Here is a 47,346-nt window from a genome sequence, read left to right as displayed (position 1 = left end):
TGTCATTGGTTTTCTCACAGGATGGTCTTGGATCTTACATTCTTTATCTCTAGCACATCTTTAGAAAAATGGTATTATATGCAATTCCAGTCCCAGCACTTCACTGAACAACCACAGCGTATCGAAAGCGATATTGTTGGCTGCAATCGGCTCGTACTGATTGTTTATAAGACGTACTCCCTGTAAAATCGGATTTAGGTAATCTCCCGACGGATCGTACTGAAAATATTCCCTAACTCCCAAAGCCCGATAAATTTCCGGTTTGGTCTCTTGGTCTTTCGTCTGAGTTGTTTCCGAAGTAATTTCTAACACAAAATCGGGAGTAATTCCCCCTTCTTCCCAAACTTTATAATTATCCCTTTTGCGGTTGGCAACTCCAAACACCACATAAACATCCGGGGCTACAACTTCCTGGTTGTTCCCTTCTTCATAATATATGAAAGAATTGGCTGACACGTAAACATCAGAACGTTCTTGAAAATAAAGCTTGACAGCTTCTACGCTGTAAGTCATGCAATCGCGCGTGATGTCGCTTTCAGCCATCGGCTCTCCGTCGCTGCTGGGATATTCAATCTCTAGTTGTTCGGCTTGAGTTAAAATTTTCCTCAAAGTTAATTAATTTAATGTTAGAACTCTGTTGGATTTGGAAAAAGTTCGATATCCTCAAAAAAATCAACAGCAGTAAGGTGCGGACTGCACACCTTACTGCCTAATTAAGTTTTGCTTCCTGGACTGTAAGGCTGGTCTGATGGTTGACAGATACAGACAATTTAAATTCTAATTAATCCCTCTATCCAAAATAATCATTTCGGAACCAACAACTGGACTTCTAGCTATTAAATTACCTTCCCTATTAGCAATTTCTAACTTGCTGAAATCGAGCGAATTAGCCTCCTTCCACATCTTCGTTGCTAGTTGATTTTGCTCAACTTCGCTGAGTTTGTACCAATCTTCAGCGACTTTTACCGTCAAAATGCTGCTGGAAAAATTAGCTTGAACAGACTCAACTAAACCGCCGCCCAGTCGATTCTTAATCTCAGTAACTTGATTTTGAATCGCAGCAATCAGAGACTGTTCCGGCGTCAGCGGCGGGGGTGGGATAAGTTCTACTGGTTGCGGTTTTTCCGGCGCCACTAAATCGGGCAACTTGCTTTTGAATTTAGTAGAGATTGGCGCTGACGGTGCGATCGCCTCTGGGGATTTTGGCGTTCCCGGTTCCACAAAATCGCCAAAGGTTGGCGGCGACTGCTGCGCTGCTGGCAAAGGAACTTTTGCTACTTTCTCCGGCGGTTTTGCCGAGAAACTGTTGAAAGTTAAACCGACTGCAACGATCAGAATTGCGGCTAATGCGGCGTTTAAAATTGGATCGGATAGCTTCTCGTTGGCAGATGGTGGCAGTAGCGATCGCACTAGCCGTACAATACTTTGCCAAAGTACAACGACTTTCTCTAAAAAACTCCCTTCCGGGCGTTGGGATACAGGCTTTTTCTCAACTTTTACAGCAACTTTTGGAGGGACGCTGTTAACTTCCGCAGCAACAGCCGGAGGAGTTGCTGTTGCTGAGTCAGAAGCGGTGGGCGCGATCGGCTTTTGGGGCTGCAATGGGGGTTCGGCTGCTAATTTTTTCTCTTTTTTTCCCAAATTCCCAATCGAGGCAATCAAAGCTTTGATTCTCTGATTTTTTGGAACCGCGCTGCTGGCATTTTGAGTTTTGCTGCCAGTGGGGGCAGACTTTGCAGGCGAGTCAACCTCCGGTGTCGGAGATTGAGAGGGTTCTGGAGTTGACTGGTTTAGTTGTTCTTCTGACATTTTCTCTGCCTTGGGGCGTTGCAAATATATCTAAAAGCGATAAATTTTAGTTGAGCCGTCTCAGCCTTAATTTATCATTTAACTTAGTTGTAACCGAATCACAATGAGCATCAAACGCCGTCACTTTCTAATTTTAGGCAGTCTCAGCAGCTTAGGTTTGGCCGGAGTCTGGAAAATGTTTCAGCTTCGGACTGCCTGGGGTACAGACGCCAAGGCTGCTATGCCTTCTAACGTTGAGGGAGAAAGGGCGATCGTCCCTTTGCCGGCCTCACCGCCTATTTTACGCTTTATTTCGGTTGCCGACACCGGTACCGGCGCCCAAGGTCAGTATGCTGTGGCTGAGGCGATGGCACAATATCACCGGGAAAACCCTTTTAATGTTGCTGTTCTCGCCGGCGACAATATCTACAATAACGGCGAAATTGAAAAAATTAATGCTGTTTTCGAGCGGCCCTATCAGCCGTTATTGCAGCAAGGTGTAAAATTTTATGCTTGTTTGGGAAATCACGATATCCGCACTGCTAACGGCGATCCGCAAGTGAAATATGCAGGTTTTAATATGCAAGGTCGCTACTATACTTTTCGGCGAGATCCAGTACAGTTTTTTGCTTTAGATACCAATCACAATGCGGATTGGAAAAATCAGCTTGTTTGGCTGGAAAAAGAGTTGAGTCAGAGCACTGCACCTTGGAAAGTTGTGTTCGGCCACCACCAGATTTATTCTTCTGGGGTGTACGGAGTGAATCAACCTTTTATTAAAACTTTGACGCCTTTGTTTCAAAAGTACGGCGTGCAGCTTTATATCAACGGACACGAGCACAGTTACGAACGCACTCGATCGATTAACGGTACGACTTATTTAATTTGCGGTGCCGGCGGTGGCACTCGTCCGGTGGGGCGTTCTGAGTGGACGGAGTATGCTGCTAGCCGCCTGAGTTTTGCGACGTTTGATGTCTATGAAGACCGAATGTTTGTCAGTTCGATCGGTACTGACAAACGGGTTTTTGACAGGGGAGCGATCGAAGTGCGATCGGCTTAATTCAAAGTATATTCAGGAGGCAACAAAATGAATAGGGGTTGTAGAGCCAATAAAACTGGTTTGGTTTTAGAAACAACTGTAGAAGGTACGTTGAGAGGCCACGGATATCTCGAAATATGTCCCCAGTTGCCGAAAAAGCGCAAGCGAGATTGGCTCTTAATCTCTACTGAAAATCCCAAGCGATATGCTAAACAGGTTTATATCGGGTCTAGCATCTATGAAACTGAAATAAATGTCGATTTTTATATTGTTGGTTCCGGTTTGTTTCCTCGGGGTCTAATTGTTGAGTGCAAGTGGCAAGAAGACAAAGGTTCAGTAGACGAGAAGTATCCTTACCTCAATTTAAATATTAAAAATTGCTATCCGGTGCCAACTATTGTTATAGTGGGCGGTGACGGTATGAGGCAAGGTTCGATCGACTGGTTTAAAAAACAAATTCCTGACAATCAAAATCTGTTGGCAGTGCACAAGCTCGAAGGTTTCATTACCTGGGCTAACAAATATCTGTAATCAGGAAATACCCAGAAATATTTGTCCGTGGCTGATGGCGATCGCCCTTTCGAGCCTCCCTACTTTTGCTTTTTTTTTGCAAACTGCTATTATTCACGGTAACAGACTATTAGTCATCGAATATTTTTGTTTTTTTAAATTTAAAAAACTCACCTTTTTTTTGGATTGACAGCTTGACTCTGGCACTTTTTAGAAGTATAATCTAATAATCGAAATAGCGACTAAAATAAAATTTAATTTTCCACTCCCATTATTAAATTATATCCCTAACGTCCAGAAAAATCAATAGGTAATACTTCCTTTTTTCTGGCCGATTTTGAAAACCAGTTTCTACAATATTTTTTTGAATACTTTTTTTTGAATACTTAAAAATATAGGAAGAAACCGCGTTTCTGAGGTCACAGTGTCAGTGCTTAATGATGGGGGCTAGAAACCGGGTTTCTACGAGTTTTTCGTTGAGTCACGATAAATTTACGAAGAAACCGGGTTTCTGAGGTCACGGGTTGCCAGAAAAAATATGCTTAAGTAGAAACTTTGCTTAAGTGTAATTTAAAATGAACGTATTAATAATTCCTTGACTTTGCCGCGCTTGCAACTATTAGAATTAATTCCCCTAGATGCTGATATTTCAATGAGTTTTGGCAGAGATTTATTAGGAAAAATTTGAGTATCGCTGTAGATTTTTTCGATGAAATCGCAGTTAGAATTAGACAGCATAACTTTCACGTCCCGTTCGGCAAGTTCTGCAAAAATATCTCTGAGTTTAAGCTGTTCAGATTCTTTGAAATTATCCCGGCTGTAAGCCGTAAAGTTACTCGTGGCACTGATCGGATAATAAGGTGGGTCAAAATAAACCAAGTCTTCGCGGCTAGTAGCAAAATCTAAAATTTCATCGAACTTTCTCACTTCTATTTTAGCGGGCGCGAGTAAAGAGGAAACCGAACGCAGTAAATCTGCTTGACAAATTTGAGGATTTTTGTATCGACCTATGGGAACATTAAATTCACCTTTTGAGTTTTCTCTGTAGAGACCGTTGTAACAAGTTTTATTGAGGTAAATTAGCCGTGCTGCTCTTTCTGTATCTGTTTTGTAGGATCGCGATCGCACCGAGTAATAATAATTTTTATTGTCCTTGGTATGTTCTAACTGATGCTCCTCTAAAATTAGAATTAGCTCCTCAACTTTGTCCCTGACACAGCGATAAGCATTAATCAATTCAGGATTAATATCTGTTAAAACAGCTTGCAAACCTGGGTGCTGCTGTGCTAAGTAAAAAAATACAGCTCCGCCGCCCAAAAAAGGCTCGTAGTAAGTTGTGAACTTTTCAGGAAAATAAGGTTGATATTGTCCAATCAACTTGGTTTTACCTCCTGCCCATTTCAGAAAGGGACGCGGCAAGACTTGAAAAGGTGCGGAAGCAGACATTTATCTAGAAATAACGGCCCTATAATATTTATCACAACTAGAACTCAATATAAATACTTCTGAAGTTGTCACCGGAGGTCGCGCCGCATTAAACAGTACAGTGCCGGAACGATCGGCGAAAAGTTTTCGTTAGAATTTATATATGTCAGCATCGCCGACAAAAATGTCCGATCGCCTGATTGGCAGATTTAGCTCCGGCTGTGCCAAAATTGTCTAACTCGCTCACAAGTGTTACCAGTCAAAGATCGAGCTGTGACACTTTACCCCACCAAGCCAATGCAAGATTTTATTAATAACGTCTCTCGCTACCCCCGCTTTTTGATTACGGTATGTCTGGGAATTTTCTTTTTCCTGTTCGAGCGACTCAAACCCCTGCTCGATCGACCGACAACTGCGATCGCCCTGATTAGTTCGATTGTAGCGACTTTTGTCTTTCTAACTTTTACACTGCGCGCCATGTTAGGCCTGAGTTCGGTTTAAAGCCTGCGCTTGAGCGCAAACATCAACTGCAAATTCAGTTAAAACACCAACTCCCGAACTAACTGCCAACTCTTGCAGGCGATCGTCGCACACTTGACAATAGTCGCTGCGATAGATTGGAAGAGGAAGTTAGCAAGCGGCGTTACGTCAGCGCTGCTCGACCAAGGCGCAGGCAAACATTACCGAAGTGCAGGACAAGCCTTTGGGGCCATCAACATTTACCGGGGAAATACTGCACCTCTGTTTCCCCGGTGTCCCACTTAATCCTTAGGAAGCGGCACACCCCGCCCCGCTTTCCTCTCCCGTTAACCTGACGGTATCACGAGAGTTTCCAGCGGACAAGACAGATGAAGTTTGAACATATCTATCAATTTTTTCAAGACCCCCCTCCTGTTTATCTAAACAAGGAACTAGCTGTGTGTTACATTCTCTCCGTGTTATTGCGCGGAGATTCCTACGGTACAGAACTGATTGGCCAACTAGAGAGGGAATTCCCCATCTACCGACTTTCTGATACCGTGCTCTACAGCGCTCTGAAATTCCTCGAAGATGAAGCCGTAATTACCGGTTACTGGAAAAAAGTAGAAGGACGCGGCCGTCCCCGGCGGATGTATCAAATCCTCCCTGAGTGGCGGCACCAAGCTCAAGACCTCGCTCGTCTCTGGCACGAGTACATCGGTCAGGGAAACGGCGCGTCAGGGCGTCGGCCCCGCGCATTAGAAACTGGTCAGACGGGTTAACCGAGTTTTAATCGGATGCCTAAACTCTGGAGATGCTGGCGCTACTTGCAAAGCGATTTGCCCGATTGCCTTCGCTTTGCTCGATCGCCGCACAGCGATGCAAGCATCTACACGGCGCGTCAGGACTTACGTATTGTCACTTGAGAATTAGGGATAATGGGGAGATATGGGAATTTGGTGATGGGGAGAAAAACGCCTTGCAGAAGAAACTTTCTGCGAATTTTGGTAAAAAAGTGTCTGCGTAAGTCCTCGCTCGCTTTCGTATGTCAAGTTCTGTAAAGTAATAGTCGATCGTTTTAATTACACAAACTTCTACCGATGGATACTGCTGTTCTTCCTTCAACATTTGTGCTAACGCTACTGCTGGCTGTAGGCTTGTTTTTCTTCATCAAGGCTTCAGTTAAAGATCGAATCGAACAAGTCAAGCTTGCTTCCGAGAGCGCTCAAGAGTCACTGTTAACAGAGTTACAACAGTATTTTGCCCAGAGAGCTTACCGAGTTGCAGCCGTCGATGCCCCCAACTATAAAGTTACCTTTGAGGGTTTTGTCAGGCCGAGTTTGTTTCTAGCTATTTTTTTAACTCTGCTGAGTGCAGGCGGCGCTCTGTGCTTGGGACTGGTTTTGGGAATGCTAGTTCCCCAGCAGGGTCAAATTTTCCTAGCTTTGGTACTGCTGTCGCCGCTGGCGGGGGTATTTTACTGGAAAAAAGCTGGACGCTATGAGCAAGTCTCGCTCAAACTCGAATCAGTTGCTGAGTCGGGAAGCCAAACCAAGAGCTTTGTTACTGTCAGAGCTCACCGCGACGAACTAGCAGCTATGCAAAAAGCTTTAGATTTGAAACCGATCGATTAAAAGTTTCGTGCGGAACGTTTTTTGATATGCTAGATGCCGTAGTTAGAGTTCGAGCAGACAAAACGATGACTCAAGAGCAGCTCTCTCGTCGGCTGTTTTTTTGATCCGCTTGTTCGATCGACAAAACAGTCAAAAAAAACCATTATCGTGAAAGTGCCAATTGTGGCGATCGCTCGCTGCAGCGATCGAGCCTGTTGCGATGGCTCCTTATACCCTAATTCCTAAGGATTTTTCGCATAAATTCAGTTGGCACTCTCCAGACAATGAGAACTCTGGCGCTTTTGTTAAAAGACTTAGAAAAACATTGGTGTCAATGTTTTGAGCTAAACATTTTGAGCTATGCGCGGCCCGCTGACACCACAGGAATTTTTTCTGTGGTAGCTTCCAACATCACCTTTAAGCTGGGAAACAAGAAATGGTTCTCTTCTACGTATTGGGCTCCAAATAAACCTTTTTCAGCCCAGAAGTATCTGTCAGTGGTATGCTCGTTACGCTTGACTAACAGCAAAGCTGGGGGAGCAATGCCTTCGGCATGGATGAACTTGCGAGCCGCTGTTACGGGTTTATCTTCGCCGCTCTCGATGCTATATTGAGGCACACACTCTAAAATTCTGCGTCCTTCTTGTCGGCGGCGACTCTTGCGTTTGCGTCTCCTGGCCAATTTCTTTACCTCCTCTGTGAGCAGACAGTATGAGCAGACAGGTTGTAATGATAGCTACCAAATCCGAGGCCAGTATATCCGTTCTAGCTCTAAACTTCAACTGTTTTTAATATATCGACATAATCTTAACATTCGTGCCGATCGACAAAAGTGTAGCGGTTGTGGTATGGTGGGCCGCAAGTTCCGGCCACAGCCCAGCTTAGGGATCTGTGAAGCTGCGCCGACGGCGATGCGGGGCAATTTGGGTTCGCGAAAGCCCCATGCCTTCAACATAGCTGCCTTCGATCGAAGTCAAGAAACCTGAAATCTAGAAGTCTCTCTTCTGTAATCGGCGGCGGATCGTTTGTAATTTACTTAGAATTCCGTTAGATATCTTAATGTGGCGCTCATGTTAATGCCAGCCAGTTCAGAATTTGTCAAGCTTTGCCGATCGCAGGTGGCGATCGCGGTTAGTTTGGGAGCGAAATTCAGCGCGGTATACCTGACACAAGAGCTAGTAGAAGGCAGCGAAGCAAAGTTGGTGCCGATCGCGGTTTACCCAGAAACCTCAGCCGAATCGGAAGAAAATCAGGGGTTGAGGTTGCCATCTTCCGAAAGCTCGACAGTGAAACCAGTGCCGCGACTGCTAGCGCCGCCGGTTCTTCCTGTGGAAGAATCAACCGCAGGGGCGATCGCACCCGAGCGGCTTCCGAGTAATGAGCGGGGTTCCAATCAGTGCCAAGGCCCGGAGAATGTGTGGCAGCAACGCAGGCAAATTGTGACGCCTCTGATACACGAGGGAACTGTAATGGGACTCCTAGTCAGCGGTCGGCAAGACAGGCCTTGGAACGAGCCAGAGGAGGCTCAGATACAACAAATTGCTCGCACCTTAGCCCTGGCGTGCATTTTAGACCAGCGATCGCAGTGGATGCAGCAGGAATTGGGTGCGACTCGGCAAATCCAGGCTCAGGTTTACGACACGATGCACAATTTGCTGCACCAGTTCAAAAGTCCGCTGACAGCGTTGCGAACTTTTGGCAAGCTGTTAGCGCGGCGGCTGGTACCGGAAGACAAAAACCGCAATGTGGCTTTTAGTATTGTCCGAGAGAGCGATCGGCTGCAAGAGTTGCTGGGTCAGTTCGATCGAACTGTTGACACTGGCGAAGTAAATCTGAGACTGCCATCGGGCACTTCAGAAAAAGCAACATCTTTGGAATTAATCCGGCATTCTCCTCTGTCGCTGTCACCTGCGACAAACTTGAAGGACTCCTGTTTTGTTATAGAAGTCTTAAAACCGCTGTTAATTTCCGCCGAGGCAATCGCCTCTGAAAGGCATCTGAAATTGCTAGCCGACATTCCTGCTGATTTGCCGCCAGTCTCAGCGAACGATCGAGCTTTGCGCGAAGTTTTGAGCAATTTAATTGACAATGCTTTGAAATATACTCCTGCCGGCCGCCAAATTTATATTAAAGTCAGGTACGAAGCAGCGGATGGCGATCGGGCAGGATACAGCCAATTGCCTGCTATAGCAATTGCAGTTAGCGACACCGGTTCCGGCATTCCCCCCCAGGATTTAGAGCATTTATTTGAGCGGCACTACCGGGGAGAAAAAGCGCAGACAGAAATTCCCGGTACAGGATTGGGTTTGGCGATCGCCCGCGATTTAGTCCGCCAAATGCAAGGAGAAATAGAAGTATTTTCCCCAGTAAATCCTGAATGGCTGCCATCGGCAGAAACTCATTTATATCCAACCGATCGCGGCACTACATTTGTGGTTTGGCTGCCGGTGAATAAGTAACAAACCCCATTCCTTGGAAACAGTTTTTATGAAGCATCTACCTTTATTCGATAAAATTCCCAAGTTTTCAACTTCTTTAGAAAGACTCAAAAAACATTTTTTGACAGTACCGTTTTTAGCTGTTTTCAACACTCTGACTGTCCTGATTTTGGGCGGGCTGAGCGTATACGCCAAACTCAACAACCAGGGAGACGGAGTTGAACGCCTGTTTAGCGATCCTTTTAATTTCTGGTTCCCTTACGAAGGGATTCTAACCGGAGTTTCCGAAGTCCTCTGGTGCATCCCAGTCGCAATTTGTGCATTTACGTTTGGAGTGCTGCGCCAAAAATATCCACGCAGTCGATCGGGAACATTCTTATTTTTTAGTGCTTTACTACTCGGAGTATTTTTCCTGGATGACAGGTTTCGGATGACTTTGATTCTTTCTCGGTTGGGAATATCTACGAAATTAATTTATTTGTGTTATGGTAGTGCTGTTTTCCTTTACGGAGTTAAGTTTTGGCGGTACATCAAAACCACTCCTTACCTGCCATTAGTTGCAGCATTTTTATTGTTCGCTATCTCTAGGTTTGAGGATATGTTAAACTTGCGAAGCCAAGGATTACACGCGATGTTAGAAGATGGCACTAAATTATTAGCTCTTCTGAATTTATCCCTGTATTTTTGGCACGTATGTCATCAGGAAGTTGGGCGAAAATTGCCGCCAAACGCAGATACTTGAGCGCCTTGATGTTATGACAACAAAAAAAACCGTTGCTGAATTAGGGTATCACTAAGCAACGCCGGCGCATAAAACCAAAATAATTTATTTGATTTTGATATGGAATTGAAATATCGGCAAATCTGGGAAAGGTGAATTAATAATCGATCGAACGGAGTATCTGAGCCTTTGTTCAGATTTAGAATAAAAATAGTTTTTCGTTTCAACTGAGCCAAATAATGTCTTCATATTGTATTTTTTTCCTCAAGTATTTTCCTATACTTTTTGCTAATACTTTTACCTGAATCAGCAATAAAAATTAGTCAATTTTCCAGCAATCTGTCACATAAAAATAGCAGTTACATTGATTAAGAAGAATCCAAAGTGGTTCAAATATTTTGCCACTACGATCGCCTAATACCCATCCTAAAATACCTGGTTTAAAGTGGTCTACTGCTGTCAATAAGCAGAGGCAAGTTTTTTTTGAGCAGACAAATCTTTCTAATTCATCTAATTCACCGACTTGTGGATTTGTCTCTGTGCTATCAAAATCTAGCCATAGTTTTTCTAGTTCTTTGAGCCAATTAATTATTGTCGTATGATGCACATTTTTGACTTGCTCAATTGCTCAAAAACTCATACCATTGACATAGATTTTGAGACATTCATATTTAACCTATTTAGAGTAACCTTTCTGAGGTTAATAGCAATCTATAAATTGTTTGCAACAACCGACACAAATATACAGCCGATTCCACGTTTATGAAGGACACCCGCCTATCGATATCCCGCCGTAGGGACACGGCACGGCGCCGTGTCCCTACTTCATAAACCTGGAATACGCTGTAAGTTAGAAGAATGTGCCCGCATCCGCAGCGCCTATCCCAACCCCTGAAGGGGTGGGCTTGCTGCGCGAAAAAAGTCTGTCAGAATTCAGATTAATTAGCAATTAGCAATTACCCCGTTCTGATGCAACTGAAAACCGCTACATGATGAATTCCGCTAGATGAGTTTCCTAGACCGTAGGTACCGCGAAATTGGTTGATATACAGATAGTTGGCATCTCAATAATAAACTGCGTTCCCTGGTCGGGCATAGAAATACATTGCAATTGACCGCAGTGTTTTTCTAGCAGAATTTTTTTGCTAATAGACAATCCCATGCCTGTACCTTTTCCTATTGGCTTAGTAGTAAAAAAGGGAGTAAAAAGTTGAGCGCGAACTTTCTCAGTCATGCCAGCGCCATTATCGGCAATTGTTATCCGAATGCGTGAACCCTCACTCAGCTTGTCATGTGAATTGCCCGGTACGACTTCACTACGAATCAAAATCTGGGGCTTAAAAGCTGTACCCTTTTCGCTACTTTCCCGCTCTTCCAAAGCATCTATAGCATTCGCTAACAGATTCATAAACACCTGGTTGAGTTGACCTGCATAACAGGTTACAAGCGGCAATTCACCATAGTCTCTAATCACATTAATAGCAGGGCGATCTGACTTAGCTTTTAGTCGGTGCTGTAAGATCATCAAACTGCTATTAATCCCTTCGTGGATATCTACTGATTTGATTTCAGTTTCATCCAACCGCGAAAAATTTCGTAGAGACTGCACAATAAGGCGAATGCGATCGATGCCTAACTGCATGGAAGAAAGCAATTTTGGCAAATCGTCTATGATAAATTCTAACTCTCCATCTTCTATTGCATTGATAATTTCTGCTTCTGGTAGCGGGTAATGGCGTTGGTAGAGATTCAACAGATAGATGAGTTCTTTAATATAATCTTTCGCATAGGAGATATTGCCGTAAATAAAGTTAACCGGATTGTTAATTTCATGAGCGACACCTGCAACTAATTGACCGAGACTAGACATTTTTTCACTTTGAACTAGCTGGAGTTGTGTTTCTTGCAGCTCTGTGACAAAATGCTCTAAGGCAAGAGCTTTTTGGTGTTCTTTTTCTTCACTGATACGAAGTGCTTGTTCTATTTGTTCGCGCCGCTCTATTTCTGACTGCAATTTTTGACCCAGACAAAAACTTCTCAAAGCTGTTAGTATGGTAGTGTATAGCTTTGATGTCGTTAGTTCAGTTTTAGTTTTATAGTCATTAATATCGTAATTGATAATAACGCTTTTTTCAGGAACTTGTCCGGGTTGACCCGTGCGTAAAATAATTCGCACTAACTGATTGCCTAACACTTCGCGGACATATTTCACAAACTCTAAGCCAGCATCATCCGTTTCCATGATTACATCAAGCAGGATGATAGCCACATCAGGATGTTCTTGAATTAACTGTTTAGCTTCCTTAGCGGAATAAGCACTAAAAAATTTTAAATATTTATTTTCATAAACAAACTTTCTTAAGGCAATATCGGTAGCTGTGTGAACTTGAGCCTCATCATCGACAATCAAAATTTTCCAGCTTTCAGTTGGGGAATCTTCAGATACTTCATCGGCAAAAAATAACTCATCATCTGAGTTAGCTTCTTCCACAAATAACACTTTTTCAGATGATTTTTCAGTTAAAAATCCGTCAATATTCTTGTCCATTGCTGGTCTCCTTTCTGTGTTACTGAGGTTTTGATTGAGGAAACTACGGTTTTGAATCGATTTGGGCGGGTAACTTAATAATAAATTTCGTGCCTGCTCCGACCTCACTTTTACATTCTATTTCACCCAGAAGTTTTTGGGTAACTAAATTGTAGACAATATGCAATCCCAACCCGCTACCACCCTGGCCGCGTTTGGTAGTAAAAAATGGCTCGAAAATTTTACTTAAATTTTCTGGAGGAATGCCTTTACCATCATCGGAATATTCAAAGCGAAGTCGATCGCCATCTTGTTGCCAATCAAAAACGAACTGACCAGATTCGCCCGGTTCGTAAGCATGAATCAGAGAGTTCATCAGTAAATTTGTGATAACTTGGGATAATGCACCTGGATAAGAATCTAGGGCCATTTTGGTGTCTCCCTTAATTTCGATCGAATGTTTGCTATTTCTCAATTTTGGTTTTAATTGGATTAAAATTTCATCCAGATAATTTCTTACCCCGAAAGTTCGTCGTTCTTCGCTAGAGCGATCGACTGCCACTTCTTTAAAGCTCTGAATCAATTCCGCTGCCTGATTTAGATTAGTTAGAAGGGTGTTGCTGCTTTGGGTGGCTATATCCAAAAATTCTTCTAGTTCCGAGCGTTTCATTTTGCCACTCTTATAAATAGAGGCAAATTCTGTGGTATGGTCTGCCAAAGCGGAAGCAACAGTGACACCAACGCCGACGGGAGTATTAATTTCGTGGGCGACGCCTGCAACTAATCCTCCTAGAGATGCCATTTTTTCTGATTCGACTAGCTTACTTTGAGTCGCTTTTAAAGCATCCAGCGTGTTGGATAATTCCTGGGTGCGATCGCACACTAATTGCTCTAAGTTTTGATTGAACTCCTGCAAGTTATTGTAGAGTTGGGCATTTTCAAGGGAAATGGCTATTTGGGCTGATAACAATTTTAACAGTTCTAGCCTATCTGTAGTAAAAGCTCCTTCTGTCAAGTTATTTTCTAGGTAAAAAATACCTGTCAGTTTGCCTTGGTGCAGCAGAGGAGTGCAGAGGATCGATTTCGGTTGAGTGGCTGCAATATAAGGATCGCGGGTAAATTGTCCCTCTTGGGTGGCGTTATTTAAAACCACGTTTTCCTGGGTGCGGATGACGTAGTGGACGATCGTACTTGCCAGTTTTGGCGTTTCCCCAGAAGCAGCTTCTGCATTCAGGGGAAGCGATCGCAGCACGCTAACTTCATCCCCCTTCACCGAACCTTCTGCCTCAATCGCCCAGTTTCCAGCTTTTTCTAAAATTAAAAAGCCTTTCTCAGCGCCTGCATTTTCGATCGCAATTTTCATCAACCTTTCCAACAACTTACTCAAAACGATTTCACCTGAAATTGCTTGGGAAGCTTTCATTACTGTGGCTAAATCTAGCGTATCTCCCAAATTAGTGCTCGTAGTAGTAGGCGTAGTCGTTGTTCGGTTAACTTTTGTTTGAGTTGTTGTCTTAGCTGACGTTCTAGTTAGTAATTGGGGATATTTCTCTTCTAAATGCTTAACTTTAGCTATAGCGCCCCAGACTTGGTAGCTATAATGAGCGTTTTGCATATAAACTTGGGCGATCGTTTCTTTGTCCCATGAGAGGTAGAATTTAGCGGCGAGTTCGTGAGCAAGTGCTTCCTCATTGATGTACTCGTTTTCTTTAGCCATAGCAATAGCCTTGTCATACATCTCGATCGCTTCTATTTTTTCGCCTAAAACACGATGCGTTTCTGCCTCTACTAAATAGAATTTGTGCAGATGATTCATTGGAGCATTATGCGCCCATTTCTGCATTTTTTGTTGATTATTTCGGACGCGATCTAGGATGGTGTTTTGCTCTAATTCAGACCGAGCGTAATACACCGCTAGCCATATTAAAGAATCGTAAAAATGGAACAGAGGAACAAGAGGCAATCCTACCACTACGTCTAAATACTTCTCTGCTATGGTAGTATTTTCAATCGCTTCTGAGTAATTTTCAAACCAGTAACTAAGTGAAAGTTTGTTCCAATATAGGTAGGCAACTCCCAATCTATCGTTCGCTTGCTCGTGCAATGGCAACCTGATCTCCTCGTCATATGCCTCACCCTGTAAACGGCAGGGATCTTCACTTTTTCCCAGAAGATTTAAAACAGCCTGCCAATAGATTTCGTGAAAATTAAGAGCTGTTTCTTGCTTAAGTTTATAAATAGCATTTCTGTAATTTGCCATTGTTGTTTCAAGAGCAGTCAATTCTTTGCCGCTATAGTAAGCGAAATAGGAGTATAAGAGTAGACCAAAGGCGCCAAATTCTAAATCTCCTGTCTCCAGTCCGCTAGAATAAACTGACACCAAAGGTTCTAAGGTTTCTCTCAGATGCTCTTTGCAATGTCGGATAAATATATTTACTATAAAGGGTGTCTTGGCTTTAATTTCTTGAGCATTTAACCTCGACAATAGACTTAAAGCTAATTGACCCAACTGATAACCCGAATCAATATCTCCTACAATGCCACAAAGAAGAAAACCATAATTGGCATAAGCAAAGGGAGAAACAGAAGCATTGCCATATTCGACAGATAAATGTACTTGTTTACATATCGTCAAGGGCAACAGTGCAGGAGCAGCAATGTATACAGGAGCAAAGATACTTGACATAAGTTTCATGGCTGCTAGTTTATTGGGATCGTTCATTTGAGGCAGGTCGATTAATTCCTCAATTCCCATCCCGTTTAAAATTGCTGAAGTTTCCGTGAATGCTTGCCCAATATCCGACGGGTTGGGCTGAGAGGGAAACTCTACCCCTAACAACTTTAAAATCTCTAAGGCTATATTAACTGCTTCTAGTAGTTTGTTCTGCGACACATAAGCTTGAATCTGGACTTCATAGACTTTTATTTTGTCCAATAGCGTTTTGGCACTGTTTTGCACAACCTCAGCTAATTTCTGCATCCGGTCAAAGTCACCACTCAGAAATGCTGCCTCTGCTGCTTCGGTGTGCAGTATTAATGTCAGTTCGTACTGATAAATCCAGCTATCTTCTGCTAACAGTCCCAAACTCACTTGCAAATATTCGGTAGCCGCAGCATAAGCTGTTGCAGCTTTGGCTTTTTGACCTGCGGTTAAGTTAAGTTTTGCAATTTCAGTTCGTTCGGATTGATCGCCAACCCCTTCAATTCCTAGATTCAAATGATCGACGATCGCAAATATTTCTTCCGATCGCATCTCTGACGAGGTGTTTTGCCAAAGCAGGCGACCGATTTGTAAGTGAACTGTTTTTTTAGAACTTTCATCAATCAGGGCATAAGCTGCTTGTTGCACGCGATCGTGCAAAAACTTGTAAGTAGTAATGATTAGATGAGACTGAACAATTTCTTCTTCTGTTACCCCGAGTTCAGAAGTGGCTAAAATTAATCCATCTTGGATCGCGGGCAATAGCTCTTGAAAAGTTTCGGCGGTAGATTTTTCGTTGACTATCGAGAGAGTATTTAAGTCAAAACTATTGCCCACACAAGCGGCTAACCGTAAAACCTGCTGAGTGGAATCTGGCATTTTTCTCAATTTACCGACCATCAACTCAACCACATTATAGGTAATTCCTACTGCTTCGATTTCTGAAATATTCCAATCCCATTTTCTTTGCTCATAATTAAAAATCAGGAGGTTTTCTTCATAGAGAGTTCTGAGAAACTGATTGACAAAAAAAGGATTGCCTTGAGTTTTACCCACGACTAACTCAGCTAGGGGCATGACTGCTTTTGTATCTCTACGCAGAGTATCAGCAATCACATTAGCAATCTGTTCGAGATGTAAAGGAGTTAAAGTAATTTGGTTGATAGTCGCTTTTTGCTTTTGCAGTTCATCCAGAGTCATTATCAAGGGATGACTGGGGCTGACTTCGTTGTCTCGATAAGCACCAATTAGAAATAAATATTTTGTTTCATTATCTGCCATCATTACTTGCAGCAGTTTCAGAGTAGCAGAGTCAGCCCATTGTAAATCATCCAGAAAAATGACTAAGGGATGTTCAACCGAGCAGAACAAGCGGATGAATTTTTGAAAGACTAAATTAAAGCGGTTTTGCGCTTCCGCAGCACCTAACTCTTGGACGGGTGGCTGTTTGCCAACGATGAGTTCTACGTCGGGAATGACATCTATAACGATTTGACCGTTATCACCAAACGCCGCTAAAAGTTTTTCTTTCCAAGCATTGAGTTGCGTTTCGTTCTCTGTTAAAACTTGCTTGACTAAGGACTGAAACGCTTTAACAATAGCTGAGTAAGGAATATTGCGTTGAAATTGGTCGAATTTTCCGGCAATAAAGTAACCGCTTGCCTTAGTAATTGGTTTATAAACTTCTTGCACTAAGGCAGATTTGCCAATGCCAGAGTAACCCGACACTAACATAATTTCTGTTGTACCATTGCTGACGCGATCGAATGCAGCTAGCAAGGTTTCAACTTCTCGTTCTCTCCCGTAGAGTTTTTGGGGGATTTGAAACTTATCGGTAATATCTTTTTGGGCGATCGCAAAATCTGCAATACTTCCCTTAGTTTCTAATTGTTGCAGGCATTCTTCTAAATCTGCGATAATTCCCCAAGCACTTTGGTATCTGGCTTCAGCAGTTTTTGCTAACAGTTTCATTACAATATCAGAAACCGCTTTAGGAATTTCTGGATTGATTTCCTGGGGCGGTACTGCTTGTTTAGCAATATGACAGTGGACTAATTCGATTGCATCGTTGTAATCGCATGGCAGTTGCCCCGTTAGCAGTTCGTAAAAAGTCACTCCTAATGAGTAAAAATCTGTGCGGTAGTCGATCGATCGGTTCATTCTGCCTGTTTGTTCCGGCGATATATAGCTCAGAGTGCCTTCTAAAACATTAGGATTTTTTAGGGTAGGATTCTCACGCGATAAGACAGTAGAAATGCCAAAATCTATGATTTGGACTCGCCCTGTTGTCGAGTTAATAATAATATTGCTGGGATTGATATCTTTATGAATAATCTTATGTTGATGAAGGTGGCCTAAAGCCCGGGTTATTTTAATAGCGGTTGCCAAAAACTCTTCTAAGGTAAGTTTGTGAGAAGCCAACCAAAGCTTTAATGATTCTCCACCACAATCCTCGAAAATAATAACCAAACTGTTATGGTATCTTTCTAAGCTATAGGTTTTAGGCACGCTTTCTAGCTGGAGATTGCGTGTAATTTCATATTCCTGCTTGTATCTGACTAACGAAGCTGGCATCGGATAATCTTGCTTGAGGAATTTGAGAATGACTGGTTGGTTGTCTTGCTTTCTCAGTCCTCGGTAAACTAAAGAATTGTTACTTTCATGAATTTGGTTAGTAATCTCGTAGCCTGCTAAGTTAATCATCCTTACAGCCTCTTTTAATAATGAATACACATTTTTTTTAGCAATTCTCAATTTGTAAGTAGATGTATCCTCTAATATAAAGACTAGCCTGCACTTTAAGCAAAATTTAAATTTTCACTAAAAAATTATTATTTTTTACATTTCTTTAAAAAAGTATAAATAAGTATTTAGGTGAGGAGTGCGATCGCTCTACAGTTACCTCCAAAAGCAGACAGAACAAAGTGAAGGCCGATCGCCGTTGACCTTCCTAGGAGATTTGGGCCCTGCATAATTAGAGTATGAATAGGTGGAATCACCATCCCATGAAAGCGAGTGCAAATCAACCCATATCCGTAAAAACATTCAGAAAAAAGGAAAACCGAAGCACATTTGTGTCAAATCTGGTTGTCAATCTATCGCTGATTATGAATCCCACATATGGTTACAGTTAGAATGTGAAACCCCAAGGCCTAAAAATGTATGTCAATGGTAGGATTTTTCTGGCGATTAACGAATCAAGGGAGTTCATCACACCACCCTAATAACTTTGGTAAAACTTGTGGGAAAACTCCGATCAGATGCTTATCACCCGAGGTCATTTCAGAAGTCGGTGAGCTCGATAAATTACACACTTATGTGAAAAAAACACACAAAATCTGATTGTGGACAGCCGTTGACCACTTTCGGTCAGGAATTTTATGATGGGTATTAGGATCTGATAGTTTCGAGACATTTGATAGCGTTTCCGGTTGTATCCGAAACGATATAAGTCCTAAATAAATTACCTAAAATTTCAGGACGTTCCAGTTACTGCACTATTGATAGCTTGATTCAGCAACGCCCTTTTTTCCTTCTTAATTCAACATCCCGATTACCAAGGATTGCCAATCATGGTAAAGGCTGCCCAATAATAAGGATGCGAAAGCACTCGATCGCCCCGCGCCGCAATTTCCGGAGGCAAAATTAGACTCTCAGAAAGCCCTTCGACTCGCAGCATCCCGTCTTGAATCCGCACGCGCCCCCGCAGCATCTCCAATTGGGCGCGCCGCAAAGCCTCTGCTTTAATCATTAAATTGCCACCGCGTTTGGGGGCCCGCAACTGCCGGTAAAACTCAGTCATCAGCCCCAAAGTCCCCTCATCGCTGACTTCCCACAAACTCGCCAAAGCGGATCTAGCACCGCTAGCTACCGCCAAACCCGCAAACCCCAACTCCGCCTCTTCGTCGCCCAAAGCGGTACTGCACGCGCTTAAAACTAACAGATTCACCGGCGGTTCATTCCATCGCAACTGCCGCATTTGATGGATACGCAATTTAGTATCCCACAACTGAATGTAAGAATTTTTTGGTTCCCCGGGCTGGAATTCGCTGTGAGTTGCTAAGTGAATGATACCAAAAGGCCGATTTGCCCGCTGAGCTTGCAAATTTCCGAGAGTAAAATCTTGATTCAAAAATGATTTTCCTTCTGAGGGCGGCGCGATCGACTCTAACTCCACCGGTACCGCCGGTAAAGGCGCTTTATCTTCAAATACCGACGCCCCCATCGCCAAAACTTCATCATCCGCAATATTGTCGTAGCCAATATCAGTCAAACTCAGACTCGGCATCACGCTAATGCTGTATTGCTCAACTAAAAAGCCTTTGCCGTCGTGAAGGGCCGCAAACGGCACGCTCCGCAAACCGGCTGCCGGAATTACAATTAAATTATCAATATTTAAAGCTGTCAATTCTGCGGCAACTGGCCCAATTAACCAGCGATAAAGTTTTTGCGCGGTATCCAAATAACTAATGCTGCTTCTTTTGCGGGGATTAGTTATTTCGCTTTGAAATGCGTCAGCTAGTTGCAACACCTGCCAGCGGGTTGTCGCCGGAATTAAAACGCGCCTCGGTTGAGAGTTAGCTGTTACTAACACTAATTCTAAATGCTCCCCGTTAGGAACATCGGAAACTGCTTTGCCCTCCGGCGGCAACCTCTGGGTCAACTTATCTTCTAAGGGGCGAGGAGCCTGGGAGGTGAGGTGTTTTCTCACAGGCAATAGATTAGATAAATCGCGACTCGCCACCAGCACCGAACCATTTTCTTTGGCGGCGGCAGCCAAGCCACTAACCCAATTCATATAAATAATGGCTGATTTTACCCCGGTAATTTGTTCATTTTTACGAAGAGTTTCGTAAATTACCGACATATTACTAATCGGCGTTCTTGCGGGCAAGTCTAGATATTTTTCGTACTCGCGAGTAAAGGTTTTCTCAAATGCTAAAACTCCCGAGTCTACGGAATCGAATCTGCGAGAAGGAACGAAAATATCCTGGTTAGTTGGGGAATTTTTGCCTCGACTTTGCGAGCGCAATTCTACTTGCAAAGATGCAGGAAGTGACAGCGCAGGCTCGGGATTTACGGGGACTACTGGCACTACAGGCGGTGCGGGAATTGGTGCGACAATTGGTGCGACAATTGGTGCGGGAATTGGTGCGGGAATTGGTGCGGGAATTGGTGCAGGAGCAGAGGACGGGCCCGGCGTAATTAGGGCAATCTGATTTGGTAAAATTCCTTGGGTGTAAGTTTGCCCAAAAGCCAGACTGGGCAAAATGGCGTTTCCCGCCCCAGCATTAATGCTTCCCGTGGTTCCATTGTCGATCGCACCGCCAACTACAAACGGTCGATCGATACCGCCTCCGTGGCGAATTGCGATCCTCCCCGCCCCCGCACCCCCGGCAGCAGAAATACTCGAAGAATTGCCCGATATATCGTTGAAAACATTGTTCGAGCGAAACAAACCGAGGGTTGTCACATCAACGCTGCCGCCAGTGCCTCCAGGGCCGCCTTGAGCGTTGATAAAGCCCAACTGAATGTTATCGGTCGCCCTGAGGGAAACGCCCCCGCCGTTGCCGTTTGAAGTGCTGCTGGAGTTGAGATCGAGAGCCGAAATGCCCGATGAAGAGGTGACAGCAATATTTCCGCCGATCGCCCCCGAAGCGTTCACAGCTCCCGCAGTTAAAGGGCCGGCATTGCTTTGGATCGCGATCGCGCCTCCTGTTCCCGTTGCCGATGAAGAGTCGATCGCGCCGGCAGCAACAGTATTTCCCTCAACCCGAATGCTCCCGCCGTTCGAGGTAATATTGCCCGTCCGAACCTCGCGGCTTCCTTGCAGGTTCACGCTGCCCCCATCCGTCCTTAAATTACCATCTAAGAGGACATTTCCTGCCTTGATATCGGCTCCCAAAGCGGCCGTGCTGTCCCCCCCGAAGCTAGCGGAATCTCGGGCGTTAACGCTCAAAATGCGCGCTGCAATTGTGGAAGCAGCCGTCACGCTAGCAGCGTCAGCCGAGAGCCGGCCCAACCTCTGAGTTTGACCGACTCTGCCGCCAAAAGTAATGTTGCCGCCAGCGCGCAGGGTCAAGTTATTTGCTCGGCCCGGGATGCTGTCGAGGGTATTGGCAAAAGTGATATTGCCGGTAGTGGCGGCTAGGGCGGCGCTGCGATCGACTGTGACGTTACTATTGAAAGTCATGTCGCCAGATGTCGCAATATTGCCCGAAACCTCGGTACTGCCCGCGTTGACGTACAAACTCGCCAGCGGTGCAGCTTGACCGACTGTACCGCCGAAGTGCACTCGCCCAGCGTCTAGTCTCAGGGCGCGAGATCCGTCTAGGCTGCCGGAGAACAGGATGCTGCCCTTAGCTTGAGTGCTGAAAGCTGCGTCAGCATTCAGGGACAGGTTGCCTGTGAAAGTGAGATCGGCGCCGGATGTGGCAATGTTGGCGCCGATCGCAGTTTGGGGCGCGTCGAAAGTCAAGCTAGCGCTGCCGCTTGCGATCAGGGGATTGTCGATCGCGATCGACCTGCCTAGAAGTGTCAGCGGGCTGTTGAAGGTAATGGGTGCGACGATCGCGATCGAGCTGCTGTTTTCGCGCCCGAGCGCGATCGAACTAAAACCCCCCGCCAAAGCGCCGAGATCAGTTGCCGTCAAGTCTAAAATGCCAAAAATATCGCCGCTGCCACCGATCCGAATTCCTCGGCTATCGTTGGGTTGCAAGCGAATAGTTCCCCCCGCACTCCTGGCGGAATTGCTGCCACCCCTCAAGTCAATGCCGTTAGCAGTGAGAGCGATATTACCGCCGTTACCATTGAGTCCGCCCAGAGAGATGCTGCTGGCGAAGATGTTGATGTTGCCGCCTTGAGTCTCGATTGAGTCCTTGGAGTCATTGACAAAAAACACTCCGCCCGATCTAAATGTTACGGTGTCTCCCGTTCTCGCTTGCAGGGAAAGTTTGTTATCGGGCAAGTCTTGGAGGGTGATGTAGCCGGAGGTTTCTAGAACCACGTTGCTGCCGGCCGCCATCTGTTCCAACTGTACTTCTGAGATCGATGTTTCATCGGGTTCTGGTGTCGGTTCGAGTTCCCCGCCAGTCGATCGCGCGCTGCTGTCGCCGTTACCGCTGACGATCGTAATGTTTGCCGGATCGAGCCACAAATTGCCGATCGCACCGTTAGTAGCGCGGGTATCGACCTCTCCTTGGAAAGTTAAAGCATTTTTGCCGGAAACTTCTACTGTGCCGCCGTTACCTGCGGCAATGCCCCCGCGAGCAGTAATATTGCCGAAGAAGCGAGTTGTATTGTCTGACCAAATTACCGCAGTGCCGCCATTGCCGCGGTCGATCGCGTTTGCTGCGATCGTAGAATCAGGACTAACATAAGTTACCAGTGCGTTCGGCACTGCTTCCATCCCCCGCCAACCGCCTCCGACGCGCACGGTACCTCCGCCGTCCGTACCGGAAGCATTGATATTTGCGCCGAACAGTCCGACTTTTTCCCCTAAAATATTGACTGTGCCGCCAGCCATGCCAGAAGGAGCAAATACATTTACAGAACCCGAGACGATCGCGCTTCCGGCAACTGCCGGCACTGTTTGGCCGCCAGTGAGTACAAATTGACCTTGTTCGTTAGTCGTTAAACCTGTGGCTGACGCTACGCCGGGCCCCGTCAGCAACTGAGGCAAAGCTTGTGGGGCGATCGCCGATTTTTCCGACTGCAAAGACGGAGTAATTTCTAAACTTAATAAGTTACCCGTTTGACTGATGCGGACTGCATTTTGTCCCGGAACAGCAGCCACAGTAATTTGACCGTTGGGAGCGGATAATTGTCCTGTATTAATAACCGTGCCACCGAGCAAAGTTAAACTTTGCCCGCTGCCAACTGCCAAGTTTCCAGCATTGACAATTGCACCAATGTGTGAGTTATTAAAATTAAATTGATTGGGATTTCCCAGCAAAGCTTTGTAATCATTAATTCCGCTCGAATTGAACCAGCGGTCGCCGAAACCAATACCCGTAGCAGTTGTCGCGAAAAAAGACCCCGGCACGTTTAATCTAGCATTTTGACCGAAGACAATTCCCGCCGGATTCATTAAGAATAAATTCGAGTGGCCGCCGCTAACAGAAATCAGACCGTTAATGACGGAAACGTTGTCGCCGGAAATCCGCCCTAAAATATTTTGAATATTTGGATTAGTTAGAAAATTAGCTATTTGACCTTCGCTGAGATTAAATTGGCTGAAGCTGTGAAACAGATTTGCCCCGTCTCCAGACAGTTGTCCCCCGCTAATGTCTGTGCGATTTTGCTCGGATTTAACAACAGTGTTAGTGCCGTCTTTTGCAGGAATGACAGGTTGCGATCGCACTGCTAGCGGTAGCAGCCAAAAACCTAATGTCAAAATTAGAGCTGAACGAAAATAGGTCATTGGAGGAAGCCATTAGTCATTACTCATTAATCATTAGCCATTAGCCGTTAGCCGGAAGGAAGAGGGAATTCAGACAAGCCAATTCCCGATTACCAATTCAAATCTATTGTAGTTGTGATTTTTTTTTGAGGTGTAATGTTCCGCCCAAGTGCCAATAAACTTAAAAAGGTCGATCGAACACCGCCACGGCGGGGGGGTCGATCGACCTTGCAGGCACAGGGCATAAGTCATCGCACTCGAAAACCACCCGTTGCCAGAATATTGGAAATTTAAGGCAAATTTTGTATTTATCTGTCGCCAGTATATTGACAAAATCCCCCCAGAGTCCTATGATTGGAGCACTGACTGGGCGGAACGGCAAAAACCCGCGCAATAACTGGCTCCTCTAATAAAGTTGAAAACAAAATATTAATGCTTTTAGAGACCAACCATGCAAACTCAAGGTTTCCCATTTCTAACTGAACAAATAGTAGAGCAGATATTTTCGTCAAGCTAACTGACTCGCGATGGCAGATACCAAATTCAGTCAATGCTCTTAAATGAGTTGAGTGGCGAAAATGAATTGAGCTTAATTGAAAGAGTCATGGAAAGCGCAGTCAAGGGAATACTTGACGCGATTAATTAGTTGAGAACTGCGATCGCATATCTAAATTTAAGGTGGGCAATACGCACTTTACCCTAATTTTAAATAAAATCGAAAATCGAAAATTCTGTCACCGTTCTAAAAATCATCATCCGGCCCCTCATCCGAGATCTCATCGCGACGCACAAGTTCAGAAGGAGGCCTGTCGCTACTCCAGGCCCACCACACACCGCCGCACTGGCAGCGGTAAAATTCTTGCCACTTGCGGCGGTTGAACTCGGTGTATACTGGCGATCGGCGATTAATCCAGACATCAGCGGCATCCGTGCAGCTAGCACCGCACTTGGGACAGCAAAACTCATTAGCGTGAACCGCCGTCGCAGTCCATTCAGGAGGATGTGGAGCAAAAGCTTCCATGTGTTAGAGTTTCTATCTAAACTGCTGGTAATTACGGCAAATTAAGGGTTGCGAAAGATCCGCAGACTTCGGAATGACCTAAACAATGACATCAGTACGCTGTTGAGTGCGTAAGTTATCTGCCAGTTATTTTTTTTAACATTTGCCGTCAGATGAATAGTATAACTGATGTGGTGCAAACCGTCGATCGGCATTCTCAACTATTTCAAGGACTAGGCTCATGTCTATCTACAATCTTATCTCATTTCTGGGCATTTTTGGCTTGTGTGCGATCGCCTGGGTTTTTTCAGAAAACCGACAGTCTAAGTATATACCTTGGCGCGTCATCATCTGGGGCATTGGCCTGCAATTAGTCTTGGGATTTTTAGTATTCCTGTTCCCCCCAACTCGCCTCGCTTTAGAGTGGTTTACTGGCTTACTCGATGGAGTATTCACCGCTGCTGACGCTGGAGCGAGATTTGTCTTCGGGAGCAATGTTGTACCGATACCTGGTAAAGATCCGGCAGTTAATTTAGGATATATTTTTGCCTTTCGAGCTTTACCGACAGTCATCTTTTTTTCTGGCCTCATGGCATTGCTATACAACATCGGCGTGATTCAAATTATCACCGAAGTTTTTGCCAAAATCTTTTATATGACAATGCGGTTGAGCGGCGCGGAAGCCCTCAGCGGCGCAGCCAATATTTTCGTAGGAATTGAAGCGGCAATTGTCGTCAAGCCTTATTTGCCGAAAATGACTCGTTCCGAACTTTGTGCAATCCTCTCATGCTGTTTTGGAACCGCCGCTTCTTCAACATTAGCAATTTACGTCAGTTTTCTCAAGCCTGTTTTTCCAAATATTTTAGGACACTTAGTTTCAGCTTCAATTATCGCCATTCCCGCTTGTTTTGTCCTCTCCAAAATCTTAGTACCAGAAACAGGCGTGCCGCTGACAATGGGCGGCATTCCCAAGGAAGAACGGCAGCCTAAAGGCCGCGAGTTTGTGGGCGAAGAAATTTCCGACACGGACGGCGACGCGATGCCACAAGAGACAGTTGGAGGAGAACCCATCGAACGAGTCAGCCCTTTGGATGCAGCGATCATTGGTGCATTGGACGGTGTAAAAATGGCGGTAGCCATTGCCGCTGTTTTGATTTTAATCTTGGGCTTAGTTTCCTTAATCAATCAATTCTTTGGTTGGCTGGCAATTTTGCCCGGGCCAATTGGTGGCTTTTTCAAAGTTGTCACCTTAGCCAACATTATGGGATTCCTATTTTATCCCCTGACGCTATTAACAGGAGTCTCCATTGACGACTCTTGGGAAGCATCAGTAATCATCGGTCGCCGGCTGTTAGAAACAGCGATTCCGCCCTATCAAAGTTTAGCAGAAGCATCGGCAAAAGGACTGGTGAGCGATCGTACAGTTTTAATTGTCAGTTACGCCCTTTCCGGCTTCGCCCACTTAGCCTCCGTCGGCATATTTGTCGGCGGTACGATCGCCCTAATTCCATCCCGCCGCAAAGACATTTCTGAACTCGGTTGGAAAGCATTATTTGTCGGCACATTAGCTACAATAATGATCGCTTGCATCGCCGGCACCTTCGACACCGGAGACGCCAGCATTTTAGGCGCTAAAACAGCCCCTGCTGCCCCGCTAACAGCCCCTGAATCTCCAAAATCACCGGCATCCCCAACCGCCAATTCAAAGCCGTCAGTTGCCCCAGCAATTGCCAGTCCCAAGCCTTCTGCTAATACCGAAAAAGCGGCTCCCAGAGCTCAAGAATCTCCTGCTTCCGAATCCAAGAAAAACCCTTAATATCTTCTATTGACTTCTCGGGGCTGGTTTGACAAACAATATTTAACTGGCGTCAAAAAATTACTGAAACCCGCCCCCACACAACCAATAACCTACATCAACTTTGATTTAGATCGCATCAGCCCTTGGGTGGGGGCGGGTTTACGAGATTGTAGATTTTAGGCAATTATTGTCGGTAAAACCCGCCCCTACGAGGCCGTGACCTATATTATTGTTTTTTATCCAGATGTAATTATCAATTATCAATTACCCTAAATTTATGAATCCAGAACCAGAAATTCGCCGCCTGTTAGATGTGATGCCCGCTTCCGGCCGCATGACGTGTAAAATTATTAATAAGCCACAGCAATCAACGGTAATTGACTGCGATTTTCCTTTGCCTTGGAATCAATCTCGCCCGATTTATATTAATTTTGATTTGTGGCGGCTGCTATCTAAGCCGCAGCGGGATTTACTGCTATTGCGGAATGTAAGTTTTCTGTGCAATGTTAAGTGGTTTAAACCGGATATTTATCAAGGTGCGGCTCTGGCGGGAATTGTCGGGACTGTTGTAGAATTGTTGCAGGGAGATGCGATCGGCACTGCGATCGCGGGCGGTTTGACGGGACTCGCCATGACTCGAATTTGGCGCGACAACCGCAGTTCGCAAGTAGAGTTAGATGCAGACGAGGGGGCGATTAGAGTCGCCGGAAGGCGCGGTTACAGCGAAGCGGAAGCGGCCGGACATCTGCTAGGGGCGATCGAGGCTGTGGCGCAAATTGAAGGGCGCAGTTTGGATTTTAATGAGTTGATTCGGTGTCAGAATTTAAGGGCGATATCGGGTATTTCGACCGTGGGCGTGCCGGATAGTGTGAGGAAAGAGTGAAAAAAACCTAGATATAATCAAGACGGAAACCCATAAAATCCACAACTATGCTAATCCTGCCAAAACTGGAAAACCTGCGCGATACTCTACCTATAGAAGGAGCTGTCCGAATAGAATTAGTGGAAGGCATACCCATTTTTAGAGCCTCCACCGCTGTCAAAAATCGCATCCAAGAACTGTTGGACAAACAACAAACTTTTCCCCTAAATACTGAGGAAGAACAAGAACTCAATCTTTACGAAGAAATCGACGATTACCTCAGTTTTGTCAATCGGACTGTCCGCAATCTTTTCTTGGGTCAGATTCAGCCTACTGTGTAGAAATGTCCGGTCGCCGTCAATCGATTTTAGATTTTAGATTTTAGATTTTAGATTGAAGCATTGACTTGCGCGAGATAAATACGTTCGGCAAGTTTCATCGGATACACGTTTTTTATTTCTCCGTCCTAAGTCTGCTTTCGGAATGAATCCGGGGGCTTGTATCCTGGATGCTTTCGGTCAAATCCCTGAAAATATCCAAAATCAAGTTCGTCAGAGAGCAAACTGTCTGTGCGAATATTGTCATGCCTCCGAACAATGGCAGTACGTAGAGTTTACTATCGAACACGTCATTCCCTTAACTAAAAATGGGACTAACGATATTGACAATTTGGCACTAGCTTGCTTTCACTGCAACCGCAAGAAATCTGATAAAACTAGAGCGATAGATGCTCAGTCAGACGTAGAAGTACCGTTGTTTAACCCCATACAAGATAGTTGGAACGAACATTTTATTTGGTCTGCGGATGGATTATCAATAGTTGGTTTGACTCCAATTGGACGAGCTACAGTTACAGCATTAGTCTTAAATCGAGAGAGAGTCATTAATATTCGGGCCGCTGACAAAGCTATAAAACGACATCCACCAGCAGGCGATTTAATTCAATCAGAAAGTTGAGCCTACTGAGAGTTACTCAAAGTTTTATCTGCTACCTCTGCCGCAAAATTTGTACTGAAATGAAAGCTCGATTCCTGCGGAAAGCTTCGCTAACGCACTTATTTTAATTATTTTAATCGAAAGTGCGATCGCTTGTCAGTCTCTGAGGTTTCCACCCGTAAATTAAATCACCTCAAACTATTTGGATCGACTCCTAACTCCCGCAATTTTTGTGCTAATCTGTTCACCTGTTCTTCAGGAGTCAGATAACGTTTTCCCTCTGCGTCGTACCAATACAGCCACTCCCTCGTCACCCCAGAATAATTTCCCCTTTCACAACCAATTCCTAAACCTATTTCGGGCATCCAAACTGGATGTCCCGACTGTAATTCATACTTTCCATTAACTAACTTATGTACTTCCAATCGGGGTTTGCGACGGCGGCGGGATGAATAGATAATGTAATAAAGCACGCCTAAATCTTGATATTCCTCCAACTTTGTGCTGTATTCCTTGCGATACTTTTTGGAAACGATTTCCATCACCAAAGTTGGGACAACATTTTCATCCCACAGCACGTAACTGGGACGCAATTCTTCATCGTAAAACCGTTCTACTCCTAAACTCAAGAAACCGTCGGGGACAATTGGAGCTTTTTCAGGGTGATAATAGATACCCATATCTATGCCAAAAAACCAGTCCATGCGTTCTGCCCAAATTATGAGCAATATCGCTTTTAGCAACCCCGGTATTAGTTCTTGAAGTTCGTTATCCACAGGCGTTTCGTCAGAATCTGGCAGTTCATCGGCTGAGGGCAAGTACCTCGGCAAGTTGTAATTTAACATTGCAGTTTTTCCCAAAAATTACAACAATTATAGCGTGGTTCTTTTTTGATACCAATCGCAATTCAAACCAGCAACTCACCAAAAATTGCTTGTTCTCGAATAGCCTGATAATTTTTCAAAATCTCCGACAACCTCAGCAAAGCTTCTAATTCTCGTGCTTGTTTCGGAGTCAAATCTCTCCGTTCCGCTGCGTAAATAAGTTCGCCAAGCACAATCAACCTAGCTTCAACAGGAATATTATTTTTGATACCCAGCTCGATTCTTTCCTTAAAACTATTGAAAAGATTCTCCATTGTCCAATTCCTCCCTCGTTAACTCTTGAACTTTACCGTCATTAAAAATCAGTGTGATTTTTTGCAACAGCCTTTCAGTATCCCAAATCATCGCTCTGGTAATTCCTTTATTGATATCTGCAATATCAACCTCAGTATTTATATGATAAGCTACATTGCGAGCGCGTTTTTTAGCGACAGCTACGCCTCTTTGAACTGTATTTTTGATACTGGCCGCTTCTGGACTCAGCTCTTTAAACTCCCAGATTTCCCCATCAATTTCAGCATCAGGTGTTCTGATGCCTGGTGAAGCTTGCTCGCTCAATAACTTCACTCGTCGCCCAAGTCTCGCCAAAACTTCAGCGATAAACCGCTCAGAATCATTGGTATTATGGTTTTGATGGATGAGTACGAACCCGCCTGTATCCTCATTATAATAATACCGTTCATACTCAGGCTCGGCAAGGTTGTAGATGTTCTGACTTTGCTGGATATAATTTGGCTTCACGGTCAATCTTTAGCCTGATTTTATGATTGTAGCTTACTGTTTTAGGGAAACCGATCGCCCTTTTTCTCTCTACTGTGTCATCGTCCGATTTAGGGTAGGGGGAAATAAAAAAGCTCGATTCCTGTCGCAAGCTTGGCTAATGCACTTATTTTAAGCAAAAGTGCGATCGACCGATCCATCCCCCTATGACTCCTCCTCATCTACTCGCCGACTGAGATAATCCGGCAACTCATCAAAAGATACCCCCACCAAATGGCAAAAATCCCTCATTTGCCGAACAGTCATCGTAGGTTCGTCTCCCTTTTCCCATCGCCGCACCGACGAAGCCGACACCCCCATCCGCACAGCCAACTCTTCTTGGCTCAAATTAGCGTCCTGCCGCAGTCTCCGAAAAGGCAACTCATTTTCTGGTTGCCGTTGACGTTGCCTTTTTTTTACCATATTATTATGAATAGTTAATTTAAGCGCCTAATTTAAGCGGTTAACTTACTTGAGATAGGCACAGCCATAGCCAGAACAGACTGCACTAAAAATAAAAGGTGCAATTCTGTCACTTTTCTATGGGCAAATATCCCCAATTTACAATACAACCATGAACACCGCAGAAACTGCGAATGCCTGGATTATTTACCGACTCCTGCCCAACTTTCAGCGCTTGCCCGTAGCGCAATTTCGCAGCCGCAGCGAAGCAGAATCTTCCCTGAAAGTCATCCGGCAAATGCTACCCAATACCGAATTAATACTTGCTTTCGAGGTTGGGCCAGAAAATCCAACTACCGAACTCAATCAGCCCCCTGCTAAAGAACCAAACTTGCCAAATTCAGTTAACCGAGAACTCTTGAAACTTTTCATTATCAGTTCTCGTCCTGTTGTTTCCCGCGTCATTCATGCTTTTCACCGCGATAATTTTGCCTGCGCTACTGACTGGAGTCCGCTTGTCCCAACTCAAAATCCCGGTGAAGTAATGAGCGTTTTAATTAAACATTTTGCCGCTGATTATTAGTGACGGTCTAGTTCCCGCCTTTGTAGGGGCAGTCTCCCCGTTGTTGCCCCTTTTTTTTACGCATCAATGCCAAAGAAACCGGGTTTTTCACCATTATTCAAGGCAGGATGCAGTATTTTCGCAAAAAACCCGGTTTCTGCGTCTAAGACTGACTTACCTACGACCTAGAACAATGATAAACTTGATATTCATACCCATCTACCGCAGGTAAATCCCGAGATTCAAGCTGACACTTTTGTGCTGCTAAATTAACAGGTGCACGAAAATTAACCAACCACAAATCAAGCGGGCGTTCTAATTGACTGAGTGTCTTTTCAAGTATCCCCGCCACAATTTCCGGCGCATCCCTTCTCTGATTAGCCAAAAGAAACAGCGGAGAATCAAAGGCTTTAACTTCTTCTTTCTTCCTAACATCTTTTACATCCGCTACAAAATCCGTTGCCGAACTTCTTTCCCATTCCCACCCTATCCCCATCAACTCTCCTATTTCTACATGAGTGCTTTGAGTAGTAGCAATTAACACGGGAACTTTCGATAATTCGCGGATAATCGGAATTAAAAGGTCTGGTTTGTAATATTTGCGATAGCCGAGATTGGAATTTACCGTTACACCGCTTGCAAAACCGATTACTAAAATTAGCAGAACTGCTTTTTTGCCAGAAATTTCCACAGCAGGTAAATTAAACCATTGACTTTTTGCTGTAGGTGTGTTGTAAATAACCGCCAAGGTTGCTCCTAACAGCAATATCACCCCCGGAAAGTAGACGAAATTGTATCGTGCGCCGCGAGTTAGGTCTATCCCGAGAATATATGCAAAGCTGAAAAATAGGAAAATTGCTCCTAGCACAAATCCGCCGAAAATAACAGTACCTAGACGAGTATCGCTTGTTTTTAATGAAGTTTTAAGAGCGCCTCGCAGCAGGGGAAGCACGAATATAAAAAATATTATCATTGCGATCGCCGATACAACTACTACTGCCAAATTTGGCGATTCAACGGGCAGCAGAGACATGACAGTGATCCATCCAGCTAAAGCTTGAAAAATCGGATTAACCCAACTTAAAAATGTGCGATCGCCGCTGACAATCCAATTAGTTAGTTCGCTGCCGTACTTGTTTGACAAAAATACCGGCAACCACACTAAACCGCCAGTTAAAGTACCTATCGCTACCGCGAAAAGCCGCCAGATGATTTGAAATTGCCAAATATTGAGCTGGTGGCTGTTGTCAATTGGCAATTTTTCATTAAACTGCTGCCACATTACAGCAATTAATGCTATTGCTTCGGCACACAAAGTCAGTACAAAAAAGTAGTGAACCGCAATTCCCAAACAGTTAACAACTACCCAAAGCAGCACCGCCCAAATAGGCATGGGAGCACGCTGTTGCAGCTTTTTTGCAGCTAAGGCGAGGCAAAAAAGAGAGGCAATAACTAATAAGATTCCCAAAGTGTAATGGCGAGCTTCTTGAGCGAGATAAATGCCGTAGGGAGAAACTGCCATCATCGCGGCCGCACATTGACCGACTAAACGCGAACTAAAAGCAAACTTGCCCAAAAAGTAAATAGCGGGAACTGAAATCACGCCCAATAATGCAGGAAGAGCTCGCCCTATCCAAACTAAACTATCCTCTGAAGGCCCAAACAGTCGCATCCACCAGTGGGCGAGGATAAAATACACTGGTGGATGGTTGCTTTCTAGCAGCAAATTGCGGAGCACGTCGGCGGTGTCAGCACCGGGACGCAATTGCAGCGGTTGTAATAATGTAGAAAGATCGATCGCGCGATCGATCGGCACACCGCGAAAACTGTTGCCCAAACTAAACACTAGAGTGGAAAACTCATCCGTCCACAGCGGTTTCGAGTCCAAATTGGCAAAGCGCAAAATAAAGGCGATCGCCGTCCACAGAAATAGCAACAACAGTTGTTTGTTCTTAATCATTAATTCAGTCAATCGATTTTAGATTTTAGATTTTAGATTTTAGATTTTAGATTTTAGAATTGACCCCACGGATTAATCCGGGGGCTTGTATCCTGGATGCTTTCGGTCATTTAAAGGCATAGGGCAGGAGAGCAATTTGTCATTAGCCATCAGTCATTTTATCCATTATCAATTACCCATTACCCATTACCCATTACCCATTTCCCATTACCTACTTCACGTCCGTCACCCGCCAACTGAGCTTCATATTGATCCAGAAATTCCACAGAGTCACAGTTGCGATCGCAATCAACTTAGCCAAATAATCGTTTACCTTAAAAACATTAAACAGCAAATTCACCAGCAGCACATTCATCATCAAGCCCATCAAACAAATCACATTAAATTTCAACAGCCGTTTCAAGCGCTGGCGCGATCCTGGCTGCCCCTTAGAAATATCACCAAAAGTCCACAAATCGTTCCAAAAAAAATTATTGATAATTGCCACTTCAGCAGAAAAGATTGCACTGCGAGTCAGCCCCAAACCTAGGACAGTCCGCAGCAGGTAAAAAACTCCCATATCCACAAACACGCCGCTGAAACCAACCACGCCAAACCGCAGGAATCGGCGCATCGGCCAGCGGGCAAAGCGCAATCTGAGCAAATGCCGCAAATACTCAATATACTGTTTCCAAGTAACTTTGCTCTCGCCTTCTTGCCGCTCCTGAAACACGTAACCAACTTCTCCAATCCAGCGGATATCCCCCCTGCCGAGCACTTCAATCAATATTTTGTAACCTGCAGGATTCATGGTTTTGCCGGCTATGCAACTGCGGCGCACCATAAAATACCCGCTCATCGGATCGGAAACTCGGCCCACGACTCCGGGCAGTATAATTAATCCCAAAGTTTGAGCGCCCCGCGATAAAAATCGCCTGACAAGGCTCCAGTCGCTCACCCCGCCCTCGCCAACGTGACGGCTCGCAGCGGCCAAATCTGCTCCCCGCTGAATTTCTGCTAAAAGCTGCAACAGCGTCTCAGGGGGATGCTGCAAGTCGGCATCGATGACGCCCAAAACCTCGCCCCGAGCCGCCTGCCACCCGCGAATTACGGCTGTGGAAAGTCCCCGCTCTTCTTCCCGGCGCATCACCCGCAATTGCGGATATTCCGGTGTCAGGGACAGGGCGACTTCCCAGGTGCGATCGGGGCTGTCGTCATCGACTACAATTAATTCGTAGTCGCCCGGAATGATGCCATCGAGCAATTGAGTCAATTGTTCCACAATACTCTTGATATTCTTGCACTCGTTGTAGGTGGGAATGACGAGGGAAAAATAAATTTCCGCTGTGCGTGCATCTGTAAAAGTTGAACCGAAAGTCTGTAAAGCAGGAATTTGCAAAGGCCCCGACGGCACTGGCAAGACCTGATTTGCTTGGTTGATCCCCATAATTTCAGTGTCCAGAAAGTCAAGGATGGTTTTGTAAGACTTGAGATTGTAAAAAATCGTTCCTCGATAATTGATTAGTTAAAATATAAAAACGCCTTAATTCTAGTCAGTAATTCTGTAATTGAGTTAAAAAGAAAACTGTGGATGCAATTCTCGATCGAGCTTTACAAGGTTACAACATCTCTGCCGCAGAGGCCTTGGTACTTTTGCAGCAAAGAGACCCAGACGCGCGAGCTTCTATTCAAACAACCGCTGACTTGCTCCGCCGCCGGCAATCAGGGGATACTGTCACCTACGTGATCAACCGCAATATTAACTTCACCAACATTTGCGAGCAGCATTGCAGTTTTTGTGCATTCCGCCGCGACGAGGGAGATGAGGGCGCTTTTTGGTTAGATTCAGCCCAAATTCTGGAAAAGGCAACTGATGCAGTGCAGCGGGGTGCAACGGAAATTTGTATGCAGGGTGGCTTAAATCTTCAAGCTAAGCTGAACGGCACATCTTTGCCTTATTATCTGCAATTGGTGAAAACCATTAAGGATAAGTTTCCTCAGTTGCACTTGCACGCTTTTTCGCCGCAAGAAATAGAGTTTATTGCCCGAGAAGATAATCTTAGTTTCAGCTATGTAATTTCGGCTTTGCGGGATGCGGGAGTCGGTTCGATGCCGGGAACTGCGGCGGAAGTTCTCGACGATGCTGTGCGACGGGTGATTTGCCCGGAAAAACTAAATTCGGCAACTTGGCTGGAAATTGTGGGAACTGCTCACCGTCTGGGTTTGCCGACAACGAGTACGATGCTTTGCGGGCATATTGAGACGGCCGAACAGCAGGTTTTGCATTTAGAAAAAGTGCGATCGCTCCAACAAAGTGCGATCGACCAAAACTATCCGGCACGCATTACAGAATTTATTTTACTACCATTTGTCGGACAGCAAGCACCGGCTCCTTTGCGGAGTCGAGTCGGCCGCGACCAACCAATTTTAGCAGATACATTGTTGCTCACGGCTGTATCGAGAATCTTCTTAGGCAATTTGATTTCCAATCACCAACCGAGTTGGGTAAAATTAGGTTTAGATGGAGCTACAGAAGCGCTGAAATGGGGCTGCAACGACATCGGCGGCACTTTGATGGAAGAGCACATTACAACGATGGCCGGTGCGGTTGGCGGCAGTTGTCAATCTGTGGAAGATTTGCAAAATGCGATTAGTTCTTTGGGGCGGGATTATCAGCAAAGAGATACAATTTATCGACCTTTAGGGGTTGACAATTTGGCAGTAAGTGTGTGATTTTTTGGATGCGAAGTGCGAAGTGCGTAAGGCATCCTAGGAGTTTAGCCGTAAGCGTTGCCCGCCCCTACGGGGGCTACGCCAACGGAGAGGATCGCACTTTCAAATTCTTCTAGCGCTTGACAACTTCCCACCTGTAAAGCACGTTCTACCGCAGTGGGGATAAGTTGTGCGATCGCGATTTCTGGAAAATTCGGACTAATATCGGATTCTACATACTCTCCATCTTGTAGCAAATAAATGCGAAGTCTGCCGCTGTCATACACCCATACTTCTGGAACTCCAATAATTTTATAGGCATCGATCTTAGTTTTAGAAGTAACATCCGTTTCAATTGCAAAATCGGGCGGCGGATCGTCCGGTAAAAGTCGGCGGCGATTAATCATCCGCTGATAATTTAGAATATAAAAGCAAGCATCAGGTTCAACTCCTGCTGCACCTTCCCGTTTGAAAGTAGTAGATCCAAAGGGTTCATATCTTCTGCCCGCAGACTTGAGTAAAATTTTGACAATATCAGAGATTAAATCTTTCGGCCTTTCGTGTTCGGGTAAGGGAACCATGATTTCTAAGGTACTGTTGCTGTATGCAATTCTGGTTCTTCGTTTTTCCCCTAATTCCTGCAAAATCGACTCAAATTCCAGCCAACTTATATTGGGAATAGTTACGACACTGCCGGGAGAAAGCGTTATTTGGCTAACGGGTTTTAGGACGGGATTAATAGTCATAATGTTGATTTAATTTTATTTCTCAGTCCGCGCAGGCGGACTTTGTTTATGTAGACGCGATTTCAATCGCCGAGTAATCAAGGGAGTAACTTCATTGCAGCCGGATTAATTTGACTAACAGACTCATGATTTCTCCCTGTTCGGGTGTAATAATGATGCGATTGTCGGGAATGGCGATCGGATGAGTCCAACGAGAAACCTCCGCATACCGCGCCGCGTGCAGTTGGTGGATAGTTCGCCGTACCCCCAGCGGCGAACCGATGATGACGTGACGGACTGCTTCGCGATCGGCCTCAAAGGTTTGGTTGGTTAAAACATTCGGCGATGTTTGGTTCGATGATGAATCTTGCAACATAGCTTTGACTAATAATTTTGGATAGGTTTGATGCTTTGTAACGGTAAAACCGCGTACAATAACAAGTTGAAGAAAAGACAGCAATTCCCCTACAGCACAAGTGGCTTAGCTGGTGCTGTCTAATCTCTATTGCTATAAGCGTAAATCAAATAACGGTATACGTCAACCTATTTAATAAAACCGTGCATTCTTTAACATAAAGTAACAAATAGCCTATGGAAATCTCAGAAAGAGCCGAGCGATCGCCCCTAATGCGACTGAGAGTTCAGCGGTTTATGACTCAAAAGCAGCTAGCAGAAGCACTTGGCGTTACGGAAGCGACGGTAAGGAACTGGGAATCGGGGCGATCGGTACCGAAGCTAACGCCTGTTCAATACAAGAAGTTGTTAAAGATTTTGCAAATTACTTCCGATGAATTACCAGACCAATTTGGTTTTCCCAGCGAGGGCGATCGATAGAATATTAAGAGTGGCAAATAATAATGATACTGTTTACCTTCTCAGCCAATTAAAAATGTGGTGGTTCATCAAAATGACAACTCTGACCGTAGAAATTCTTTGTTCTGAGGCGGCAATATTTTCAGCAGCTGAGTCTCAACACCCGGAACCTCTGCTTTACGGAATCACAGACGGAAAGGCTGTTGGAACATATTTGGAGCAAAAGTTCAGACTCTATCTCAAGCAGCAATATGAATTTATAGATGGCAATTCAGCAAGCGGCATCGATTTCCCAGGGATATTGGTTGATGTGAAGGTAACAAGTGTTAGGCAACCGCAGTCGTCATGTCCTTTCAAATCTGCAAGGCAAAAGATTTTTGGGCTGGGATATTCACTGATTATCTTTGTTTACGAAAAGACAGACAACAGTACCATCCGAACTGCAACGCTGAATATTTTGCATACAATTTACGTTAGTGCCGAAAGAACAGCAGATTTTCAAATGACCCGTGGAATTCGCTATATTTTAGATAACGAAGGCAATAAAGATGATTTGCTTGCTTTCATGTTTGACAAAAATCTACCTGTTGACGAAATTGAAGCAGGTAACATTGCAGACGAAATACTGAGAAACCCACCCTTGCAAGGTTTTTTGACCATTTCTAATGCGTTGCAATGGCGACTTCAGTATGGAAGGGTCATTGAGCGTGCCGGACAACAAGAAGGTGTTATCGCAGTTTATAAATCTAACCAATGAGTTCTAACAATCGCAAAACCAAACTAGAATACGGCGATTTTCAGACACCGCCGGCATTAGCCGAGATGGTATGTCGAAAATTAGTAGAACTTAATGTCAATCCTAGCACCATAATTGAGCCGACGTGCGGTATCGGTAATTTTATTCAAGCTGCTGCACGTTTGTTTCCATCCGCAGCCAAAATTATCGGGGTTGAAATAAATCAAAATTACTTAAAAGAAGTCAGACTAAATAAGCAATTATTTCAGGATGAGAGATGCGATATTTGGCACGGAGATTTCTTTGATTTTGATTGGAAATCATTAGTCGATCGATGTAGCACTCGACTGCTTGTACTCGGCAACTTTCCGTGGGTGACCAACTCGCAACAAGGAACTATTGGTAGCGAAAATTTACCTAAAAAAAACAATTTTCAAAATCACAGTGGCTTAGATGCTCTCACAGGTAAGAGTAACTTCGATATCTCAGAATGGATGCTGATTCAGGCGGTGCAATGGCTGCAAAAGCGCGATGCCGATCTAGCGATGCTTTGCAAGACTTCGACTGCTAGAAAGTTATTGAATTACCTTCACTCTCAAAAACTCAATCTCGCTGACTGTGCAACTTACAAAATAGATGCTAAAAAATATTTTGATGCAAATGTTGATGCTTGTTTGTTAGTCTGCAAATTTGATGCTCATTCGCGAAACTACTTCTGCGATGTATTTAGCAGTTTAGAAACTTCAGACTGTCACCGAATTGGATATCACAACAATCTCTTGGTTAAGGATATAAATTCTTTCAGTAAATTGAGTAATTTATATGCTGTGAATTCAGGGACAAAATGGCGATCGGGTGTAAAGCACGACTGTTCTAACGTGATGGAGTTTCGCAAAATAGACAATTCTTTTGTAAATACATTCGGAGAAGTTGTCGATATTGAGGACACTTATCTGTTTCCGCTAATCAAAGGCTCTGGTGTTGCTCAAAATCGAATTAATGCTACCGATCGATATATGCTCATTACTCAAAAATTTATCGGGGAGTCAACTGAAAATATCAAAAAAATAGCTCCTAAAACCGGGCGCTATCTGGAAGATTGCGGGCAATATTTAGATAATCGAAAAAGCAAAATTTATCAAAACAACCCTCGATTTTCGATTTTTGGAGTTGGCGATTATACCTTCAAACTTTGGAAAATTGCGATTTGCGGGCTTTATAAAAAACTGGATTTTAGGTTGATCGGTGAAATAGCTGATAAACCTGTGGTTTTTGATGATACTGTTTACTTTCTCGGCTTTGACGACGAGGGAGTTGCGCGTCAAACTTTTGAGCTTTTGAATTCACCGGCGGCGATTAACTTTTATTCAGCGATCGTATTTTGGGATGAAAAGCGCCCGATTAAATCCAGTATTTTAAATTGTCTGAATCTGGCACTACTGGCAGATTGGGAGTTTGTAACCGCAGATGCACGCAGATAAACGCAGATGGATAGAGATATAATTTATATTATCAGTAATTCTGAAAACCTATAACTCTAACTTTACCCAAGCTCGTAAACTTCGAGGAATTTGTGGAGTGGCTGCCTGAAAATTCGGCAGTAAGCTGATTATAACTCACATTTTTCAGCATTTGCATGAACAGGCAAGATGCCTGTTCCAGAAGAGATCAATTTTCTTGTGGGGTGGGCCGAAGAACCCGGCCCCAAAAAGACTTATCTCTCGCGCTTTTAAACCTTAAACTTCTCCACAATCCGTCTCATCGCTTCTTCCACATTCTCCCGACTATTAAACGCCGAAATGCGGAAATAACCCTCACCCGCCGCACCAAAACCAGAACCCGGAGTTCCCACCACATTGCAAGTTTCCAGCAACTTCTGAAAGAAATCCCAACTCGACAAACCGTGAGGCGTTTTCACCCACACATAGGGTGCATTTTCGCCACCAAAAACCTCGATTCCGGCCGCTGTCAATTTCTCGCGAATAATCGCAGCATTTTCCATGTAAAAATTGACTAATGCCTGAATCTGTGCCTTGCCTGCCTCAGAATAAACCGCCTCAGCACCGCGCTGCACGATGTAAGAAACTCCGTTAAATTTAGTAGATTGGCGGCGGTTCCACAACTTCCAAATTTCGACATCGGAACCGTCGGCTGCTTTTCCAGTCAACGTCTTCGGTACAACTGTTAACGCACAGCGAGTACCCGTAAAACCAGCATTTTTGGAAAAAGAACGAAATTCGATCGCACAATCCCGCGCCCCTTCAATTTCGTAGATAGAATGCGGTAAACTCGGATCGGTAATATAGGCTTCGTAAGCCGCATCGAAGAAAATAATCGAACCGTTAGCTTTAGCATAATTTACCCAAGCTTGCAAGTGTTCCTTGGTTGCAGTTGCCCCCGTCGGGTTATTCGGGAAACACAAGTAAATTAAATCGACTTTTTTGTCGGTGGGAATTTGGGCAGTAAAATTGTTTTCCGCTGTAATTGGCAGGTAAACTAAGCCGCCGTATTCGCCATTTTCGTTCGCATCTCCCGTGTGCCCGGCCATCACGTTAGTGTCTACATACACCGGATAAACTGGATCGGTAACTGCGATCGTATTATTGTTGCCAAAGATATCGAGAATATTGCCGCAATCGCACTTAGAACCATCAGAAATAAAGATTTCCGAAGCATCAACATCGCATCCCCGCGACTTAAAATCGTGCTCGGCAATTTTCTCCCGCAGCCACTCATAACCTTGTTCCGGGCCGTATCCTTTAAAGGTATCCCGCGAACCCATTTCTTCCACCGCCTTCACCATCGCTTGGCGACAAGCTTCGGGTAGCGGTTCAGTCACGTCGCCAATCCCCAGCCGAATGATGGGCGCTTTGGGATTTGCCTCTGCATAGGCTTTCACCCTGCGCCCAATTTCGGGAAACAGGTAGCCAGCTTTGAGTTTGAGGTAGTTGTCGTTGATAGTTGCCATAGTTCGATCGCTACAAATGTCGTAGAATAGCTTACTCCCAATTGTCTCTCTCAGGCAGCAGCAAGTTCGGCAACTGATGCTGTAAAGGATTTAACGGATGTAACGGATAGATGTTGGGGCAAGCGAAAGATTTTCCCGACTGGAACACTCGAACACTCTGTCAATCCGCCATTACAGGCAATCTGCGTACTTGGTCGCCAGCCATTGACCAAAAAATCAAATCTACTTGTATAATCAGAATAGTATGCAGCGCAGAAACAATTATGGACGAGATCGAGTACGCCAAACTCTATCAAGAACTGGCGGCAATTCTGAATGAGTTTAATTTAGGTTGGGTAGTTCAACAAGTAGCGGATAATGTAGAGATAGGCAAAGTAATTGAAGAGCGATCGCTCAAAAGAAAAACACCCCTGCTCAAGATAGAAGATTATACCGCAAAAGAACAACTTTTGCTGTTAATTGATGCTGTGGAGCAAGCGACTGTGAACACTTCCGAAATGGAAGACGAAATTGCTTATTTCTTGAAAGTAGAATCAGAAACCTCTCCCCTAGGCACAAAAATTACATTTGCCAATTCAGGTGCCGAAACTGCCAAAACAATCGAGTTTACTTCCAACGTCACAGCCCCCCGTCACAAACAGGCGATCGCCCTCAAGCACTTGCTCGAAAAACTGCCTTCCGGCCCCAGCAACTACGCCATCAATTCCGAAATAAAAAGCAAATTAAAAAGCTCGATCGATCCCGAGTTTAACACAGCGGCAGAACAAGCCAGAATTTTTGACACTTACCTCTTCACCATCTTGCTAAAAGCAGTTGCTAATGAAGGCGGTACTATTTATTACAACAATGTTTTAGACGACGAAACACCAAAATATTTAACATTTAGAAAAACAGCGGGAAAAATCCACGGCACTGCACATCCCTATACTCATGCTGTGGTGGAATTTCCCGACAAACCAGCCCTGGAAGTTCACCTAGGAGTAAAAGTCCAAGGTAGAGCCGGAGTTCTGCACAACTGCAACCTCTTAATTTTGTACCAAAAAGAAGCTAATATCTGCCGCTTGCTCAACCGCGAACCCCGGCACTCGCAGGTAATTTTAGCAGTAAAATCAGAACACAGCACCTCAGAACTAAAACTAGAAACGGCCGGTGCTTTTATCGGCTTAGCGTCAGATATTAGGTACGAAGGGGGCAGCTATTTCATTTCTAACAGTTACTCTCAACCCGTAGCAAAACTGCTAACTACCGCGCGCAAAAAATGGGAACTCAACATTTTTCCTAGAGCGACAAACGATGTCCACCGACTGATGTACTCCTTTCAAACTATCTTTAAAGACTTTAAGGCCAGAAACTAACATCAGGGAATTGGGCCTAAAAGCATCGGGCATCGGGAATGGGGTATCGGGATTAGTTAGTGTAGGACTTATGCTTAAATACCAAAGAAACCAGGTTTTTTACCAGTATTAAAGGCTCAAATCCAGTATTTAGTAAAAAAAACGGTTTCTGCGTCTAGGACTGTAGTGGTTAGTGGTTACTGGTGAGTGGTTTTTCTAATAACAAATAAAAAACAACAAATTACCAATGCCCCATGCCCTGTTTGGCCAATCGCCCATGCCCAATCCCCAATATAATTTATGATGTTGCGAGCACCCGAACCTTACGAATAATGTTTAAGAAAGATAAATCTTCCCTGCTGTTTACGATCGGAGCCGCCACACTTCTGATCGGTTTAGGCTTTCTCACCTACTCGATCGTCATTTCCCGCGGCCCGGCCAAAGATTTGCCGGCGGGAGCAACCGTTGTCCCCCAAGATACGATGATGGCCCTATCCATCACCACCGATGAATCGCAGTGGAATAGACTGCGAGAGTTTGGCACCCCAGAGTCAAAAGCTTCGTTTGAAAGGTTTTTGAGCCAAGTGCGCGATCGCCTCCTCACCAGCAACGGTTACGCCTACGGCCAAGACATTCAACCCTGGGTGGGCAATACGGCAATGGTGGCCTTTCTGCGAAACAAAATAGCCATACCAGTCCCCCCGCCCGCACCCAATGCGCCCCCGCCTCTGCCAATTCAACAGTCAGTAGCAATTATCCTGCCAATTGCCAACCCGATCAAAGCCAAAGAATTATTAGCAAAACCCAGACCCCTCAGCCAAGGAAAAATGGTTGAGCGCAATTATAAAGGGGTGCAAGTTACAGAAACTAAAGGTATGCCCGATCGCAATTTCTCAGTCGCGGTACTCGGCACAAACTATCTAGCAGTCACCACAGATCCCACCGCCACAGATCGCATAATCGACACCTACAAAGGCGAACCATCCCTTGCCAAAACCCCCGGCTATGCAGACGCCGTACAACAAATAAAAAACTCTTCAGCCTTCGCTCAAATCTACGTCAATATGCCCGTTGCAGCAGCCTTTACAGCCGCCAACTCAGCCCGCGAAATTTCGCCGGAAAACCTCGAAAGACTGCAACAAAATCAGGGATTCGCCACCACAGCTACCCTGGAGGCAGAAGGAATTGAATTCAAATCAATCTCTTGGCTGAAACCTGACTCTACCAGAAGGATAGCAGTAGAAAACAACGCACTAAAAATGGTTAACCGCCTGCCAAGCAATACCATAATGATGGTATCCGGCGGTAACTTGCAGCGTTTGTGGCAAGACTACGTATTGGGCGCCGATGCGAACCCTCTTTCGCCCATTAATCCCCAAGTTTTGCGCACAGGTTTAAAATCTACTACGGGCATGGATTTAGATAAAGACTTCATCAACTGGATGGCGGGAGAATTTTCTCTATCATTAATACCAGCCGCCGCGCAGAATCCCAAAGACAAATTTGCTGCGGGATTTGTATTTATGGTGGACACAAACAACCGCGGCGCAGCCAACAAATCTCTCAAACAGCTTGATGAAACGATGAAAATCAAAGGGTTTAGAGTTGAAGAAATTCAAGTCGGCGGCAAACCTGGGATTAAATGGACATCGCCGTTTGGAGGGATTACGGTAACTCGCGGCTGGATGAACGATGTAGCGTTTATCACAGTAGGAGCTCCCGTGGTTGATGCGATCGTCCCGGCACCGAACAGTCCGCTGTTAAGTAGCGAACTGTTCCAGAAAACTGTACGATCGCAACTCAAACCTCACAACGGCAATTTCTTTATCGACACCGAGAGTGCGTTTAACCCGAAAAACCTAGGTTTGCCCGAGTTTCCTCCCAATCAAAAAATCTGGATAGACGCCACGCGGTCGATCGGCGTTACAGCGGCCGTCATTGGCGATCGTAGCGTCCGCTACGACGCTTTTGTCGGTCTCAAAAAATCCGACAAATCCAGACCTTCTCCCAATCCCTCACGGAGTCTTGCTTCGCCGAGTCCTGCTTCACCGAAACCTGCTTCACCGAGTCCTTCGCCCACCGTCCAAACTTCACCCAATTAACTCTTAAATCATTCCACAAATCCGCCCGCACACCCCCTTAAACAGCAACAGGGCGATCGATTAAAACCGAAAACCAGCAGATTGAAACCGACAATAGCGGATTTGAGCGCAAGAGGGAAATTGAGCCGGATTTAAGTAGTGTTACTTCAAAAAACCTCACACTAAGAAACGCCAAAACCCGGTTTATTAAAAAAAAATCGGGTTTCTGAACCCCTAAAAAATTGACTTACTTATTCATGTCAGAATTTGAAAAGCCGGCAATTGTAGAGGCGGCTTTTTTGTTTTTTGTTACATTTAAAAAATATTTTTTACCTGGATTTTCCGGTCTGTTCTGGACACAGAAACCGATTTTTTAAACCGTCATACTTCGTTCAAACTGTGACTCATATAAAAAAACTGGTTTCTCGACCTCGGAGTGCCTCTAGGAAGCCCGTTTTTGTTGTTTTATATGTCATGCGGCAGATACTGATCTAGGCATTCCGAGTTATATTTAGATTGTGGAGAAGATACGCTGGGGGAATTGCCAAGGCAAAAGCCAATTATACTCCTTTAGTCTTCCACCCCATGGCAGTCAGAAACCAGGTTGCTTCATAAATATAGCGTCTTCAACCGTTCCGAAAAACCTATGGAGAGCTTGGCATTCCCAGTCAGCACCTGTACCGCGTCGGAACGTGCATTCAATCGCCTTGACTGACTGCGTTCATCTGCAGGTGACACCGTGATGTCAACCTAGCACCATGCACTGTCAAAGACGATCGACGAACGAACAGGTTTACAGCCAAGCGTATCGCTTTCCTCCCAAGCGATCGGCAACATTGACTGGGCAAAGCTTACTTAGCAATAAAACTAACAGAATAGATCCCAAATACTCCTCAGAAAATGAGGGGTGTATTTCCACTCATCTATGCAAATTGATCGGACACAGTACAGAGTTACACAGATTTAGAAACAAAGCAGTCAAGCTAAATTTTTCTTACCAACCCGGTTGGTTTACATAATTTTTGTCATTCATTATATATTTTAGTCCTTAAAAAACTATGAAAACTGCCAATACTATTCAAAAAAAGGCTAAATTCCTGTCTAAAGCAAGAATCAGACAACTGACATTTGCTGTGCAAATAGTATTAATCAACCTTTACTTTTTGCAAGCAAAAGCCGAAGGTCAAACCATTGTTCCAGCCGGGGACGGAACGGCGACTACCGTCACTCCCGCAGCCCAAAACGGAACTCCTGGGCAGCCAACTCGCTTCGATATTCAAGGCGGACAATTATCGAGCGATCGAGCAAATCTCTTCCACAGCTTTACAGAATTCGGCTTGTCGGAAAATCAGATTGCCAACTTTATATCAAACCCCAACATTCGCAACATTTTAGCGCGCATAGGCGGCAATAACCCCTCGATTATTAACGGCTTAATTCAAGTAACCGGCGGCAATTCTAACTTGTTTCTGATGAATCCATCGGGGATCATATTTGGCAACAGTGCCAGCTTAAACGTGCCGGCTTCTTTCACCGCAACCACCGCCACCGCTATTGGATTTGGTACTAACTCGTTTAACGCCAACGGTACTAACACTTACACATCTCTGACAGGCGCCCCCAGTTCCTTTGCTTTTGGGGTCGATCGAGCAGGGGCAATTATCAGCACGGCCGACTTAGCAGTCAAGTCAGGGCAGAACTTAACCTTGCTCGGCGGCACCGTTGTCAGCACAGGCAACCTTTCGGCCCCAAACGGTCAAATTACCGTCGCATCAGTCTCCGGGACAAATTTAGTGCGCCTCAGCCAGCGAGGCAATTTGCTGAGTTTGGAAATCGAGCCGCCCTCAGCAACCAGCAGCACTGGAACATCCAGCACAGCTTCTGCATTCTCGATCGCATCCTTGCCCGAACTGCTCACAGGCATCGGTCAAAGCAACGCTACAGGCCTCAGCGTCAATGCCAGCGGTGAAGTGGTACTCACGGCGTCTAACCTAGCAGTAGCTGCAGGAGACGTTGCAGTAAAAGGTGCAAACGCTGGGGCGATCGAAATTCAAGCAGCCAACACCATTGCAGTCAGCGGAAACCTGACGACTTCCCAAGGCGGGCAAATCGCCCTAGAAGCTAGTGGCAACATTCGCACTCTCGCCCTCGACTCCCACTCCGACACCACCGCAGGCGGCAACATCACCGTCACCAGCCGTACAGGAAAAGTAGAAACAGGCAATATCAACGCAGGGTCGATCGACAAAAACAGTAACGCCGGAGACGTTAGTATTGCAGCACCCTCAAGCAGCATTCAAACAGGGTTCATCAACGCCAACTCCGAAGAAAAACAAGGTGGCGAAGTCACCCTCAACGCCCGCAACGACATTGAAGTAACCCATATCAACACCGAAGGCCGAACAGCCGGAGGAGATATTGACATTACAACCGGCCGTTATTTCCGAGCTACAGGCACTTTCACAAACGATAACAACTGCTTGTCGCCAGCTTGCAGCATTTCCGCATCCGCGACTGGTAGCGCTAATGGTGGAGATATCACCATTCGCCACGGCGGCGAAGCCTCGAACACTCTTTTCAGCGTCGGCCCGGACTATAACAGACTTAACGGTACTGTTGGGAGCATTGCTACTGGGAGTCAGAAAAAGGAAAATGTGATTGCACGGGGAGGTTTTTTCAGCCCCGACCCTCAAATAGTACAGCCGACGCAAATTAACATTACGGCTTCTTCAGTCTCGCCAACGCCAGCGCCGACACCCGCACCGACACCAGCGCCGGCACCAGCACCAGCGCCAGCACCGACACCAGCCCCAGCCCCAGCACCGACACCAGCACCAACACCAGCACCGACACCAGCACCAACACCAGCGCCCGCACCAGCACCAGCACCAGCGCCGACACCCGCACCAGCCCCAGCACCAGCCCCAGCACCAGCCCCAGCACCGACACCCGCACCGACACCAGCACCAGCACCGAGACCAACTCGCGCACCGACACCCGCACCAGCACCAGCGCCCGCACCCGCACCGACACCAGCGCCCGCACCAGCACCAGCGCCCGCGCCTGCACCAGCGCCCGCACCAGCACCAGCGCCCGCGCCCGTACCAGCACCAGCGCCCGCGCCAGCACCAGCAACCGCACCCGCACCAGCGCCCGCGCCCGAACCAGCACCAGCGCCCGCACCCGCACCGGCACCAGCGCCCGCTCCCGCAC

The 47,346-nt window shown here is 45.3% G+C and carries 39 protein-coding genes; 21 read left to right on the top strand and 18 right to left on the bottom strand.

The genetic code is table 11. The features are described from left to right. Positions 1-60: 60 nt before the first annotated feature. Both QUA80_RS23900 and QUA80_RS23895 read right to left on the bottom strand, forming a co-directional pair. Positions 61-609, bottom strand: a complete 549-nt coding sequence (locus QUA80_RS23900) for a Uma2 family endonuclease (RefSeq protein WP_333427501.1) — start codon at positions 607-609, stop codon at positions 61-63. A 168-nt stretch (positions 610-777) separates the two neighbouring features. Beyond that, positions 778-1,809 (bottom strand): hypothetical protein, encoded by a 1,032-nt coding sequence (locus QUA80_RS23895; protein WP_333427500.1) that lies wholly within the window; start codon positions 1,807-1,809, stop codon positions 778-780. Between the two features lie 103 nt (positions 1,810-1,912). Between QUA80_RS23895 and QUA80_RS23890 the strand changes: the two genes are divergently transcribed. Both QUA80_RS23890 and QUA80_RS23885 read left to right on the top strand, forming a co-directional pair. After that, a complete protein-coding gene (locus QUA80_RS23890; RefSeq protein ID WP_333427499.1) occupies positions 1,913-2,848 on the top strand; it encodes a metallophosphoesterase in 936 nt (311 codons plus the stop codon). A 27-nt stretch (positions 2,849-2,875) separates the two neighbouring features. Then, positions 2,876-3,358 carry a PD-(D/E)XK nuclease superfamily protein gene (locus QUA80_RS23885; RefSeq protein WP_333427498.1) on the top strand — a complete coding sequence of 161 codons (483 nt, stop codon included), beginning with the start codon at positions 2,876-2,878 and terminating at the stop codon, positions 3,356-3,358. Between the two features lie 549 nt (positions 3,359-3,907). On the opposite strand, the gene QUA80_RS23880 is transcribed toward QUA80_RS23885, so the two are convergent. Then, positions 3,908-4,783, bottom strand: a complete 876-nt coding sequence (locus tag QUA80_RS23880) for a DNA adenine methylase (protein ID WP_333427497.1) — start codon at positions 4,781-4,783, stop codon at positions 3,908-3,910. A 276-nt stretch (positions 4,784-5,059) separates the two neighbouring features. On the opposite strand from QUA80_RS23880, the gene QUA80_RS23875 reads away from it, so the two are divergent. The 5 genes from QUA80_RS23875 (at position 5,060) to QUA80_RS23855 (ending at position 6,855) form a co-directional block, all read left to right on the top strand. Beyond that, positions 5,060-5,263, top strand: coding sequence for a DUF751 family protein (locus tag QUA80_RS23875; RefSeq protein WP_333427496.1), 204 nt, complete (start codon positions 5,060-5,062; stop codon positions 5,261-5,263). A 72-nt stretch (positions 5,264-5,335) separates the two neighbouring features. Then, positions 5,336-5,527: a hypothetical protein gene (locus QUA80_RS23870; protein WP_333427495.1), complete on the top strand. Its 192-nt coding sequence runs from the start codon at positions 5,336-5,338 to the stop codon at positions 5,525-5,527. Between the two features lie 83 nt (positions 5,528-5,610). After that, entirely contained in the window at positions 5,611-6,003 is a 393-nt protein-coding gene (locus QUA80_RS23865) for a PadR family transcriptional regulator (protein ID WP_190745100.1), read from the top strand. A gap of 15 nt (positions 6,004-6,018) precedes the next feature. Then, on the top strand, positions 6,019-6,147 hold the full coding sequence (locus QUA80_RS23860; protein WP_333427494.1) for a hypothetical protein: 129 nt from the start codon (positions 6,019-6,021) through the stop codon (positions 6,145-6,147). Between the two features lie 174 nt (positions 6,148-6,321). After that, positions 6,322-6,855, top strand: coding sequence for a cofactor assembly of complex C subunit B (locus QUA80_RS23855; protein ID WP_333427493.1), 534 nt, complete (start codon positions 6,322-6,324; stop codon positions 6,853-6,855). 337 nt (positions 6,856-7,192) lie between these two features. Here QUA80_RS23855 and QUA80_RS23850 read toward each other — a convergent pair whose 3' ends face one another. Next, on the bottom strand, positions 7,193-7,516 hold the full coding sequence (locus QUA80_RS23850; RefSeq protein ID WP_015176770.1) for a DUF3155 domain-containing protein: 324 nt from the start codon (positions 7,514-7,516) through the stop codon (positions 7,193-7,195). Between the two features lie 394 nt (positions 7,517-7,910). On the opposite strand from QUA80_RS23850, the gene QUA80_RS23845 reads away from it, so the two are divergent. Together QUA80_RS23845 and QUA80_RS23840 are read left to right on the top strand one after the other, a co-directional pair. Then, positions 7,911-9,293, top strand: coding sequence for a GAF domain-containing sensor histidine kinase (locus QUA80_RS23845; RefSeq protein WP_333427492.1), 1,383 nt, complete (start codon positions 7,911-7,913; stop codon positions 9,291-9,293). A 28-nt stretch (positions 9,294-9,321) separates the two neighbouring features. Then, positions 9,322-10,014 (top strand): hypothetical protein, encoded by a 693-nt coding sequence (locus QUA80_RS23840; RefSeq protein WP_333427491.1) that lies wholly within the window; start codon positions 9,322-9,324, stop codon positions 10,012-10,014. Between the two features lie 298 nt (positions 10,015-10,312). Here QUA80_RS23840 and QUA80_RS33925 read toward each other — a convergent pair whose 3' ends face one another. The 5 genes from QUA80_RS33925 to QUA80_RS23810 form a co-directional block, all read right to left on the bottom strand. Further along, complete coding sequence (locus QUA80_RS33925) at positions 10,313-10,600, bottom strand: hypothetical protein (protein ID WP_445302285.1); 288 nt, start codon at positions 10,598-10,600, stop codon at positions 10,313-10,315. A gap of 408 nt (positions 10,601-11,008) precedes the next feature. Next, positions 11,009-12,541 (bottom strand): ATP-binding protein, encoded by a 1,533-nt coding sequence (locus QUA80_RS23830; RefSeq protein WP_333427490.1) that lies wholly within the window; start codon positions 12,539-12,541, stop codon positions 11,009-11,011. Positions 12,542-12,584: 43 nt separating this feature from the next. After that, positions 12,585-17,924 (bottom strand): ATP-binding sensor histidine kinase, encoded by a 5,340-nt coding sequence (locus QUA80_RS23825; RefSeq protein WP_333427489.1) that lies wholly within the window; start codon positions 17,922-17,924, stop codon positions 12,585-12,587. 850 nt (positions 17,925-18,774) lie between these two features. Continuing rightward, positions 18,775-23,643: a CHAT domain-containing protein gene (locus QUA80_RS23815; RefSeq protein WP_333427488.1), complete on the bottom strand. Its 4,869-nt coding sequence runs from the start codon at positions 23,641-23,643 to the stop codon at positions 18,775-18,777. Positions 23,644-24,364: 721 nt separating this feature from the next. Beyond that, positions 24,365-24,643 carry a hypothetical protein gene (locus tag QUA80_RS23810; protein WP_333427487.1) on the bottom strand — a complete coding sequence of 93 codons (279 nt, stop codon included), beginning with the start codon at positions 24,641-24,643 and terminating at the stop codon, positions 24,365-24,367. Between the two features lie 220 nt (positions 24,644-24,863). Between QUA80_RS23810 and QUA80_RS23805 the strand changes: the two genes are divergently transcribed. From QUA80_RS23805 to QUA80_RS23790, 4 genes are all read left to right on the top strand, one after another. Continuing rightward, positions 24,864-26,438 carry a nucleoside transporter C-terminal domain-containing protein gene (locus tag QUA80_RS23805; protein ID WP_333427486.1) on the top strand — a complete coding sequence of 525 codons (1,575 nt, stop codon included), beginning with the start codon at positions 24,864-24,866 and terminating at the stop codon, positions 26,436-26,438. Positions 26,439-26,697: 259 nt separating this feature from the next. After that, positions 26,698-27,303, top strand: coding sequence for a DUF3318 domain-containing protein (locus QUA80_RS23800; protein ID WP_333427485.1), 606 nt, complete (start codon positions 26,698-26,700; stop codon positions 27,301-27,303). Positions 27,304-27,350: 47 nt separating this feature from the next. Beyond that, entirely contained in the window at positions 27,351-27,623 is a 273-nt protein-coding gene (locus QUA80_RS23795) for a hypothetical protein (RefSeq protein ID WP_333427484.1), read from the top strand. Between the two features lie 142 nt (positions 27,624-27,765). After that, the gene (locus QUA80_RS23790) at positions 27,766-28,239 is read left to right on the top strand and encodes an HNH endonuclease (RefSeq protein ID WP_333427483.1); all 474 of its coding nucleotides are present in this window, start codon (positions 27,766-27,768) and stop codon (positions 28,237-28,239) included. Between the two features lie 167 nt (positions 28,240-28,406). Here the strand turns inward: QUA80_RS23790 and QUA80_RS23785 are convergent, their stop codons facing one another. The 4 genes from QUA80_RS23785 to QUA80_RS23770 all read right to left on the bottom strand — a co-directional run bounded on the left by QUA80_RS23785 (position 28,407) and on the right by QUA80_RS23770 (position 30,284). After that, entirely contained in the window at positions 28,407-29,063 is a 657-nt protein-coding gene (locus QUA80_RS23785) for a Uma2 family endonuclease (RefSeq protein ID WP_333427482.1), read from the bottom strand. 62 nt (positions 29,064-29,125) lie between these two features. After that, complete coding sequence (locus tag QUA80_RS23780) at positions 29,126-29,356, bottom strand: hypothetical protein (protein ID WP_333162634.1); 231 nt, start codon at positions 29,354-29,356, stop codon at positions 29,126-29,128. Continuing rightward, a complete protein-coding gene (locus tag QUA80_RS23775; protein WP_333427481.1) occupies positions 29,337-29,843 on the bottom strand; it encodes a CdiA C-terminal domain-containing protein in 507 nt (168 codons plus the stop codon). Before QUA80_RS23775 ends, QUA80_RS23780 begins: the two co-directional genes overlap by 20 nt. 183 nt (positions 29,844-30,026) lie before the next feature. Then, positions 30,027-30,284, bottom strand: a complete 258-nt coding sequence (locus QUA80_RS23770) for a helix-turn-helix transcriptional regulator (RefSeq protein WP_333427480.1) — start codon at positions 30,282-30,284, stop codon at positions 30,027-30,029. 151 nt (positions 30,285-30,435) lie between these two features. On the opposite strand from QUA80_RS23770, the gene QUA80_RS23765 reads away from it, so the two are divergent. Next, positions 30,436-30,846: a hypothetical protein gene (locus QUA80_RS23765; RefSeq protein ID WP_333427479.1), complete on the top strand. Its 411-nt coding sequence runs from the start codon at positions 30,436-30,438 to the stop codon at positions 30,844-30,846. A gap of 157 nt (positions 30,847-31,003) precedes the next feature. Here the strand turns inward: QUA80_RS23765 and QUA80_RS23760 are convergent, their stop codons facing one another. After that, positions 31,004-32,797 carry a glycosyltransferase family 39 protein gene (locus QUA80_RS23760; protein WP_333427478.1) on the bottom strand — a complete coding sequence of 598 codons (1,794 nt, stop codon included), beginning with the start codon at positions 32,795-32,797 and terminating at the stop codon, positions 31,004-31,006. A gap of 199 nt (positions 32,798-32,996) precedes the next feature. Beyond that, the gene (locus QUA80_RS23755; RefSeq protein ID WP_333427477.1) at positions 32,997-34,211 is read right to left on the bottom strand and encodes a glycosyltransferase; all 1,215 of its coding nucleotides are present in this window, start codon (positions 34,209-34,211) and stop codon (positions 32,997-32,999) included. A gap of 140 nt (positions 34,212-34,351) precedes the next feature. Here QUA80_RS23755 and cofH point away from each other — a divergent pair, with 140 nt between their 5' ends. Next, positions 34,352-35,497 (top strand): 7,8-didemethyl-8-hydroxy-5-deazariboflavin synthase subunit CofH, encoded by a 1,146-nt coding sequence (gene cofH / locus QUA80_RS23750; protein WP_333427476.1) that lies wholly within the window; start codon positions 34,352-34,354, stop codon positions 35,495-35,497. Between the two features lie 44 nt (positions 35,498-35,541). On the opposite strand, the gene QUA80_RS23745 is transcribed toward cofH, so the two are convergent. Both QUA80_RS23745 and QUA80_RS23740 read right to left on the bottom strand, forming a co-directional pair. Further along, positions 35,542-36,222 (bottom strand): Uma2 family endonuclease, encoded by a 681-nt coding sequence (locus QUA80_RS23745; RefSeq protein ID WP_333427475.1) that lies wholly within the window; start codon positions 36,220-36,222, stop codon positions 35,542-35,544. Positions 36,223-36,313: 91 nt separating this feature from the next. Continuing rightward, positions 36,314-36,577: a hypothetical protein gene (locus QUA80_RS23740; protein WP_333427474.1), complete on the bottom strand. Its 264-nt coding sequence runs from the start codon at positions 36,575-36,577 to the stop codon at positions 36,314-36,316. A 215-nt stretch (positions 36,578-36,792) separates the two neighbouring features. On the opposite strand from QUA80_RS23740, the gene QUA80_RS23735 reads away from it, so the two are divergent. Genes QUA80_RS23735 through QUA80_RS23725 form a run of 3 tightly spaced genes read left to right on the top strand, consistent with a single transcriptional unit; the run spans position 36,793 to position 39,231 of the window. Beyond that, positions 36,793-37,035 carry a helix-turn-helix transcriptional regulator gene (locus QUA80_RS23735; RefSeq protein ID WP_333367493.1) on the top strand — a complete coding sequence of 81 codons (243 nt, stop codon included), beginning with the start codon at positions 36,793-36,795 and terminating at the stop codon, positions 37,033-37,035. Positions 37,036-37,045: 10 nt separating this feature from the next. Next, the gene (locus tag QUA80_RS23730; protein ID WP_333042058.1) at positions 37,046-37,771 is read left to right on the top strand and encodes a restriction endonuclease; all 726 of its coding nucleotides are present in this window, start codon (positions 37,046-37,048) and stop codon (positions 37,769-37,771) included. After that, positions 37,768-39,231 (top strand): class I SAM-dependent methyltransferase, encoded by a 1,464-nt coding sequence (locus QUA80_RS23725; RefSeq protein ID WP_333427473.1) that lies wholly within the window; start codon positions 37,768-37,770, stop codon positions 39,229-39,231. Before QUA80_RS23730 ends, QUA80_RS23725 begins: the two co-directional genes overlap by 4 nt. A 248-nt stretch (positions 39,232-39,479) precedes the next feature. On the opposite strand, the gene QUA80_RS23720 is transcribed toward QUA80_RS23725, so the two are convergent. Continuing rightward, entirely contained in the window at positions 39,480-40,718 is a 1,239-nt protein-coding gene (locus QUA80_RS23720) for an LL-diaminopimelate aminotransferase (protein ID WP_333427472.1), read from the bottom strand. Positions 40,719-40,981: 263 nt separating this feature from the next. Here QUA80_RS23720 and QUA80_RS23715 point away from each other — a divergent pair, with 263 nt between their 5' ends. The 3 genes from QUA80_RS23715 to QUA80_RS23705 form a co-directional block, all read left to right on the top strand. Further along, positions 40,982-42,073, top strand: coding sequence for a hypothetical protein (locus QUA80_RS23715; RefSeq protein ID WP_333427471.1), 1,092 nt, complete (start codon positions 40,982-40,984; stop codon positions 42,071-42,073). Between the two features lie 311 nt (positions 42,074-42,384). Continuing rightward, positions 42,385-44,154, top strand: coding sequence for a DUF3352 domain-containing protein (locus tag QUA80_RS23710; protein ID WP_333427470.1), 1,770 nt, complete (start codon positions 42,385-42,387; stop codon positions 44,152-44,154). Positions 44,155-45,191: 1,037 nt separating this feature from the next. After that, positions 45,192-47,346: two-partner secretion domain-containing protein (locus tag QUA80_RS23705; protein WP_333427469.1), on the top strand; the 2,155-nt coding region annotated here is incomplete at its 3' end.

This window comes from Microcoleus sp. F4-D5 (genome assembly GCF_036704885.1).
Taxonomy (GTDB): Bacteria; Cyanobacteriota; Cyanobacteriia; order Cyanobacteriales; family Microcoleaceae; genus Microcoleus.
Note: the sequence above shows the minus strand (reverse complement) of the source record. Positions and strands in the feature narration are given on the sequence as shown.

Coding starts and splice junctions, on each gene's coding strand:
- QUA80_RS23875 (WP_333427496.1), top strand. CDS start 5,060: ATGCAAGATTTTATTAATAACGTCTCTCGCTACCCCCGCTTTTTGATT.
- QUA80_RS23720 (WP_333427472.1), bottom strand. CDS start 40,718: ATGGCAACTATCAACGACAACTACCTCAAACTCAAAGCTGGCTACCTG.
- QUA80_RS23725 (WP_333427473.1), top strand. CDS start 37,768: ATGAGTTCTAACAATCGCAAAACCAAACTAGAATACGGCGATTTTCAG.
- QUA80_RS23790 (WP_333427483.1), top strand. CDS start 27,766: ATGAATCCGGGGGCTTGTATCCTGGATGCTTTCGGTCAAATCCCTGAA.
- QUA80_RS23710 (WP_333427470.1), top strand. CDS start 42,385: ATGTTTAAGAAAGATAAATCTTCCCTGCTGTTTACGATCGGAGCCGCC.
- QUA80_RS23865 (WP_190745100.1), top strand. CDS start 5,611: ATGAAGTTTGAACATATCTATCAATTTTTTCAAGACCCCCCTCCTGTT.
- QUA80_RS23825 (WP_333427489.1), bottom strand. CDS start 17,924: ATGATTAACTTAGCAGGCTACGAGATTACTAACCAAATTCATGAAAGT.
- QUA80_RS23755 (WP_333427477.1), bottom strand. CDS start 34,211: ATGGGGATCAACCAAGCAAATCAGGTCTTGCCAGTGCCGTCGGGGCCT.
- QUA80_RS23780 (WP_333162634.1), bottom strand. CDS start 29,356: ATGGAGAATCTTTTCAATAGTTTTAAGGAAAGAATCGAGCTGGGTATC.
- QUA80_RS23845 (WP_333427492.1), top strand. CDS start 7,911: ATGCCAGCCAGTTCAGAATTTGTCAAGCTTTGCCGATCGCAGGTGGCG.
- QUA80_RS23830 (WP_333427490.1), bottom strand. CDS start 12,541: ATGGACAAGAATATTGACGGATTTTTAACTGAAAAATCATCTGAAAAA.
- QUA80_RS23800 (WP_333427485.1), top strand. CDS start 26,698: ATGAATCCAGAACCAGAAATTCGCCGCCTGTTAGATGTGATGCCCGCT.
- QUA80_RS23745 (WP_333427475.1), bottom strand. CDS start 36,222: ATGACTATTAATCCCGTCCTAAAACCCGTTAGCCAAATAACGCTTTCT.
- QUA80_RS23885 (WP_333427498.1), top strand. CDS start 2,876: ATGAATAGGGGTTGTAGAGCCAATAAAACTGGTTTGGTTTTAGAAACA.
- QUA80_RS23735 (WP_333367493.1), top strand. CDS start 36,793: ATGGAAATCTCAGAAAGAGCCGAGCGATCGCCCCTAATGCGACTGAGA.
- QUA80_RS23860 (WP_333427494.1), top strand. CDS start 6,019: ATGCCTAAACTCTGGAGATGCTGGCGCTACTTGCAAAGCGATTTGCCC.
- QUA80_RS23855 (WP_333427493.1), top strand. CDS start 6,322: ATGGATACTGCTGTTCTTCCTTCAACATTTGTGCTAACGCTACTGCTG.
- QUA80_RS23880 (WP_333427497.1), bottom strand. CDS start 4,783: ATGTCTGCTTCCGCACCTTTTCAAGTCTTGCCGCGTCCCTTTCTGAAA.
- QUA80_RS23815 (WP_333427488.1), bottom strand. CDS start 23,643: ATGACCTATTTTCGTTCAGCTCTAATTTTGACATTAGGTTTTTGGCTG.
- QUA80_RS23770 (WP_333427480.1), bottom strand. CDS start 30,284: ATGGTAAAAAAAAGGCAACGTCAACGGCAACCAGAAAATGAGTTGCCT.
- QUA80_RS23740 (WP_333427474.1), bottom strand. CDS start 36,577: ATGTTGCAAGATTCATCATCGAACCAAACATCGCCGAATGTTTTAACC.
- QUA80_RS23765 (WP_333427479.1), top strand. CDS start 30,436: ATGAACACCGCAGAAACTGCGAATGCCTGGATTATTTACCGACTCCTG.
- QUA80_RS23795 (WP_333427484.1), top strand. CDS start 27,351: ATGCTAATCCTGCCAAAACTGGAAAACCTGCGCGATACTCTACCTATA.
- QUA80_RS23895 (WP_333427500.1), bottom strand. CDS start 1,809: ATGTCAGAAGAACAACTAAACCAGTCAACTCCAGAACCCTCTCAATCT.
- QUA80_RS23805 (WP_333427486.1), top strand. CDS start 24,864: ATGTCTATCTACAATCTTATCTCATTTCTGGGCATTTTTGGCTTGTGT.
- QUA80_RS23785 (WP_333427482.1), bottom strand. CDS start 29,063: ATGTTAAATTACAACTTGCCGAGGTACTTGCCCTCAGCCGATGAACTG.
- QUA80_RS23715 (WP_333427471.1), top strand. CDS start 40,982: ATGGACGAGATCGAGTACGCCAAACTCTATCAAGAACTGGCGGCAATT.
- QUA80_RS23840 (WP_333427491.1), top strand. CDS start 9,322: ATGAAGCATCTACCTTTATTCGATAAAATTCCCAAGTTTTCAACTTCT.
- QUA80_RS23890 (WP_333427499.1), top strand. CDS start 1,913: ATGAGCATCAAACGCCGTCACTTTCTAATTTTAGGCAGTCTCAGCAGC.
- QUA80_RS23810 (WP_333427487.1), bottom strand. CDS start 24,643: ATGGAAGCTTTTGCTCCACATCCTCCTGAATGGACTGCGACGGCGGTT.